The sequence below is a fragment of the Cognatazoarcus halotolerans genome, from assembly GCF_009800965.1.
Lineage (GTDB): Bacteria > Pseudomonadota > Gammaproteobacteria > Burkholderiales > Rhodocyclaceae > Cognatazoarcus > Cognatazoarcus halotolerans.
Genome location: NZ_WUAF01000016.1, coordinates 1 through 53,921, shown reverse-complemented (window position 1 = coordinate 53,921; position 53,921 = coordinate 1). Strand labels below are relative to the sequence as shown.

Annotated in this window: 61 protein-coding genes and 1 tRNA gene (1 of these 62 running past the window's edge); 12 read left to right on the top strand and 50 right to left on the bottom strand. The window is 63.9% G+C overall.

From position 1 onward, the window contains the following. A protein-coding gene (locus tag GQB03_RS17840) for an MBL fold metallo-hydrolase (RefSeq protein ID WP_159692274.1) crosses the window boundary here: on the bottom strand, positions 1–549 show its 5' portion. The gene continues 447 nt to the left of window position 1, outside the view; only the first 549 of its 996 coding nucleotides appear in the window; it begins with the start codon at positions 547–549; its stop codon lies off the left edge, out of view. A gap of 220 nt (positions 550–769) precedes the next feature. Between GQB03_RS17840 and GQB03_RS17835 the strand changes: the two genes are divergently transcribed. Beyond that, entirely contained in the window at positions 770–1,390 is a 621-nt protein-coding gene (locus GQB03_RS17835) for a dioxygenase family protein (RefSeq protein ID WP_159692272.1), read from the top strand. Positions 1,391–1,405: 15 nt separating this feature from the next. Here GQB03_RS17835 and GQB03_RS17830 read toward each other — a convergent pair whose 3' ends face one another. The 3 genes from GQB03_RS17830 to GQB03_RS17820 form a co-directional block, all read right to left on the bottom strand. Continuing rightward, positions 1,406–3,385, bottom strand: a complete 1,980-nt coding sequence (locus tag GQB03_RS17830; RefSeq protein ID WP_159692270.1) for an nSTAND1 domain-containing NTPase — start codon at positions 3,383–3,385, stop codon at positions 1,406–1,408. A 1-nt stretch (position 3,386) separates the two neighbouring features. After that, the gene (locus tag GQB03_RS17825; RefSeq protein ID WP_159692268.1) at positions 3,387–4,760 is read right to left on the bottom strand and encodes a toll/interleukin-1 receptor domain-containing protein; all 1,374 of its coding nucleotides are present in this window, start codon (positions 4,758–4,760) and stop codon (positions 3,387–3,389) included. A gap of 116 nt (positions 4,761–4,876) precedes the next feature. Then, positions 4,877–5,428: a gamma carbonic anhydrase family protein gene (locus GQB03_RS17820; protein ID WP_159692266.1), complete on the bottom strand. Its 552-nt coding sequence runs from the start codon at positions 5,426–5,428 to the stop codon at positions 4,877–4,879. A 178-nt stretch (positions 5,429–5,606) separates the two neighbouring features. Between GQB03_RS17820 and GQB03_RS17815 the strand changes: the two genes are divergently transcribed. Beyond that, positions 5,607–5,691, top strand: a tRNA-Leu gene (locus GQB03_RS17815). Between the two features lie 193 nt (positions 5,692–5,884). Here the strand turns inward: GQB03_RS17815 and GQB03_RS17810 are convergent. The 11 genes from GQB03_RS17810 to cydP form a co-directional block, all read right to left on the bottom strand. Next, a complete protein-coding gene (locus tag GQB03_RS17810) occupies positions 5,885–6,580 on the bottom strand; it encodes a fumarylacetoacetate hydrolase family protein (protein ID WP_159692264.1) in 696 nt (231 codons plus the stop codon). Between the two features lie 76 nt (positions 6,581–6,656). Continuing rightward, entirely contained in the window at positions 6,657–7,652 is a 996-nt protein-coding gene (locus GQB03_RS17805) for an SLAC1 anion channel family protein (protein ID WP_159692262.1), read from the bottom strand. Positions 7,653–7,759: 107 nt separating this feature from the next. Further along, the gene (locus GQB03_RS17800; RefSeq protein ID WP_159692260.1) at positions 7,760–8,407 is read right to left on the bottom strand and encodes a peroxiredoxin; all 648 of its coding nucleotides are present in this window, start codon (positions 8,405–8,407) and stop codon (positions 7,760–7,762) included. 192 nt (positions 8,408–8,599) lie between these two features. After that, complete coding sequence (locus GQB03_RS17795) at positions 8,600–9,733, bottom strand: NAD(P)/FAD-dependent oxidoreductase (RefSeq protein WP_159692258.1); 1,134 nt, start codon at positions 9,731–9,733, stop codon at positions 8,600–8,602. A gap of 20 nt (positions 9,734–9,753) precedes the next feature. Beyond that, a complete protein-coding gene (locus GQB03_RS17790; protein WP_159692256.1) occupies positions 9,754–10,248 on the bottom strand; it encodes a group II truncated hemoglobin in 495 nt (164 codons plus the stop codon). Further along, complete coding sequence (locus tag GQB03_RS17785; protein WP_159692254.1) at positions 10,235–10,909, bottom strand: MBL fold metallo-hydrolase; 675 nt, start codon at positions 10,907–10,909, stop codon at positions 10,235–10,237. The genes GQB03_RS17790 and GQB03_RS17785 overlap by 14 nt, the downstream gene beginning before the upstream one ends. Before the next feature lie 10 nt (positions 10,910–10,919). Then, the gene (locus GQB03_RS17780; protein WP_235027122.1) at positions 10,920–11,237 is read right to left on the bottom strand and encodes a cyd operon YbgE family protein; all 318 of its coding nucleotides are present in this window, start codon (positions 11,235–11,237) and stop codon (positions 10,920–10,922) included. Next, a complete protein-coding gene (cydX, locus tag GQB03_RS17775) occupies positions 11,221–11,331 on the bottom strand; it encodes a cytochrome bd-I oxidase subunit CydX (protein WP_159692250.1) in 111 nt (36 codons plus the stop codon). The genes GQB03_RS17780 and cydX overlap by 17 nt, the downstream gene beginning before the upstream one ends. A gap of 22 nt (positions 11,332–11,353) precedes the next feature. Next, positions 11,354–12,493, bottom strand: a complete 1,140-nt coding sequence (cydB, locus tag GQB03_RS17770) for a cytochrome d ubiquinol oxidase subunit II (RefSeq protein ID WP_159692248.1) — start codon at positions 12,491–12,493, stop codon at positions 11,354–11,356. A gap of 15 nt (positions 12,494–12,508) precedes the next feature. Then, complete coding sequence (locus tag GQB03_RS17765) at positions 12,509–14,065, bottom strand: cytochrome ubiquinol oxidase subunit I (protein ID WP_159692246.1); 1,557 nt, start codon at positions 14,063–14,065, stop codon at positions 12,509–12,511. Further along, entirely contained in the window at positions 14,055–14,261 is a 207-nt protein-coding gene (gene cydP / locus GQB03_RS17760) for a cytochrome oxidase putative small subunit CydP (protein WP_159692244.1), read from the bottom strand. The genes GQB03_RS17765 and cydP overlap by 11 nt, the downstream gene beginning before the upstream one ends. A 171-nt stretch (positions 14,262–14,432) precedes the next feature. Here cydP and GQB03_RS17755 point away from each other — a divergent pair, with 171 nt between their 5' ends. The 3 genes from GQB03_RS17755 (at position 14,433) to GQB03_RS17745 (ending at position 17,235) form a co-directional block, all read left to right on the top strand. Then, on the top strand, positions 14,433–15,758 hold the full coding sequence (locus GQB03_RS17755) for a sigma-54 interaction domain-containing protein (protein WP_159692242.1): 1,326 nt from the start codon (positions 14,433–14,435) through the stop codon (positions 15,756–15,758). Between the two features lie 313 nt (positions 15,759–16,071). Next, positions 16,072–16,659 (top strand): ubiquinol-cytochrome c reductase iron-sulfur subunit, encoded by a 588-nt coding sequence (petA, locus tag GQB03_RS17750; protein WP_159692240.1) that lies wholly within the window; start codon positions 16,072–16,074, stop codon positions 16,657–16,659. 69 nt (positions 16,660–16,728) lie between these two features. Beyond that, the gene (locus tag GQB03_RS17745; RefSeq protein ID WP_159692238.1) at positions 16,729–17,235 is read left to right on the top strand and encodes an RrF2 family transcriptional regulator; all 507 of its coding nucleotides are present in this window, start codon (positions 16,729–16,731) and stop codon (positions 17,233–17,235) included. Here GQB03_RS17745 and GQB03_RS17740 read toward each other — a convergent pair. The 13 genes from GQB03_RS17740 to GQB03_RS17680 all read right to left on the bottom strand — a co-directional run bounded on the left by GQB03_RS17740 (position 17,186) and on the right by GQB03_RS17680 (position 29,414). Next, positions 17,186–17,809: a hypothetical protein gene (locus tag GQB03_RS17740; protein WP_159692236.1), complete on the bottom strand. Its 624-nt coding sequence runs from the start codon at positions 17,807–17,809 to the stop codon at positions 17,186–17,188. The two genes, GQB03_RS17745 and GQB03_RS17740, sit on opposite strands and share 50 nt — an antisense overlap. Then, positions 17,806–18,483 (bottom strand): SCO family protein, encoded by a 678-nt coding sequence (locus tag GQB03_RS17735; RefSeq protein WP_159692234.1) that lies wholly within the window; start codon positions 18,481–18,483, stop codon positions 17,806–17,808. The genes GQB03_RS17740 and GQB03_RS17735 overlap by 4 nt, the downstream gene beginning before the upstream one ends. Continuing rightward, positions 18,477–18,905, bottom strand: coding sequence for a group III truncated hemoglobin (locus tag GQB03_RS17730; RefSeq protein ID WP_159692232.1), 429 nt, complete (start codon positions 18,903–18,905; stop codon positions 18,477–18,479). The genes GQB03_RS17735 and GQB03_RS17730 overlap by 7 nt, the downstream gene beginning before the upstream one ends. Before the next feature lie 7 nt (positions 18,906–18,912). Beyond that, positions 18,913–19,506, bottom strand: a complete 594-nt coding sequence (locus tag GQB03_RS17725; protein ID WP_159692230.1) for a c-type cytochrome — start codon at positions 19,504–19,506, stop codon at positions 18,913–18,915. A gap of 16 nt (positions 19,507–19,522) precedes the next feature. Further along, positions 19,523–20,113: a cbb3-type cytochrome c oxidase subunit II gene (locus GQB03_RS17720; RefSeq protein WP_159692228.1), complete on the bottom strand. Its 591-nt coding sequence runs from the start codon at positions 20,111–20,113 to the stop codon at positions 19,523–19,525. Then, complete coding sequence (locus GQB03_RS17715) at positions 20,113–21,717, bottom strand: cbb3-type cytochrome c oxidase subunit I (protein ID WP_235027121.1); 1,605 nt, start codon at positions 21,715–21,717, stop codon at positions 20,113–20,115. Before GQB03_RS17715 ends, GQB03_RS17720 begins: the two co-directional genes overlap by 1 nt. A 465-nt stretch (positions 21,718–22,182) precedes the next feature. Then, positions 22,183–23,574: a DUF3482 domain-containing protein gene (locus GQB03_RS17710; RefSeq protein WP_159692226.1), complete on the bottom strand. Its 1,392-nt coding sequence runs from the start codon at positions 23,572–23,574 to the stop codon at positions 22,183–22,185. Beyond that, a complete protein-coding gene (locus tag GQB03_RS17705) occupies positions 23,567–24,970 on the bottom strand; it encodes a DUF2868 domain-containing protein (protein ID WP_159692224.1) in 1,404 nt (467 codons plus the stop codon). The genes GQB03_RS17710 and GQB03_RS17705 overlap by 8 nt, the downstream gene beginning before the upstream one ends. 182 nt (positions 24,971–25,152) lie before the next feature. Further along, positions 25,153–25,608, bottom strand: coding sequence for an OsmC family protein (locus GQB03_RS17700; protein ID WP_159692222.1), 456 nt, complete (start codon positions 25,606–25,608; stop codon positions 25,153–25,155). A gap of 71 nt (positions 25,609–25,679) precedes the next feature. Continuing rightward, positions 25,680–27,515, bottom strand: a complete 1,836-nt coding sequence (locus tag GQB03_RS17695; RefSeq protein ID WP_159692220.1) for a nitric oxide reductase activation protein NorD — start codon at positions 27,513–27,515, stop codon at positions 25,680–25,682. A 15-nt stretch (positions 27,516–27,530) separates the two neighbouring features. Further along, on the bottom strand, positions 27,531–28,010 hold the full coding sequence (locus GQB03_RS17690; protein WP_159692218.1) for a hypothetical protein: 480 nt from the start codon (positions 28,008–28,010) through the stop codon (positions 27,531–27,533). Further along, positions 28,007–29,008: a 4Fe-4S binding protein gene (locus GQB03_RS17685; protein WP_159692216.1), complete on the bottom strand. Its 1,002-nt coding sequence runs from the start codon at positions 29,006–29,008 to the stop codon at positions 28,007–28,009. Before GQB03_RS17685 ends, GQB03_RS17690 begins: the two co-directional genes overlap by 4 nt. Further along, the gene (locus GQB03_RS17680; protein ID WP_159692214.1) at positions 29,001–29,414 is read right to left on the bottom strand and encodes a hypothetical protein; all 414 of its coding nucleotides are present in this window, start codon (positions 29,412–29,414) and stop codon (positions 29,001–29,003) included. Before GQB03_RS17680 ends, GQB03_RS17685 begins: the two co-directional genes overlap by 8 nt. Positions 29,415–29,649: 235 nt before the next feature. Between GQB03_RS17680 and GQB03_RS17675 the strand changes: the two genes are divergently transcribed. From GQB03_RS17675 to GQB03_RS17660, 4 genes are all read left to right on the top strand, one after another. Next, positions 29,650–29,853: a CsbD family protein gene (locus GQB03_RS17675; protein ID WP_159692212.1), complete on the top strand. Its 204-nt coding sequence runs from the start codon at positions 29,650–29,652 to the stop codon at positions 29,851–29,853. A gap of 50 nt (positions 29,854–29,903) precedes the next feature. Continuing rightward, positions 29,904–30,071, top strand: coding sequence for a DUF1328 domain-containing protein (locus tag GQB03_RS17670; protein ID WP_159692210.1), 168 nt, complete (start codon positions 29,904–29,906; stop codon positions 30,069–30,071). A 102-nt stretch (positions 30,072–30,173) separates the two neighbouring features. Further along, entirely contained in the window at positions 30,174–30,824 is a 651-nt protein-coding gene (locus tag GQB03_RS17665) for a response regulator (RefSeq protein WP_159692208.1), read from the top strand. Beyond that, positions 30,821–31,222: a response regulator gene (locus tag GQB03_RS17660; protein WP_159692206.1), complete on the top strand. Its 402-nt coding sequence runs from the start codon at positions 30,821–30,823 to the stop codon at positions 31,220–31,222. The genes GQB03_RS17665 and GQB03_RS17660 overlap by 4 nt, the downstream gene beginning before the upstream one ends. Here GQB03_RS17660 and GQB03_RS17655 read toward each other — a convergent pair. After that, positions 31,219–32,613: a CHASE3 domain-containing protein gene (locus GQB03_RS17655; protein ID WP_235027120.1), complete on the bottom strand. Its 1,395-nt coding sequence runs from the start codon at positions 32,611–32,613 to the stop codon at positions 31,219–31,221. The genes GQB03_RS17660 and GQB03_RS17655 overlap by 4 nt on opposite strands. Before the next feature lie 182 nt (positions 32,614–32,795). On the opposite strand from GQB03_RS17655, the gene GQB03_RS17650 reads away from it, so the two are divergent. Continuing rightward, positions 32,796–32,936: an entericidin A/B family lipoprotein gene (locus GQB03_RS17650; RefSeq protein ID WP_159692202.1), complete on the top strand. Its 141-nt coding sequence runs from the start codon at positions 32,796–32,798 to the stop codon at positions 32,934–32,936. 128 nt (positions 32,937–33,064) lie between these two features. On the opposite strand, the gene GQB03_RS17645 is transcribed toward GQB03_RS17650, so the two are convergent. Genes GQB03_RS17645 through GQB03_RS17635 form a run of 3 tightly spaced genes read right to left on the bottom strand, consistent with a single transcriptional unit; the run spans position 33,065 to position 34,762 of the window. Further along, positions 33,065–33,868: a CbbQ/NirQ/NorQ/GpvN family protein gene (locus tag GQB03_RS17645; protein ID WP_159692200.1), complete on the bottom strand. Its 804-nt coding sequence runs from the start codon at positions 33,866–33,868 to the stop codon at positions 33,065–33,067. Between the two features lie 19 nt (positions 33,869–33,887). Next, on the bottom strand, positions 33,888–34,151 hold the full coding sequence (locus tag GQB03_RS17640; protein ID WP_159692198.1) for a cytochrome C oxidase subunit IV family protein: 264 nt from the start codon (positions 34,149–34,151) through the stop codon (positions 33,888–33,890). A 2-nt stretch (positions 34,152–34,153) separates the two neighbouring features. After that, on the bottom strand, positions 34,154–34,762 hold the full coding sequence (locus GQB03_RS17635; protein WP_159692196.1) for a cytochrome c oxidase subunit 3 family protein: 609 nt from the start codon (positions 34,760–34,762) through the stop codon (positions 34,154–34,156). Positions 34,763–34,913: 151 nt separating this feature from the next. On the opposite strand from GQB03_RS17635, the gene cls reads away from it, so the two are divergent. After that, positions 34,914–36,359, top strand: coding sequence for a cardiolipin synthase (cls, locus tag GQB03_RS17630; RefSeq protein ID WP_159692194.1), 1,446 nt, complete (start codon positions 34,914–34,916; stop codon positions 36,357–36,359). 134 nt (positions 36,360–36,493) lie between these two features. On the opposite strand, the gene GQB03_RS17625 is transcribed toward cls, so the two are convergent. The 3 genes from GQB03_RS17625 to GQB03_RS17615 all read right to left on the bottom strand — a co-directional run bounded on the left by GQB03_RS17625 (position 36,494) and on the right by GQB03_RS17615 (position 39,617). After that, a complete protein-coding gene (locus tag GQB03_RS17625; RefSeq protein ID WP_159692192.1) occupies positions 36,494–37,396 on the bottom strand; it encodes a lectin-like domain-containing protein in 903 nt (300 codons plus the stop codon). Between the two features lie 302 nt (positions 37,397–37,698). Continuing rightward, positions 37,699–39,078 carry a cbb3-type cytochrome c oxidase subunit I gene (locus GQB03_RS17620; RefSeq protein ID WP_159692190.1) on the bottom strand — a complete coding sequence of 460 codons (1,380 nt, stop codon included), beginning with the start codon at positions 39,076–39,078 and terminating at the stop codon, positions 37,699–37,701. Between the two features lie 113 nt (positions 39,079–39,191). After that, a complete protein-coding gene (locus GQB03_RS17615; RefSeq protein WP_159692188.1) occupies positions 39,192–39,617 on the bottom strand; it encodes a c-type cytochrome in 426 nt (141 codons plus the stop codon). 568 nt (positions 39,618–40,185) lie between these two features. On the opposite strand from GQB03_RS17615, the gene GQB03_RS17610 reads away from it, so the two are divergent. After that, complete coding sequence (locus GQB03_RS17610) at positions 40,186–41,340, top strand: cytochrome P450 (protein WP_159692186.1); 1,155 nt, start codon at positions 40,186–40,188, stop codon at positions 41,338–41,340. Positions 41,341–41,445: 105 nt separating this feature from the next. On the opposite strand, the gene GQB03_RS17605 is transcribed toward GQB03_RS17610, so the two are convergent. The 15 genes from GQB03_RS17605 to GQB03_RS17535 form a co-directional block, all read right to left on the bottom strand. Then, positions 41,446–42,141 (bottom strand): succinate dehydrogenase iron-sulfur subunit, encoded by a 696-nt coding sequence (locus GQB03_RS17605; protein ID WP_159692184.1) that lies wholly within the window; start codon positions 42,139–42,141, stop codon positions 41,446–41,448. 19 nt (positions 42,142–42,160) lie between these two features. Continuing rightward, positions 42,161–42,505 carry a succinate dehydrogenase, hydrophobic membrane anchor protein gene (gene sdhD, locus GQB03_RS17600; RefSeq protein ID WP_159692182.1) on the bottom strand — a complete coding sequence of 115 codons (345 nt, stop codon included), beginning with the start codon at positions 42,503–42,505 and terminating at the stop codon, positions 42,161–42,163. Next, entirely contained in the window at positions 42,502–42,888 is a 387-nt protein-coding gene (gene sdhC / locus GQB03_RS17595) for a succinate dehydrogenase, cytochrome b556 subunit (RefSeq protein ID WP_159692180.1), read from the bottom strand. The genes sdhD and sdhC overlap by 4 nt, the downstream gene beginning before the upstream one ends. 11 nt (positions 42,889–42,899) lie before the next feature. After that, positions 42,900–43,481, bottom strand: coding sequence for a hemerythrin domain-containing protein (locus GQB03_RS17590; RefSeq protein ID WP_159692178.1), 582 nt, complete (start codon positions 43,479–43,481; stop codon positions 42,900–42,902). After that, entirely contained in the window at positions 43,481–43,828 is a 348-nt protein-coding gene (locus tag GQB03_RS17585) for a carboxymuconolactone decarboxylase family protein (protein WP_159692176.1), read from the bottom strand. Before GQB03_RS17585 ends, GQB03_RS17590 begins: the two co-directional genes overlap by 1 nt. A gap of 429 nt (positions 43,829–44,257) precedes the next feature. After that, positions 44,258–44,986, bottom strand: a complete 729-nt coding sequence (locus GQB03_RS17580; RefSeq protein ID WP_159692174.1) for an amino acid ABC transporter ATP-binding protein — start codon at positions 44,984–44,986, stop codon at positions 44,258–44,260. Further along, entirely contained in the window at positions 44,973–45,626 is a 654-nt protein-coding gene (locus GQB03_RS17575) for an amino acid ABC transporter permease (protein ID WP_159692172.1), read from the bottom strand. Before GQB03_RS17575 ends, GQB03_RS17580 begins: the two co-directional genes overlap by 14 nt. After that, entirely contained in the window at positions 45,626–46,294 is a 669-nt protein-coding gene (locus GQB03_RS17570; protein WP_159692170.1) for an amino acid ABC transporter permease, read from the bottom strand. The genes GQB03_RS17575 and GQB03_RS17570 overlap by 1 nt, the downstream gene beginning before the upstream one ends. Before the next feature lie 63 nt (positions 46,295–46,357). Then, positions 46,358–47,149 carry a transporter substrate-binding domain-containing protein gene (locus GQB03_RS17565; RefSeq protein ID WP_159692168.1) on the bottom strand — a complete coding sequence of 264 codons (792 nt, stop codon included), beginning with the start codon at positions 47,147–47,149 and terminating at the stop codon, positions 46,358–46,360. Between the two features lie 39 nt (positions 47,150–47,188). Beyond that, entirely contained in the window at positions 47,189–47,866 is a 678-nt protein-coding gene (locus tag GQB03_RS17560; protein WP_159692166.1) for a FadR/GntR family transcriptional regulator, read from the bottom strand. A 365-nt stretch (positions 47,867–48,231) separates the two neighbouring features. Then, on the bottom strand, positions 48,232–49,200 hold the full coding sequence (locus GQB03_RS17555; RefSeq protein ID WP_159692164.1) for a DUF5655 domain-containing protein: 969 nt from the start codon (positions 49,198–49,200) through the stop codon (positions 48,232–48,234). Next, a complete protein-coding gene (locus GQB03_RS17550; RefSeq protein WP_159692162.1) occupies positions 49,197–50,060 on the bottom strand; it encodes an HNH endonuclease family protein in 864 nt (287 codons plus the stop codon). The genes GQB03_RS17555 and GQB03_RS17550 overlap by 4 nt, the downstream gene beginning before the upstream one ends. After that, on the bottom strand, positions 50,057–51,649 hold the full coding sequence (locus GQB03_RS17545; protein WP_159692160.1) for an AAA family ATPase: 1,593 nt from the start codon (positions 51,647–51,649) through the stop codon (positions 50,057–50,059). Before GQB03_RS17545 ends, GQB03_RS17550 begins: the two co-directional genes overlap by 4 nt. Then, on the bottom strand, positions 51,639–53,354 hold the full coding sequence (locus GQB03_RS17540) for a restriction endonuclease subunit S (protein WP_159692158.1): 1,716 nt from the start codon (positions 53,352–53,354) through the stop codon (positions 51,639–51,641). The genes GQB03_RS17545 and GQB03_RS17540 overlap by 11 nt, the downstream gene beginning before the upstream one ends. After that, positions 53,351–53,785: a hypothetical protein gene (locus tag GQB03_RS17535; RefSeq protein ID WP_235027119.1), complete on the bottom strand. Its 435-nt coding sequence runs from the start codon at positions 53,783–53,785 to the stop codon at positions 53,351–53,353. Before GQB03_RS17535 ends, GQB03_RS17540 begins: the two co-directional genes overlap by 4 nt. Positions 53,786–53,921: the final 136 nt, after the last annotated feature.

Here is a 53,921-nt window from a genome sequence, read left to right as displayed (position 1 = left end):
GGCACTCAGCCAGAAGGCGTTGTCGGCCTCGGAGGAAAACACCTGGGCATTGGCGAAGACGCGCTCGCCGGCGGGGCCGACGAGGCCGTTGACGTGGTCGCCGTGCAGGTGGGTGAGCAGCACGATGTCGACCTGCTCGGGCCGATAACCCGCGGCCCGCAGATTCTCCACCACGTTGCCGAGTTGCGGCCCGAAGAGCTTCGCAGCGCCGGTGTCGACCAGGATCAGCTTGCTGCCGGTATTCACCAGGAAGGCGTTCACCGCCGTCTGCACCGGTGGACTATTGACGAACATTTTCGCAAAGAGCCGCTGGATATCGCGCTGCGAGGTGTACTTGAGCACCTTGGGGTCCATCCCGAAGGGGCCGTCGTAGAGCGCGGTGATCTCGAATTTTCCCAGGGTGGTGCGGTAGTAACCGGGGACCTGGGTGAGTTGCTGCGGGGCCTCCGCGAGGGCGGGCGTGGCGGCGCCGAAGCCCGCGGTGCAGGCCAGCACGAGACTGGCGATCAAGCGGGCGCGGCGAATGGGACGCAAGGTGTCGCGATGCATTGGAGTTCTCCTGGATTGAGAGGGATGGCCGCCTGCGTGTGGGCGCGTGCCTGTATGAGCGCTGTCGGGCTGCTCGAACCGAGACGGCCGCGTGGCGCGTACATTATCGGGAGTCGAGGCGGCTGCCAAGCGTCTGTCATCGAACGCCGGTAACCGCGGCGCGAACCCTTTCGCGTGGGCCGCACTCTATTGCAGGAGTGCAATCGCCGGAGCCCTGGAGATGCTGGAAAATCGTCGTCGCGTGATGTTCGGAGCCGCCGCCCTGCTCGGTGTGCCGGGTCTTGCGCGAGCTGCATTGCCGACTCCCCGCCAGACCGCGGGGCCGTTCTACCCGGTTGAGTTGCCGCTCGACCGGGACAACGACCTGGTCCACGTGGAAGGCCAACCGGCGCCGGCCAGGGGCGCCATCACTGATCTGTCGGGGCGCCTGCTCGATTCCGACGGTCGTCCGCTGGCTGCGACGCGCATCGAGATCTGGCAGTGCGATGCCAACGGACGCTACCGTCATCCCCGCGACGGGGGGCGAGGGCCGATCGACCCGGGCTTCCAGGGCTTCGGACGCACGGTGAGCGATGCCGACGGCCGTTACCGTTTTCTCACCATTCGCCCGGTACCTTATCCGGGGCGTACGCCGCACATCCATGTGGCGGTGTTCCCGGCTGGGCGCGAGCCCTTCGTGACCCAGCTCTACGTCGCGGACGAACCGCGCAACGCGGAGGACTTCCTCTATCGCAGCATCGCGGTCGAGCGCCGGCCGCTGGTGACCGCATCGTTCGCACCGGGTGCCGCCGGTACGCCGTTGCAGGCGAGGTGGGACATGGTCCTGGACGCCGCGTCCTGACAGGGGCGGCTGGTATCACTCGGTCCGCATGTGATCGCACATGTCGAAGCTGGCGATCCGCGGGGGCTTGTCCGGGTCGACATACTCGATCAGCGCGATCACGGTATGGAGACATCCCCAGCCCGTGTAGCGCGCGGTAAAGGACTGTTGCGGACCCGCGGTCAGCAATGAGTTCTTGAAGGTCGGGTGATTCATCCAGTAGGTGACCAGCCCTACCGAGGCCTTGTCCTTTGGTAGCGTCCCGGCCTCCGGGTACAGGGAAAACTCGTACACTTTCTGACCCGCCGGGTTGCGGTAGTTGAGATATCGCGCACTGGCGCCGAATTTCACTCTGGTTTCGGCCAGATCCGAATCGAGGTATTGCGCGATCCTGGCCGAATCGCCGGAGAGCACCGCCTGCTTGAGACGCAGTCCGGCGACGATATGTTCGAGCCGTTGCTCCGCGAGCTTGCGCTGCCTGGCTTCTTCGGCCTGGGCACGGGCAGCTTCGTTTGCCGCGTTCTCCGCGGTTTCGCGCTGCGCCACGGCGAGCTTCCTCGCCTCGACCGCGATTTCACGCTGCTTCAGCGCGGTCCATCCCTGCCACACCGCCGCGACCAGGCTCAGGGCCAGCGCGCCGGCAAGAATCCGGAAGCGGCGCCCGGCCCTGGCTTCGGCCTGCAGCCTGCGCAGCTCCTCTGCCTGGCGTGCAGTTTCGGCACGCTTCGCGATTTCGGCCTTCTCGTCCTCGGCGCGGCGCCGGTCGCGGTGCTCGCGGACCACGCGCGTGAGCAGATCATGAGTCAGCTCGATGCGCTGCACGCCGAGGCGCGTTTCGACCCGCAGGAGCCGCAGCGCGACCAGCTTCTCGAGCTGCTCGGCGCTGAGAATCGAAGGCACCGCGTCCTCGCGCGCGAAGTTGTTGCGGTAGCCCTTTTCGGTGATGAGCTCGCCTTCGATGAAGCGGCAGGCCTTTTCGGGCAGGTCCGAGACGCAGGAAGCGTAGTAGTCGGCGATGATGCCTTGCTTGGCGCTGTCGAGCAGGGTCGCGTCGAAGCGTGCATTGCCGGCCTTGAGGCGTCGCTCGTTGAGGCCCCGGCAGAAGAGGCTCAGCAGCGCGGGTTCGATCGTCGCGGTGGGGTCGTCCGTACCCGTCCCGACTGGCGGCGGATTGGCGGCAGCGGCGTCCTGTGTCTGCCGTTCCGCCGCAACGAAGGAGACGATGCGACGCGCCAGCGATTCGTCCATCAGGCTGGCTGCGCTGCCATAGACGGCATCGAAGGCCTGCGCGGCGCTCATCGGCAGCAGGCGGTAGCGCATGCGTGTCAGCGTCGGAATCGCGGTGCACCAGCTTTCGAGTTCAGCGAGGAAATCCTCGCGCAGGCTGATCAGCAACTTGTAGCGCCGGCTGCGCAGATCGAGGCCTTCCGCCGCACGCGGGTCGTCCTGCAGGCGCCGTGCGAGCTGTTCGGGAATCCGGTTCTCGGCAAGGTCGCCCAGCGTCAGGCGAAAGCGGTCGACCGTCTCCCCGAGCGCACGGCCGAGCGTGAACAGTTCCTCGAACTGATCGATGACGATGAGCGGGGTGAGTGGGTAGTTCTGGCTGCTCCACAACTCGAAATCGCTGCGGTGCAGGGTTTGCCAAAGCGATTCGCCGGGGACGGCGGTCGGCGCATCGGCTTCGCGTTGCCGGATTTCGGCGAACAGGGCCGCGCCGAGCTGTTCATCGAAGGCGGGCGCCTCGGGGCGGATGTCGAGGCGGACCAGTACCGGTAGATAACCGCGTTTGCGCAATCGGGGGAAAAGTCCTGCCTTGAGCAGCGAAGTCTTGCCGAGGCCGGAACGCCCGAACAACACGGTCAGCGGCGAATCCTCGACGCAGCGGGCCAGCGCCGCGGTCTCCCTGTCGCGGCCATGGAAGAAGTCGGCACCGGCTTCGTCAAAGGCATCGAGGCCCGGCCACGGCCGTTCGCTGACGAGGGGCGGCGGGGCGGGGTGGTTGTGCCCTGTGTCCATGTCAGGCGAACTCCGCACGTCGCATCGAGCGGATCTCGGCGGTCAGCACGGCCTGCAGGGCCGCGTCGGCCTTGCCCCCCGGGGCGTGGGTGACGTTGAAGGTGGCAAATTCGGCGGGTACCTGCTGGTAGCGCTCGAAGTGTCCGTCGTAGTCCGGGTCGATGATCAGCGGCAGGATGAAGCGCCGCCGTGGAATGCCCTGCGCGCGTTCGACCGCTTCGGCCCACTCGCGGAACACGAAGCCTTCTTCGCGCGCCTCGGTGTTCTTCGAGATCAGCGGCAGGAACAGTCGCGCTTCGCGGCGGATGCCGCGCAGGATCTCGTCATGCCATCGATCGCCGGGCTGGAGCCGTCGCTCGTCCAGCCATACGTCGCCGCCAAGCTCGCGAATCGCGCCGGCAAGACATCGCGCCGCATCGATGTCTTCGCGCGCGTAGCTGATGAAGATCGAACCATGCTCTGCCGCCGACTCGGCTGCCGCCGGAGTCCCTGCGGCCTCGGGGGTTCGCGCCTTCCAGCGTGCGGCCAGCTCGATGGCAAAACTGTTTGCATCGGCCTCGAGCACCTGTACCCGCGTGGTGCCGCAATAGGTGCGGAAAAAATCGGTGAGTGCCGGTTGCGAGCCGATGCCGCTACCGACGATGAAGAACTGTTTGGCCGACAGTGATAGTCGCGCGTTGCTGGCCATGCGCAACATGAAGCGGCCAAGCCAGTCGGGCGTGCGGCACCCCAGGAAGAGCAGTGGCGAGTCACGCAGCTTCGCGCCGAGCCAGTCCGGCAGACGGGCCGTACCGCTGAGCAGGGCATGCAGCCATTCGAGCACGTCCTCGTCGTGCAGGGCATATTGCGGCATCGACGATGCTTGGCCGAACAGCTTGAAAACCACCGTCTCGCCAGCGGCCGGTGCCGGCGCGTTGGCTTGCTGCTCGAGTGTGGACTGGTTCGGGGCGAACCATAATTCGCGGGTCTGGCGAGCGCCACCAAAGCGCTCGGCATCAAGTGCCCGGGCGAGCATCGAATCGAAACTGGTACTCACGAACAGGCGCAGATCGCGCACGCTGGCAAGGGCTCGCAATGCCTCGCCCGGAGGCGCATCGATCTGGTCAAGAATGTCGTTGACCACGCGGTACAGGCGTTCCGATTCCTGTGCGCCGCGTTGCTGCATGAATGCGCGCACCACGGCGTCGAATTCGGCACCTGCGCCGGTGCCCAGCGAATAGCGCGCGTCGAGCCGCGCGGCCACCTCCTTCATCAGCGGCCCGGGGGTCCCGTCGGCACTCTGCACCGTGAGCATTTCGGGTCCCACGATCGGTAGCAGGAGCCCTTCTTTCAGATGCCCGAGCAGGTCGTCCCAGAAGTCTTCGCTTGCCGGCACCGGTGGTTCTCCCCATTCAACGCGTCGCGGACCTTTCGATCATAGTCAATCCGCGCCGGAAAAACGCCCCGAGATCCGCCATTGACGAACGATCCGGAGCGTCCGGGCACGATCTGTCAGCCCGATTCGACTTCGTTGTCCTGCAGCAGATAGTTGTTCTTTACGCGAACGTAGTGTTCCGCCGAATAGCGAAGAAACGATAGTTCTTCGCTGGTGAGCGCGCGAACCTTCGACGCGGGGCGGCCCACGTAGAGGTGCCCGCTTTCGAGTTCCTTGCCCGGAGGGACGAGGCTGCCCGCACCGATCATCACCCGATCACCCACGACCACATCGTCCATCACGATCACGCCCATGCCGATCAGGCATTCGTTTCCGATGGCGCATCCGTGCAGGATCGCCGAATGTCCTACAGTCACATGCTGACCGATGATCAGCGGCGAACCCTCGGGCTTTGCCTCGCGGCGGTGCGAAACGTGGCACATCACGAAGTCCTGGATATTGCTGCAGTCCCCGATTTCGATCCGGTTGACGTCGCCGCGGATCACCGCGTTGCACCATATGGAGCAATCGCGGCCGGTACGAACGTCGCCGATTATCCGGGCCGAATCATGTACGAAATTGAATTCACCCAATACGGGAAAAGTGTTGAGATAGGCGCTCAGCTGCATGATGGCTTTCCGGGGTGATTGGCGCGTAAGGAAAATGCGTTATAGCTGCGCGAGTCGGGCCTGTCGAGCCACCGTCATCGGTCGGCGCCACCGACCGGGATTTACGACCCGCCACTGTATGGGAGCAAAACGGTGGGCCGTGTATAATTGCCGCCTCTCCGGTGCTTTGCACCGGTGGGCCCAGGTGGCGGAATTGGTAGACGCACCAGATTTAGGTTCTGGCGCCGCAAGGCGTGGGGGTTCGAGTCCCTTTCTGGGCACCAGCGACAAGGCAGCGATTGACCGTGCTCTCAAGACGGGCAATCGCTGATGAAACGGTCGCGACACTCACTTGAATGGTGCTGGTAGCCGTTCTTGTTTTTAATCGGTTTCCTGTGCCTGGGTGGGCGCCGCACTTGAGGGGCGATATACGGTCGGTCCAAAAAGGAGCCGACGCGCAGCGTTTTCCTGCGTCGCTCAGACTAGCTCCAACTCGAGTCTTGCCACGCCGCTGACTTCGGCAAGCAGGTGGTCTCCCCGGCTGAGCGGACCGACGCCTTCCGGCGTGCCGGTGAAGATCAGGTCGCCGGGCATGAGCTCGAACCAGGTGGACAGCTCGGCGATGATGTGCGGCACGTCGAGGATCATGTCGGCGAGATCGCCTCGCTGGACCACCTTGTCATTCACGCTGAGTTGGATCGTGCCCCTTTCCGGGTGACCACATGTCGCAACAGGCGTGATGGCTGATACCGGTGCCGACTGGTCGGCGCATTTCCCCATCTCCCACGACTTGCCGGCCTTCTTGAGGGCGGTCTGAATGTCGCGGCGGGTGAGGTCCAGACCTACACCGTAGCCATAGACGCGATCCAGTGCGGCAACCACCGGAATGTCGCGACCACCGGACGAGAGCGCGACCACCAGCTCGACTTCGTGGTGATAGTCCTCGGTGCGGTTGGGGTAGGCGACGCGGCCGTGATGCTGCACGGCTGTTGCCGGCTTCATGAAGAAGAAAGGCGGTTCGGCGTTGGGGTCGGCGCCCATTTCACGGGCGTGGGCGGCGTAGTTGCGGCCCACGCAGAAGACGCGGCGTACCGGGAAGAGCGCGTTGCTGTCGGCCACCGGCAGGGTGGGCGGCTCGAAAGCGGGAATGGCGAGCTGATTTGCTTCGGACACGGGCGTGGCTCCATGGAGTTGACGCCCGCCAGTATGTGCGAAGCGGCCGGGCACCGCCACTGCAGGCGGTTCCCGGCTATTCGGGGACGCACAGCTCGCCGCGGCCGATGGCCTTGATCGTACGCATCGCCAGTGCGGCGATGACCAGGCTGGTAAGGATCAACAGCGCCACGCCGAGCAGGTGGAAGAATCCTGCTCCGCTGAGTTCGGCCATGCGCATCGTCGCGATGGTAAGCGCGGCGAGCGGGAAGGAGTAGGCCCAGGCCGAAACGAAGAAGGGCACGCGGAAGAAGCGCATGGCATTGCTGCCGAGGAGCAGGGCCAGGAACAGGGCGGTGTGATAGAGAATGCGGGCGAAAGCGTCGAGCCCGCCGACAAGGTTGGTGTAGGCAATGAAGCCGACCGATGGGGGCGCCAGCAGGATGAACAGTGTGGGCGTCAGGCGCAGCGCGAGCGGTGCATGAAAGAACAGGCGGTACATGACCACCGCAAAGAGGATCATCCAGAAAACCAGCCCGATGCTGAAGAAGAACCACGAGATCTCGGCAGGGGCATAACGCATGCCGACGACCGGCACGATGATGTTGCCGACGACTGGGATGAACCACGCCGGATTGAGGTGCTGAACCTCGAACTGGGTGTGATGAATCCAGCTGCTCATGATCATCAGCGTGAACCCGAGCTGCAGCGCGGCGCCCGTCATCCACAGCGCGGCGGCAGCCCGTGGTGCGACGGGGCTCCAGGCGATCGCCAACAGCAGGATGCCGATTGAAAAGGTCGGGAAGAAGTTCATCTTTACCGGATGCAGCCGTTCGGCCGTGACGGCGGAGGGATGGCGCAGCAGCTTTGCTGCGTAGAAGAGTGTAGTGATGACGAAGATGAAGCTGGCCAGCAGGGCAAGCAAGCCACCTGCGGCATCGGGCCAGCCGAGAGAATGCGCAGCCTTCTGCCAGGCGATGGCGAGCCCGGCGGTCCCCATCACGGTCGAAAAGAGTGCGATCGGGAAGTTTGCGAGGCGGGCAGGCGGGTTCATCGAATGCGCGTCGCTCGGGATTGGCTTGGCGGTGTTCATCTGGGTTCTCGTCGGGGGGTGACCTTATTGCGTGATCTGATCGCCGGAATGTCCGCCTTGAGCGGACCTGGCCGCGCAGGTCGTCTTTGCGCGGCCAGGAGCCTCGATCAAAGAGTCTTTCTGGAGAAGTACCAGTCGACGTAGTCGTAGCCTTCGCTGGCGCGCTTCTCGGCGGCCTCGGCGGTTTTTGGCGGCGGCACGATCACCGGCTCGCCGGGCTTCCAGTTCTCGGGCGTTGCCACGCCGTTGGCGTCGCTGGTCTGAAGTGCCTGCAGCAGGCGCACGAACTCGTCGATCGAGCGGCCGTTGCTCATCGGGTAATAGACCATGGCCCGCAGCTTCCCTTCTGGGTCAATGAAGAAGGTTGCACGGACCGCCGAGGTATCGCCAGCCCCCGGATGGATCATCCCGTAGGCCTTGGCGACCTCCATCTTGAGGTCTTCGATGATCGGGAAGGTGATGTCGACGCCGAAGTTCTGCTTGATGCTGCGGGTCCAGGCGAGGTGGGAGAAGAGGCTGTCGATCGACAGGCCCAGCAATTCGCAATTCATGCTGCGGAAAGTGTCGGCAGCGCGCGCAAAGCCCATGAACTCGGTGGTGCACACCGGCGTGAAGTCGGCAGGGTGGGAGAACAGGATCAACCATTTGCCGCGATAGTCTTCGAGGCTGCGCTCGCCGAAGGTGGTTGCAGCCTTGAAGGCGGGCGCGGGTTCATTGATCCGCGGGAAGGATGGGCAGGTGTTCTGGGTTTCCATCTTTTCACTCCTTGCGTTGTTCAACTGAGGTGAAATAAATATAAGCAAATGCTTATTTATAAGGAAGTTGCTTCTCCCTATCGGCCGTATAGTCACTGCCGATGATGCTTGCTTACGGAGCGTCGCTTCTCTTCTGCCTGCCGGCTCAGGGCGGCGAGGATCGGCGCTGGAGGTCGATGGTGGGTGTCCGATTCATCGGATCCCCTTGAGGTAGTGGGCCTCGAAATAGCGCTTCGACCAGTGCATGGCCCGGCTGGAGGGCAGCATGAAACTGCGGCGTGGGCTGCGGTACACGAGCATGCCGGTGTCGTAACTGTCCACGATGCAGATGAGCTCCGGTTTTGGCGTCTCGGTGGGCGGTTTCCCGCCGAGCGTGGCGAGCAGGTTTCGCGCCGCGGCGCGGGCCTGCAGATCGGCCATGTGGGCCTGCTTGGGTAGCCAGTCCGGGCCCGGGTAGCTGCCGGCGTCGCCCGCAACGAATACCCGCTCGAGCCCTTCGGCGGCGCAGTGGACATCGGCCTTGACGAAGCCGCCGGGCGAGACCGGCAGCTCGCTCGCGGCCAGCCAGTCGGGGCCGGTGAGGCCGGGCATGAAGAGGATCAGGTCTGCGTTGATGTGTCCGCCATCGGTGTCGACCCCGGTTTCACTGAAACCGAGTGGCTTGTGGCCGAGGTGGGTGTCGATACGCCGTCGTCCCATTTCCGCCAGCAGCGATTTCACCGCTCGCTCCCCGAGACGCTTGCCGGGTTCGGCGGCGGCGTTGAAGAAGGTGAGATCGATCCGGTCGCGCCGCTTCTGGCGTCGCAGCCAACGTTCCAGTCCGAACAGCAGCTCGAACATCGGCCCGCCGCGCATCGCCGAGGGTTCCGCAGGGTTGCCGCCGAAGCCCAGGGCGATGCGGCCTTGGTCCATGGCCAGGATCCGCTCGCGGATGCGCTCGGCCGCGGTGATGCCTTCGCACAGCGTGATGGCGTGTTCGATGCCGGGCAGCTTCTTGATGAAGCGTCCGCCGGAGGCGACGATCAGGGCGTCGTTCGAATATTCGCCGGCATCGGTGACGACACGCCGCCCGCCCTCGAGCACGGCGGTGACGCGCGCCTGCACATAGTTGACCGCATGCCGTGCGAAGAAGGGCTGCAACGCGATGCGCAGGTCGTCACCCCTGCGCAGCCCGGTCGGAATCCAGATCAGGCTGGGCAGGTAGATGAACTCCGGTCTGGGGGCGATCAGGGTGATGCGGGCATCCGGTGCATGCTTGCGAAGCTCCCGTACCGCGGTGAGCGCGGCGAAGCCGGCGCCGAGAATGCAGATTTCTGGATTGCTCATTTGTGCTCCGGATCGGGTCGTCAGGGCCCTGGCGAACGTGTGGCGTGCCCGCCGTGCGGATTCCCGCAGCCACAGCCGGACAGGGGTTGTTGGTCGCGGGGGGATCGGACATTGCGGAGATGGTCGGCCATGGCCTGGAACACCGATTTCAGCTCGTCAGCGAGGGCGGGTTCGGCGACCGTCTCGTCGACTGCGCGGCACAGGCAGGCCATCCACGCGTCGCGCGCCGCAGTGTCGATCTCGAAGGCGAAATGGCGGCGGCGCATGCGGGGTTCGCCATAGGCGGGGCGAAAGAGGTCGGGCCCTCCAAGCCAGCCTGAAAGGAAGGCTCGCAGGCGTGCCTTGACCTCGGTGAGATCGGGGTGATGCATGGCGAGCACATCGCTGGCCTCGGGAAGCTGCTGCATCCAGTGGTAGATGCGCTCGACCAGCCGTTCGACGCCGGCCGCGCCGCCGATGCGCCGGTACAGGCTTGCCGGTTCTTGCGCGCAGATGTTCTGTTCAATGGGCTTCATGAATGTCTTCTTCGAATGGATGGCGGGCAGGGGGCCGGGCGAGCCGTCGCATGCCCACGTCGGTTATGAAGGTTTCGCGGCTGCGGCCGGCGTAGGCGCGGTTGCGCAGACGCTCTTCGCGCACCGTCGAGATGCTGCGGCCGCTGCGGTCGTGACCCGGAAAGATCAGGGTTTCGTCGGGCAGCAGGAAGATGCGCTGGGTGACGCTGTCGTAGAGATGACCGGGCTCGAGTTCGTCGGACGGTTCGCAGCAGCCGTCGATCTCGAGGGTGTCGCCGCAGAACAGCCGGTCGCGCCACAGGTAGCTGACGCAGCAGGGGGTGTGACCGGGTGTGGCGAGCACGCGCAGCACTTCGTTGCCGAGGACCAGGGTTGCACCGTGCGCAACCCGCTCGCCGGGTTCGTCCGCCGGCGCGTCCGTGCCGATGACGATGCGTGCGCCGGTGTGACGGCACAGATCGGTGCAGGGGCGCCGGTCGGGGCGGTGCACATGGGTGCGCAGCACGTAGCGCAGGCGCAGATCGTATTCGCCGAGCAAGGCGAGCAGCAGTTCCGACTGCCCCGGTAGCGGATCGATCAGTGCGGCTTCCCGCTCGTCGGTATCGGCCAGCAGGTAAGTGAGGGTATTGCTGGCAGTGTCGTGGAGCTGGCGAAACAGCATGACGATCTCCTCAGCCCAGCAGCCGGATCCCGGCCAGCACCAATGCGGCCAGGCAGGCCCATCCCGACAGCGCGATCCGCAGCGCGCGGTTGCGCGGCACGAAACCGGTGCCGCGCACGAAGCCGGCACTCATCGCCCACATCGCAAGCATCGTCGCGAGGTGGTCGGCGCGACCATCTGCGCCGGTCAGCACATGCGGATAGATGGTGATGCCGAGCGTCAGCGCGATCGCGGTCAGCAGCGGGAGCCAGGCGAGGCCGGGTCCGGCCGGTGCCGCGTCCCGCTCGCCGGGCTCACCGATGCCAAGGGGCTCATTCATGGCGGCCATTGTTGCGGGCCTCCTCGTTTTCGCCCCACATCGCGTTGAGGATTGCCAGCAATACCGCGAAGCCGACGCCAAGTACCCAGGTGAAATACCACATGATTTTCTATTCCTTTTCCGGTTCAGTAGGCCGAATGGCTGTTCTCGCGCACGTAGGCGGCGGTGACCTTGCCCGACATCACCCTGTAGGCCCAGCTGGTGTAGGTGATGATGATCGGCATGAAGATCAGCGTGGCGAAGAACATGATCGACAGGGTGAGGTGACTCGAGACGCTGTCCCACACGGTGAGGCTGGAGCGCGGGTCGCTCGACGAGGGCATCACGAAGGGGAACATCGATGCCCCCGCGGTGCCGATGACGCCGACGATCGTCAGCGACGAGGCGACGAAGGCGGATAACGTGCGTCCCTTGAGGGCGAGCAGCAGGGCAGCAATGGTGCCGAGGTAGGCGAGTACCGGCAGTGCCATCGTGGCGGGCATGGTCTGGTAGTTGTGCATCCAGGCACCGGCTTCGCGTGCCACTTCCTTGGCCAGTGGATCGGGCAGGGCGGACGGATCGATCGTCGACGTGATCACGTAGCCCGGGATCCATTGCAGCCACACCCCGGCCGCCGAAAAGCCCGCCAGCAGCAACACGCCGAAGATGAGTGCCGCGTTTCTGCTGCGGCGCTGGATGTCACCCTCGGTACGGTGCATCAGGTAGATCGCACCGTGGAAGGTGATCATCGCGGTGCTGACCACGCCGGTGAGCAGGGCGAACGGGTTGAGCAGCCCCCAGAACGAACCGGTGTAGTACGACACCAGGTTGTTGTCGAAATTGAACGGGACGCCCTGCAGCAGGTTGCCGAAGGCCACGCCGAAGATCAGCGGCGGCACCGCGCCGCCCACGAACAGGCCCCAGTCCCAGGTCTTGCGCCAGGTCGGGCTGTGCAGCTTGCTGCGGTAATCGAATCCCACCGGGCGGAAGAACAGCGCCCACAGCACCGCGAGCATGGCCCAGTAGAAACCGCTGAAGGCGGTGGCATACACCAGCGGCCAGGCCGCGAAAATTGCCCCGCCGCCGGTGATGAACCACACCTGGTTGCCGTCCCAGTGGGGGCCGACGGTGTTGATGACGACGCGGCGTTCCACGTCGTCGCGGCCGACGAAGGGCAGCAGCGTGCCCACGCCCATGTCGTGGCCGTCCATGATGGCGAAACCGACGAGCAGCACGCCCACCAGCAGCCACCAGATGACTTTGAGGGTCGGGTAATCGATGATCATTCGAGCGGCTCCTGATTAAGCGTGTGCGACTTCATTGAGGTAGCGGCCGGTGCCGAGGCTGCCCGGGCCCTGCCGTGCGAACTTCACCATCAGGTACATCTCGACGATGAGCAGCACCGTGTAGAAGCCGACGAAACCGGCCAGCGAGCCATACAGCGAGGACACCGACAGGGTGGATACCGACATGTGGGTGGGCAGCACGCCGTAGATGGTCCAGGGCTGGCGGCCGTATTCGGCCACGAACCAGCCCATCTCGCAGGCGATCCACGGCATTGGCAGCGACCACAGCGCCCAGCGCAGCAGCCACGGCTTTTCCGCGAAGCTGCCCTTGACCGAGTACCACAGAGCGAGGCCAAAGAGCGCCGCCATGGCGAAGCCGAGTGCCACCATCAGGCGGAAGCCCCAGAACAGCGGCGTCACCCGCGGGATGGTGTCGGCCGCGGCGCGATCGATGAGTTCCGGCGTGACCTGGTCCATCGAGGTGACGTACTTGCGCAGCAGCAGGCCGAAACCGAGGTCGGCCTGATAGGTGAGCAGGCGCTCGCGTGCTGCGGCGTCCTGCGGGTTGCTGCGTACTTGGTCGAGCGCCTTGACCGCCTCGATGCCGGAGACCACGCGCGTGCGGTTGTGGGCGATGATCTCCTTGATACCCGGCAGTTCCTTGTCCAGCGAGCGGGTGCCGATCAGGCCGAGCAGCCAGGGAATCTCGATCTCCCAGTCGTTCTTCATTTCCTTCTCGTTGATGCCGGCGATGAGCTTGAGGCCGGCCGGGGCGGGTTCGGTCTCCCACATGGCCTCCATCGCCGCCATCTTGGTCTGCTGTGCCTCGCCGACGGTGTAGCCGGATTCGTCGCCGAGCACGATCACCGACAGCGCCGAGGCGAGGCCGAAGGCCGCGGCGATGCGGAAGCTGCGCTTGGCGAACTCCACGTCGCGCTTCCGCAGCAGATACCAGGCGGAGATCGAGAGCACGAACATGGCGCCGGTGACATAGCCCGCGGACACCGTGTGAACGAACTTGGCCTGGGCGTCGGGGTTGAACAGTACCGCCCAGAAATCGACCATCTCCATGCGCATGGTGGTGGCATTGAACTCGGCACCGACCGGATTCTGCATCCAGCCGTTGGCGATCAGGATCCACAGCGCCGACAGGTTGGTGCCGATCGCCATCAGGGTGGTCACCAGCAGGTGCTGGCGGCGCGAGAGGCGGTCCCAGCCGAAGAAAAACAGGCCGATGAAGGTCGATTCGAGGAAGAAAGCCATCAGGCCCTCGATCGCCAGCGGTGCGCCGAAAATGTCGCCGACGTAGTGCGAGTAGTACGCCCAGTTGGTGCCGAACTGGAATTCGAGCGTGATGCCGGTGGTAACGCCGAGCGCGAAGTTGATGCCGAAGAGCTTGCCCCAGAAGCGGGTCATGTCCTTGTAGATCGGCTTGCCGGTCATGACATAGACCGCTTCCATGATTACCAGCATCCAGGTCATGCCGATCGTGAGCGGCACGAAAAGGAAGTGGTACATGGCCGTTGCGGCGAACTGCAGCCGCGACAGGTCCACCAGTTGTTCAGTCACCATTGGGGCCTCCATGGGGTTGGGATGGTTGGTGTTTGCTTGTTTCGACAAGGGGACGCGCCGTCATCGCGCTGCCTTCCGGCGGCACCACGACCTCGACACGGAAGTCGCGGATGAAGAACCACCAGATGGCGGTGAGAATGGCGAGCTTGATTGCGACGATCACTGTCAGTTCGTGCGCGAGCGAGCGCTTGGTCATGGGTTCTCTCCCCGGGTCTTGCCCGAATGCTTATCAAGTCCCGTGCCAACCCGTAGAGCGTTCGCACGTGACTGATTGAGAAGGAATTTTTTCGGCGGTCGAGAATTGCCGATTGACGGCTGACGGACGCCTGGAGGATATTGGCAGTCGTTTCTGACAAATGTGACAGTCATGGCAGCGTCGATCCGCCCCCTTCCCGAGCTCGTATCCTTTCTGGAATCCCTGTCGGAGCCGCACATTCTATGCGATCGTCACTACCGGATCGTCGCTGCAAATGCGGCATATCGACGCAGCTGCGGAGCCGGGCGCAGCGTGATCGGACGCACCTGCTACGAGGTGTCGCATCACTACAGCGTTCCCTGTGATCGGGCCGGCGAGAGTTGCCCGCTCGCCCAGAGTCTTGATTCCGGCCAGCGCGAGCGGGTCCTGCATCTGCATCACACGCCGCGAGGCGAGGAATACGTCAACATCGAACTCTCCCCGCTGCGCGACAGCGCGGGCGAGATCGTGTTCTTCGTCGAGAAGATGGAACCGTTGCCGGTTGCCCGTGGGCTGGACGGAAGGCATGGGCTGATCGGCCGTGCGCCGCGCTTCCAGCAGATGCTCGGTCTCGTGGCGCGGGTGGCACCGTCCGACGCCACGGTACTGCTGCAGGGGGAGTCCGGTACCGGCAAGGAATTGGTGGCGAATGCGATTCACCAGGCCAGCAAGCGTGCCGAGCGACCGTTCATCGCGGTGGATTGCTCGGGTCTTCCCGAAACCCTCTTCGAGAGCGAGCTGTTCGGCCACGAACGCGGTGCCTTTACCGGTGCGACGACGCGCAAGATCGGCCTCATCGAGGCCGCCAGCGGCGGTACGCTGTTTCTCGACGAGGTCGGTGACATCCCGCTCGGCATGCAGGTCAAACTCCTGCGCCTGCTCGAGACCGGGACGTATCGCCGGGTGGGCTCGACCGAGCTTCGCACCGCGGATATCCGCGTGGTTTCGGCTACCCACCGTTCGCTGCGTGCCATGGTGGCCGAGGGGAGCTTCCGGCAGGATCTCTATTACCGGCTGAATACCTTCCCGATCGAGATTCCACCTCTGCGGGAGCGGGAAGAGGACATCCCCCTGCTTGCGGCAGGGCTGCTCGAACGGATCAAGACACCGCGTCCGATGCACCTGAGCGAGGCTGCAGTGGCCCGCCTGCGCAGCTACCCGTTTCCGGGCAATGTACGCGAGCTGCGCAACATCCTCGAGCGAGCGAGCCTGATGTGCGATGGCGACGAGATCGGCACTGAACATCTCGCCGGCGATGTCGCGTCTCCGCCGTCGCCGCCGGGCGCGACTGCCGGGGGTGAAGTGGCGCAAGACCTCGCCGGCCTCGAGCGGCAGGCGCTCCAGAAGGCTCTGGCGGCGCATTCCGGTAGCCGCAAGGCCTTGGCAAGGCAGCTCGGAATTTCGGAGCGAACGCTCTACAGAAAGCTCAGGGAGCACGAAATCGGTTCCGGTTCGTGAAGGGGGATGATACGCCCTGCTGTCAATTTTGACGTTTCTGGTAGCTCGAGGCTGTCAATAATGGCCTTTCTGTCGGTCGCATGCGTATAGGTTGCGCTGACAGAAATCTATTTTTTAAAGTAAAAACAAATACTTGTGAAATATGTCAGTGTTGGCACGGGACTTGTATTGGCGGTGGGAGGCAAGTCTGTGGACAGGCACGGCACGTGGTCCGGCCATTGGCGGTATCTCCCGCCGGACCTTCCGTCTCCCCGGCGTTCGTAAGTGTCCGCGGACTTGCCGCCCCCAATAGAACTGAACGGAGCGCAGCGAGATGGATGATTCACTGGAAACGCGGCGTCGGCTGCTGGTCGCGACATCGGCTGCGGGCGGTGCTCTTGCCGTAGCAAGCGCAGTGCCCTTCGTCGCCAGTCTCACCCCTTCGGAACGGGCGAGGGCCTCGGGTGCGCCGGTGGAAGTGGAAATCGGCAACCTTGCCCCCGGTGAGATGATGACCGTCGAGTGGCGCGGCAAGCCGGTGTGGATACTGCACCGCACGCAGGCAATGCTTGCGGGACTGGAGACGATCGAGGATGAACTCCTCGATCCGGATTCGACACGGCCGATGCAGCCTGCCTACGCACAGGGTCGATCGCGCTCGATCAAGCCCGAATATCTGGTCGCGGTCGGCATCTGTACGCATCTTGGTTGTTCGCCGAGCGGAAAATTCACGAGCGGTCCGGCGAGTGGCCTCGGCGAGCGTTGGTCAGGCGGCTTTCTGTGCCCATGCCACGGTTCGACCTTCGATCTCGCGGGGCGGGTGTACAAGAACAAGCCCGCTCCGGACAACCTGGAGATCCCGCCCCACAAGTATCTCGCCGATACGCGATTGCTGATCGGGGACGACACTCCGACTGGTTGAACTCCGGATTGCCTGTTATGGGGTGGCGGGCTATGCTCGAGCCGAATCCTGTTTTTGGCCCGGTAATCCATGAGACTGACGGTCTACACCGACTACACCCTGCGCGTCCTCATGTACCTGAGCCTGCGGCACGATAGCGGGACGCTGTCGACGATCGAGGAGATCGCCGATGCGTACGACATATCACGTCATCACCTGATGAAGATCGTGCATCAGATGGGTAACGCGGGGCTGCTGGAGACGGTCAGGGGGCGTAGCGGTGGTGTGCGCCTCGCGCGCGATCCCGAGGCGATCTCGATCGGCATGGTGGTGCGCATTGCCGAAGGTGATTTCTCGCTGGTGGAATGCTTCGAGAGCGGCAAGGAGACGCGCTGCGCGATTTCGCCCGCCTGCAACCTTACCCGCGGGCTGCGGCGTGCGCTCGATGCCTTCATGCTTGAGCTTGATCGCATGACGCTGCGTGATGCGGTTGCCGCGCCTAGCGTCGCCGCTTCGCTGCTCGGCATCGATCAGGCCGGGCGGAAGGTCATTCCGCTGGTGCCCGTGCCCGGGAAGGCCCGCGGTCGCGCGGGTTGAATACCCGCCCTTGCGGAGTGACGAGGCAGGTGACGGCAAATGCACCGATCAGGATGGCGAGGGCGACCAATCCCCTTCCGGTAATCAACTGCTCGTCCAGCAGATAGCTCACGCACAATCTTTGCTGCGCCTCCTGGTAAAGCAGGCCCGCGGTGGCAAGCATCCACCCGGTGTTGCCCAGGAAGAAAGCCGAGACAACCGGTCCCGCCCGTTTCCAGCTCGAGCGGAACAGCAGCCCGCAAAGCGTCCATGAGGCGTACTTCGAGGCCTGTACTGAAGCGTCGAGAAGACTCAGATCGAGCATCGAGGGGATCATCCACAGCGCGCCGACACAGCTTGCGAGTGCCAGTCCGAGCAGGCCGTGTGCGTCGGCAACCGCGGGCAGGCCGGCCGGCAAGCGGTGGTGCGTCAGCCAGCCGCCCGCAAGCCCGCCCGCGATGAACAGCAACGGGAACTCGACCAGCATGTGGGTCAGCATGCTTGCTTCCAGGATGTGTCGCAGGGGCGGGATCAGGAGCAGCAGCGGCAGCGCCATCGCGGCCCGCGCGATCCTGCCGTGCCGCGGGGGCGTCACGGGTGGCCCCCTTTGCTCATGGCGAGTGCCTGATCGAGTGCCCGAGGCCATTGATCCAGGTCGTGAATGGCTCTGACCGTCCCTTGGGCGTCGATGAGATGGATGGCCCCGTTATGCGTAAATCCGCCGAGGCCGTCAGGAATCGCCACGATGCCGAGAGTCCGCAGCAGATCTTCCTGAGCGGCCGCGCTCTGCGGTATCCCGAGCAGCCACAGTGCGGGGTTCTGCCGATGATCCGATGCGTAATGTGCCAACGCGGCAGGCGTGTCGTGCGGACGATCGAATGCGATCGAGACGAGGCGTACCGGGCTGTGTGCGCCGAACCGTTTGTCGAGCAGGGCCTGCATGCGCGTGTATTCGGCACCGAGTGCAGCGCAGACGGTCGGGCAGCGGGTATAGACGAAATCCACGATGTAGATCTCGCCGGGTGGCCCCGGCCAGGGCGTCGGCGTGGTGCCCTGCGGTCCCGCGAGCAGTATGGATGGCGCCTTGATCCGGCCGGCCGCGGCGTCGTCGCGACGCAATGACTCGAAGGTCCACAGGCGGTAGCCCCGGGTAAGTCCGTCGGCAAGGGCGAGGAAGGCGACCAAGAGCGCGAGGCACGCGAGGCTGGTGGCGACCAGTGAGCGATTGTCTGGCGGGATGAATCCGGTGGCGCCGCCGCGGGCTAGCATTGGTCGACGAGGATGCCGCCAGCTCCATCCTTGCGGAATCGCACCGAGCTGCCAAAAAAACCGAGGAACAGGCTGCGTCCGATCATCTCGGCTGTGTCGCGCAAGCGCTGGCGGTCCGCAGGCTGGAAGCCGTTCTCGGTGTGTTCGTACCAGAGCGTCATCCAGCGTTCGAAATGCGCAGGCTGGACGCCTTCCAGCCGCATGTGCGTACCGTAGACGTTGCCCGAAAAACTGCGTGCGTCGAGCATCAGCGTCGCCCAGAAATCGACCATCCTTGCCAGATGGGCGTGCCAGTCGGGACCGATTGCCGAATCGAAGACGGGGGTCAGCAGCGGGTCCCGGCGCACGTCCGCGTAGAAGGAATGCACCAGGCGATGCAGGTTGTCCCGGCTCAGCGGGTCTGGGGCCAAGCTTGTACTCATGCTGTTCTCAGGGAAGTGCTTTCAATTCATCACCACCGGAGAATGGTCCGGTGCGGCCCGCGTGTTGTGTCCGGACTTCGGCGACGGTTGCGGCGCTGAGCGGCGCCGCGGCGTTGCCCCACTGACTGCGCACATAGGTGAGCACCGCGGCGATCTCGGCGTCTCCGAGCGAAGCGGCGAAGGCCGGCATGGCGCCCTGATAGGACTGGCCCTTGACAGTGATCGGGCCATTGATCCCGTGGAGCAGGATGGCGGCGGCGGTGGTCGGCTTTCCGAGCACCCACTCGGACCCCGCGAGCGGTGGAAAAACGCCCGGCAGGCCCTGGCCGGTCGCCTGATGACAGGCTGCGCAGGTCGAAGCGAAGATCGCGGCACCGTCGGCCTTGGCGCCGTCCGCCGGTTTGTTGCCGGCCAGTTCCGAGTGGCTTCGACCATCGCCCCATGAGGCGGGCGTGTCGAGCTTCGCGTGGGAGATGTAGTCGACGCCAAATGCGGCAAGGATGATCGCCAGCGCAAGCACCAGCCAGGGGATTGGGGTAGTGCGTTCCTGCGGGTCGGGATTTTCCCTGCGCTGCTGGGGCAGTATCTCGGGAGAACTCATTGGCATGCGGTCCGGGTCAATTGGTTGTGGTGGGGTCGATCGCCGGATAGCTGCGATCCAGTGATTTCAGGTAACTCACGAGATCGAGCGCCTCGGGTCGTGCCACTACCGTTTTTCCCTCGGGTACGAAGCCCGGTGGAAGCGTGACGACCGTTTCGCCTGGCTCGGCCTTGTCACGCAGCTCGAACAGGAAGGGATAGGCCGGCATGATGCTGCCGGGAACATAGGCCCGGGGCTGGAACAGGTGGCCGAGATGCCATTGCTCACCGGGCTGGCGGACGCCGATGTTCATGAGATCGGGTCCGGTACGCATGGTCCCGAGCAGCGGCGGATCGTCGTACGCATAATCTCCCGCTACGGTGGCCCGACCCCATCCGCGCTTCGCGTCGGGCGCAAAATCACGTGCACGCGGTTGCTGGGAGTGACAATACATGCAGCCATGCTGAATGTATTGTGTGCGGCCCCTCAGTGCAGACGCGGTATAAGGTTTCAATCCCGGAGCCGGAGGGGTATCCCGGACGGTGAGGTAGGGCAGCACCACCAGGGCGGCGGTGGCCACCGCGAGCGTGGTGAGTCCGCCAAGTACAAGACGTGTTTCGCTATGCATCAGATGTCTCCCGTCGCCGCATTCAAGGCTGGCGAGGGTTGCACCGCGCGGCCGGATGCGCCGGCCAGCAAGCCGATGAAATGAACTGCAAAGATCACGTGTCCCAGCACCATCAGGGCGCCACCGACGCTCCGGCCCCGGAGATAGGGCAGGGTGGCATGGACCGATTCCATGAAGCCGCGACTCGGGTCGAGCATCGCAGTGCCCTGCAGCCATCCACCGATCGTCAGGGATACGAAGTAGATCGCGATCCCTGTCGCGGCCAGCCAGAAATGCACGGTGACGAGCTTCGGCCACGGCCATTCGCGTCCGGTAATGCGCGGCACGACGAAGTAGATCGCGCCGAAGAACACCATGCTGACGAAGCCGTAAAGGCCGAGGTGGGCATGGGCCACGGTGTAGTGGGTGAAATGGGTGACCGCATTCATGCTGCGCAGCGCCTCGAACGACCCCTGCACCGAGCTGGCGGTGTACATCAGGCCGCCGAGGCAGATGAATTGCAGCGTCGGCGAGCCACGCAGCGCCGAAAGATGGCCCTTGAGGGTGAGGTGCTGATTCACCGTGAAGGCCGCGACCGGAAGGATCATCATCATGCTCTGCACGATCGACAGCGTGACCAGCCAGCCCGGCACCGGTCCGCCGATCAGGTGATGCCCGCCGACCTGGCCATAGAAGAAGGCCAGCCCCCAGAAACCCAGCAGCGAGAGGTTGTAGGACTGGATAGGCCTGCCGATCAGCTTGGGCAGAAAGTAGTAGATCGAGGCCAGTGCCAGTGGCGTATAGAAGAGCCCGAGCACGTTGTGACCGAACCACCAGTTCATGGTCGCCGCTTCCACGCCGTGGTGAAGCCCCGGAAAGTTGGCGACGAAGAACAGGATCGGAAACCAGAACAGTGCGCAGCCCATGTACCAGACCGACACATACAGATGGGCGACGGTGCGCCGGAGCAGGGTCAGGATCAGCGGCAAGCCCACCAGCGCACCGCCGGCGACAAAGAGAATGTCGATCTGCCAGGGAATCTCCAGCCACTCCATGCCGTCGCTGACCCCGTAGGCGAGACTGCCGAGTCCCGCCACCAGTGCCGCATTCCAGAGTGCGCCGCCGAGCAGGGCGTAGCGGGCGCCGGCGAGTTCCGTCTTGAGCAGCCGTGGGATGATGAAAAGCGCGGTTCCGAGGCCGGCCATCGGCGCCCAGCCATAGGCGACCGCGTTCAGGTGGAGCGTGCGGATACGTCCGAAGCTCAGCCAGGCTTCGCTTGTGAGCCAGTCCGGTGAGTGGAGCTTTATCGAAGCGGTCAGGCCCGCCGCAGATGCAACCAGCAGCCAGACGAACGCGCAGCAATAGAAAAAGAAGACGACCTGGGCGCTCGAGGCGTCGGCCCGCACGCGGGCGAGCAGTTCAGCCTCGTCAGGCCGCGGGCTCACGGCCTGAGGGGTAGTTCGGTCGATTGCTTTTTCGGGATGGCCGATTTCACCTTTCGCAAAGATGATTTCGCTTGCTTCGGGGCCCGAGTCGGTCAGGCGGGCGCGCTGTGACCATATGAAGAAACCAAGGCCGACGATCGAAAGGACGAAGGCCGACATCAGGATCGAGAGGGTACTCATGTGCTCATCTACCGGGGTTGGAGAAGGATTCGTGCTGACGATCTGCCTTCCTTTAGGCAGGGATTGAACGCCTGCCGGAAGGTCTAAAAGATATATAAACAATACATCTTAAAATAGATGCGTGCAAGATGAATGTATTCGCAGCGCAGGCAAACCGGAACGTGGGGTTTGGCGATCGACCAACGCCCATGCGCTGGCCGTCGCCGTGGAGCAACGGGGAGAGATCCCTTGGATCGACGCACTGCCTTGCAGTTTGAACACGGACATGTCCGACCTGCGGTCGATGGCGCCGGACCGGGAATTCTTCTTGAAGGGGTGTCCGCCGCCGCGCCTCGCGAGAGCGCTGGCCGCTCAGGGCGGACCTGCGGTGGAGCAGGCTCAGGGGCGGATCGTCGAGCTGCGGTCGAGATCCGTCAAAGGTCGTACCCCCGGCATCCGCAGGCCGTGCCAGGCGGACCGGGCTTGTCAGGCCGGTTCGGGGGCGTCGCTGGCGAGGTAATCGGCGAGCGCGGCGATCGTCTCGTTCCGGTCGGCGTCGTCGCTGAACTGGTCAGCTTCGAGTACCGACCATTCCGGATGGGCGCGGGCCCGCTCGATCTGCTCGGGCAGGGCCGATTCGCGCCAGCGGCGGATCTCCGGCTGCCCCAGTTCGATTGGTGCCTGGGCGGCATGGCCGCGTCCTTCCAGCGCGGCCAGCAGCAGTTGCTGACGTGCGCCGAGGGTTCGCAGCACGGTGTCGTCGGCGGTCAGTTCGCGTGAGCCGGTGAGCTTTCCAATCAGCCGGCCGCCAAAGTTTTCCAGTGTCTGCCAGGCGCCTCCGACGAGTGCGCCAATCGCGGTCGCAGCACCCAGCGAGAGCCCGCCGGTGAGCAGGTCGATGCCGAAACCGGCGGCGGCGCCAGCTGCCGCGCCCTTGCCGAGCCTGACACCAAACTGGGAGAGCGCCTCGCTGCTGAAAATGTCGTGTTCCCAGCGACCGTCGAGCAACGGCAGCTCGCTGGCGCGCACGTCATCGGCGGCGAAACGATAGAGCCGCAGCAGCGCGTCGAGCGCCATCTGCTCGCGGTGGCGGATCGCGTCGTGGGTGAGGGCAAGTGCCTCCGCCAAAGCCTGCTCTGGCTCGGCCGGAACCTGCTGGCGGAAGGCCGCCACGTCGACCAGCATCTCGGCGGCGATGCGCGCGGCGGCGGCCCGGCGGCGCTCCGACTCGCGGGCGCGGGCCGCGATGAGCCGCTCGAGGCGCGGGCGCTGGTGATCCATCAGGGTGATGAGTTTTTCGTACAGCCGCGCTTCGCCATCGAGTTCCGGGGCCACGGTGTCGAAGCTCACGATCGCATGCAGCCCCAGCCGCGCCAGCGCCTCGCGCCACTGGGCCTCGCGCGATTCGGGCTGTTTCACGAAGTTGAGGACGGGCAGCAGTGGCTTGGCGCAGCTGGCCAGCAGGGTGAGTTCGTCGCGATGCTTGGCCAGCACAGGGTCGCGCGCGTCGACCACGTAGAGGCCGGCGTCGCTGGCCAGCAGCTGGCGCAGCACCTTGGCCTCCTGCTCGTAGCGAGTCGCCGCCGAGGGGCTGGCGAGGAAGCGTTCGATGCGTTTGGGGCCGTCGATGCGTTCGGCCGGGGGCGCCAGGCTGTCCACGTATTCGAGCAGCGCGATCGCGTCTTCCATACCGGGCGTGTCGAACAGCGCCACCATGGCTTCACCGTCGGCCAGCAGCTTGGCGCCTTCGACATGGCGGGTGGTGCTGGGCCGGCCCGAGACCTCGCCGAAGGCAGTATCGCGCAGCAAGGTGCGCATCAGCGAGGTCTTGCCGGTGTTGGTGTGGCCGACCACGGCCAAGCGCAGCAGCTCAGTCATCCGGGGACTCCAGCCAGGCCAGCGCCGCGCTGCGGTCGTCAAAGCGCAGCCCGGCCGGCAAATCGATGGTGGCGAGGGATTCGTGCCACAGCGCGAGCCGCTCGACGCCGCGGCCTGCGATCAGCCATACCGCGCAGTGTGCGGCATAGCGGGACAGCTCGCTGATCAGCGCCAGCGTGCCACGGTCGGGTGACTGTGAGGCGTCGCAGGCAATCAGCAGGCGCTCGGCCGGCGTAGCGGAGAGGGTCTCGAGCAGACGGTTGCGCTCCGCGCGGCTGGCGACGATGCCGGCGTCGCGGGCCTTCGACAGGGCGGGTGGCCAGTCGATCTCGTCGGGCAGTTCCAGGCCGATCAGTACCGCGCCGAGCGAGTCGCTGCCGAGGGCGGGTTGCAGGTGGAAACTGGGCAGCTGCTCCGGCGAAGCATCCTGGACACCGAGCGTCTCGACGCTGGGCATCAGGCGTTCGCGCAGGGTGGCGTAACCCGGCATGGAAAGATCGAGGCGCAGCTGCTCGCGGCGCCGCCAGAACCACAGGCTGACGCCCGTGAGCAGCAGCCGCGGGGCGATGCCGTAGATCAGCAGGCAGCCGATCAGCCAGGCAGACCAGGCGCGGCGCGAAGCTTCGTCGGCCAGCGCGTTGCCGCCGCTGGCCGCGATGGTGGCCGCATCGGGGATGACGAATCCGACGGCTGCCGGCAGGCGCCCGAGCAGGTCCACCATGGCGACAAAGGTGTCGGCCGACAGGATGGTGGTTTCCCACACGAAACCGTAGCGGCGCGTGGCGAGCAGCGCCAGCAGGCCCGCGAGTGCGGCGAGCAGCGCGAGCAGCCACAGCCCGTGGCTGATCAGGCCGAGCCACCAGCGCATCAGGCCGCTGCGCGAGAGCATGCCGGCCAGCGACTGCGGCAGCAGCGCGGCCTTGGGGTCGCGGAACAGTCGCGCGGTGAGCCACAGCCAGAACCGTCCAAGCGCGGTGCCGTCCGGTGTGTTGACCAGGAAACTCGACAGCCACAGCAAGAGGCTGAGCAGGTGGATGCCGAGCAGCCCGCCGATGGCCCACACCACGTTGACCGGCCGGCTGCCGTCGCCCAGCACCGACGCAGCGGTGCCTGCGCCGCCGAGGATCACGAGCAGCGCGAGGATGAAGAGGGTCCACCGCGCATGGCCCTGCCAGCGATGCAGGGCTTCGGTGAGCTTGGCGCGTTCGGCAAGCAGGCTCGCCCGTTCGAGAATACGGGCTTCCAGCTGAGGCGCAGCGCGGCGGGCCTGGCGCACCGCGTCGGCATCATCGATCGGGCCGCTGCGTTCTTCCTGCAGGCGGATGGTCTCGGCCAGCCAGCGGCGTTCGAAGCCGCCCGACTCGCCGGAGCGGGAGGTGTCTGAGGCAAGAGTCATGCGTGTGCCGGGCCTCGCAGCGGAGCGCGACGCGTGCATCGATGCATTGCGGATGTCCGGCTGCGCGCCGTATCGCATCGAAGGCGTGGAAATCCCGGGGGGCTGAGGTGTCTTTTCATTGCAGGCGCTTGTGGACGCGCGTTGTCAGGGTCCACAAGCATACCTGCAGCCGGGCTGCTGCTTCAGGCGGCGGGGCCCTTGAGCACCTGGCGGTCCTGGTCGAGCACCGTCACTGCAATCGGGATGCCGTCCTGGAGGCTCTGCGAAACCGTGCAGAAGGCCTCGAACTGGCCGAGGATGCGATCGAGATGCTCGAGCTCGCTGCCCTTGCGGCCGAGGGTGATGGCGACGTCGATGTTCTGGATGCGAAGGCGCTTTTCGGCGTTGCGATCGACGGTGCAGGTGGCGCTCGCGGTGAGGGTGCCCGGGTCCTGCTTGAACTTGGTCAGCGCGAACAACAGGCTTGCGGTCAGGCAGTTTGCCGCGGCTGCGGCGAGCACCTGGCTGGGTGCCGGCCCTTCGCCGCCGCCGAGCGGTGGCGGTTCATCGGCGATCATCGTGCTCATGCCTTCGCCGAAATCCACCTCGAATCGATATTTCTCCTGCTGGCGAATCGTGACCGTGACTTGTTCGCTCATTCCAGTGCTCCCTGGTGCGTGTGAAAACGGAATATTAGCGTGGGCTGCTGATTTGGGTATTGGAAGGCGCTTCAGCCCGCGGTCAGCTGGGCATACAGCATCGGCAGGCGCGAGGGCAGCTCTTCGGGCTTGCGGATCACCGTGTAGCCGGCCGGGCCGAACAGGTGCGGCAGGTAGCCCGCGCCTTCCTTGTCGATGGTCACGCAGAAGGGCCGCAGGCCCATGTTGCGCGCCTCGATGAGCGCCATTCGGGTGTCCTCGATGCCGTAGCGACCTTCGTAGTGATCGAGGTCGTTGGGTTTGCCGTCGGAGAGAATCAGCAACAGCCGCAGCGCGCTGGGCTGCCGTGCGAGCAGGGTGCTGGCGTGGCGGATCGCGGCGCCCATGCGGGTGTAGTAGCCGGGCTTGAGCGCGGCGATGCGCCCGCGCGGTACTGGGCCGTATCTTTCGGCGAAGTCCTTGATGCGATGAAAGCGGATGTGGTCGCGCCGCCGCGACGAAAAGCCGTACAGCCCGAAGCGGTCGCCGGTGGCGCCGAGCGCTTCGGAGAAGAGCATCAGGCTGTCCTTGATCACGTCGATCACGCGTGCCTCGTTGCCCACCCAGGCGTCGGTCGACAGCGAGAGATCCGCCAGCACCAGGCAGGCCAGATCGCGTTCACGCCGCTCGCACGAGAGGTAGCTGCCCGTAGCGCCGCTGGTGTTGCCGGCCTGGCGGTCCGACCAGGCCCGCACGCAGGCGTCCATGTCGAGTTCCGCGCCGTCCGGCTGGTTCTTGAGCCAGCGTCGTGATGGCGCCAGCGATTCGAACTGGCTGCGCAGGCGCCTGGCCGGGCGCACCAGTCGTGGCGGCAGCGGACAGGGCGAGGCATCGCGCGGCTCGAGCAGGACGAGGCTGCACTGATCCTTGCGCAGCAGCTTCTTCTTCCAGTCCCACTCGGGCAGCAGGATGCCCTCGGCGAGCGGCAGATCGTCGTGCGCCGCGGAGGGCAGGTCGAGGTCGAAGCGGACTTTCGAGGCGGTGTTGGTGCCGTCGTTTGCCACCGAGAGCGTGTCCATGTCGGTGGCAGCCTTGGCCGCATCGTCGCTTTCATCGTCGTCGAGCGCGCGATTCACCTTCACGTATTCGGCGAAGGACATCAGGCTTTCCGCGCGGAAGGGGAGGATGAAGGCGTCGCGTCCGTCGGGCATGTCGTTGCGCTCGGCGCGACGGCGCTTCTGGGTGGCATCCTCGCTGTTGCTGCCGCCCTCGGCCGGCTGCGGATCGGGGAGGCGCTTGTCGCGACGCAGGTCGAGCGCCTGCGGGGTCGGATAGAGCCACAGCACCACCGGCTGTGGCGGTTTGCGGGCAGAGGGAAGGGCGTCGACCGAGCCCGGCTCGAGGATCGCGGCGCGGATCGCGCGTTCGGCGGCGGCCTCTTCGGAGGGCAGGCGTTCGGGGGCGATGCGGCTGGCGACACAGGCCTCTGCGATGCGGCGATAGCGTGGCTGGAAGCCGGGGTAGCGCGCCAGCGTGGCGAGCGTCGCGGCCTGATTGGCGACGATCCAGTTTTCCTCCGCGGGTGGGAGCCCGGCTGCCTGCGCGATCAGCCACAGGTAGAGGTCGCGATTGTGGCCTGCATCGGGGAAGAACGCGATCTCCGGGGGGAGGCGCAGCGTTTCGTCGTCCAGCGAAGCCTGGGCGACGCGATCGTCCGCATGTGCCAGACGCGCCAGCCAGCGGCGGCGCCCGCCGTGCTCGACCTCGGCCGCGGCCGCCACGCGCAGGCCCGGATCGCCGCCCAGCGCGCGGAACAGTACCCCCGCGGTACGCTCGATGTCTTCGAGCCTGACGGCGGCGGCAGGATGGCTGCGGCTTGCTGCCCGGGTGATGAAGCGGTGCCACAGCCCGCCGACGAATTCTTCCATTTTCCGGCTCCCTTGCTACATCCACCAGCCGCCATGGCTGCCGGCGACCGCGCCGGCCACGGTGAGCAGGCTGGCTGCCAGCAGGATGCGATGCATCCGTTCGATCAGTGCGAAGGTGGCTTCCGGCGCCGCTGCCGCGCGCTGCCGAAACCAGCGGTGCAGCACCAGCGGCTCGAGCACGAACAGCATCAGGGTGAAGATCAGCCAGATTGCGACCATGGCGTGCATCCACCACCACTGGGCGGGGTCGAGGAACCTGCCCCAGGCTCCGAGCCGGTGCGTGAGCCATAGCCCCGAGGCGCCGGCCAGCAGCGTCGCCCAACGGGCCTGGCTGCCGAAGCGGTACTCGAGCGATTCGAACAGGGTGATGCGCGCCTCGGCAGCCGCGAGGCCGCGACAGGCCGGCAGCAGGGTCAGCGTGACGAAGGCGACCCCGCCGATCCACCAGACGATCGCCAGAACATGTACCGCGCGGGCAAGTGCGAAGTCGTTCATTGCCCGCCCCTGAGCGGCTTGCGGGCCTGCAGCACCGCTTCGTTGTGGCGCGCGGCCTCGCCGCTCACCCACTGCAGCAGCGGCCCGTCGGGGTTGTCGCGCTGGGTGGTTTCGCAGGCGGAGATGCACTGCGCACACTGGGTGCAGGTGAACATCATGCGTTTCACGTTGCGCGGTTTAAGGCGCATCGGGCAGGCGTGATCGCAGGCGGAATGGCAGCTCGCGCAGTCTGCGGCGCGGTCACGCTCGAAGCCCACCACCATGGCCGCCTTGTTGCCCATCCAGGCGAGGCTCTGGAAGAAACCCACCGCACAGGCATAGCGGCAGAACAGGTGACGGGCGAAGAGGAATTCGATCGACAGCACGACCGTGCCGGCGGTGATGAAGACGAACTGGTTGCGGGTGAGCGTGGCGCTGACGAGATTGCCGTAGATCTCGAAGGGCGGCAGCAGGTAGGTGAGCAGCACCACCGCCCAGACGAAGGCAAAGCCGATCGCAAGCGGCACGGTGATCAGCCACCAGCGCGTGTCGTAGCGGATTGGCGTGCCGTCCGGCTCGCGTGGCGGCAGCTGACGGGTGTCCCACAGGCTGGGCTTGCCGATGGCTCGGCGCATCAGCCGGTTGATGGTCTCGACCACCGAGAAGTGCGGACACAGCCAGCCGCAGTAGAGCCGGCCCCATTTCCACGACACCCAGATCAGGGCTGCACCGGCCCCGATGATCGGCGCGAACAACCGCAGCCCGATGTTGAGCCACAGATCGCCCAAGCCGATCCGGCCGGCAGAATAGTCGTCGAGGCCGATGTGCCATTCCATGCCGAGGAACCAGGCGTGCTCGGCGACCAGGTCGTAACGCAGCAGATTGAACACCGGGGCGAGCACGAACAGCACGAAAAACCCGGTCTGCGCGTAGAAACGCAGGCGCTTGCGTCGCTGCCCGGGCGATCGCGCGCCGTCGGCGGCGACGATCGGGATGATCCTGTGTCCGGCGCTAGTCATCGATGCGGCGCCCGATGAGCGGATAGCGGTAGGTCTGGGCGGACAGCGCGCGGGCGAGCCCGATGGCGCCGAAGCAGATCAGCGTCGCGTGGCAGGTGACGAAGTAAAGGATCACCACCACCCAGGTATAGGGCGCGTCGTAGCCGCCGAGCAGGATGATGGCGAGGTTGGCGCCCACCAGCAGGACCCCGGCCCAGATGCTGCCCGCGACCGTTTGGGCCAGGTGGGCCCGGGCGAGTGCGGGGGCGGTGCGACGGTGCTTGAACCACAGCGCGAGCAACGCCGCAAAGGCAAGCCCGGGGGCGATCATGAGGTTGATCAGGTACAGCGACTCGGCGGCCACAGCGAGGCCGAAACCGGGCGCGGATTCGGGTTTGTCGATTGGGTCGGGGTGTTTGGCGATCATCTTCTCACTCTCCCGGCGAGCCTATCAGTTGCAGGCCACCACAAACTTGATGGGAAACAAGTCAGTCCCGCCGGGTGTTGCAACATGTAAGCGCCGTCTGACAAACCTTTCGGAAGCGGCCGATCCTTTCACCTCTGCCACGCCGCTACAGTGAAGCCATGCATTCGCTGGCCGGCAGCACGGCAACGACAGGCGCCAGCGGGTTTCGTCCAATCGTTCAGAAGGAGAAAAGCACATGAACCGAGACATCATTGAGGGCAACTGGAAGCAACTGAAGGGCAAGGCAAAGGTGCAATGGGGCAAGCTCACCGACGACGATCTCGACGTTATCGACGGGCGTCGCGAGGTGCTGGCCGGCAAGATCCAAGAGCGCTACGGGTTGAGCGTCGAGGAAGCCAGAAAACAGCTCGAGGCTTGGGAGAAGGGTAATCGCAACTGATCGGAGTCCGGCGGCCGGCGATGCGGTCGGCCGCCGGAGAGGAGAGCGTCATGCTTCACTATGCAGTGGTTTTCTTCGTCATCGCGCTGATAGCCGCGGTGTTCGGATTCGGTGGCCTCGCTGCCGGCGCGGCCGGTATTGCCAAGGTCCTTTTCTTCGTGTTCCTGCTCATGGCGGTGGTGAGCTTTGTCGTCAACGTGTTCCGCGGCCGTGGCTGACCGTGCGATCGGTGGCGCGCCAGGGGTGAGGCATGGTCGAGTGCTTCGACGCCCTGGCATCGACTTGGTAGGATGCAGCCTTGGCATGCTTCGGAGTGGTTCATGATCAAAGTCGCCATTGTCGATGACCATCAGATCGTGCGGGCCGGTTTTCGCGAGTTGCTTGGCGAAGAAGTGGACATTCGCATCGCCTTCGAGGCCGCCAGCGGCGAAGAGGCGCTGCAGAACCTGCGTACGGAAGCGTGCGACGTGTTGCTGCTCGATCTCTCGCTGCCGGGGCAAAGCGGTGTCGACGTCCTGCGCGCCGCGCGCCAGCGTTATCCGGAACTCGGCGTCCTCGTGCTGAGCGGCTTTCCGGAAGAGCGTTATGCGCTGGCGATGATCCGGAATGGCGCCAACGGATATCTGTGCAAGGACTGCGAACGGAACGAGCTGCTCAAGGCCGTTCGTACGGTCGCCCAGGGCCGACGCTATCTTTCCGGCCGGACGGCCGAGTTGATGGCCGACGAATTGACCGGAGCGGGTAGCGCACCCTTGCACGAGAGTCTTTCGGAGCGCGAATTGCAGGTTTTCCTGCGACTCGCCAAGGGTGAATCCGTTTCCGATATCGCATCGATCCTGTCACTCAGCGTGAAGACCGTCAGTACCTACCGGTCGCGGCTGCTGGAAAAGCTCGCCGTCTCGAGCAATGCCGAACTCGCCGCCTACGCGCTTCGGCATGGATTGATCGTTGATGAGGTGGGACCGACGTGACGCGGCAAGGCTCCGGAGCGAATCTCAAGGTACTGCTCGTCGAGGATTCGGCGCTGCTGCGCGAACTGCTCGAAGAGATGTTCGACGAACTTGATGGCGTCGAGTTGGTAGGCGTCGTCGACGGCGAGACGAAAGCCCTCCAGACACTCGCACGCGAGACGCCGGATCTCGCGATCGTCGATCTTGAGCTGAGTGAAGGCAGCGGACTGGGCATTCTGCGCGAGCTCAGCGAATCCCCCGATCGTTACGGTCAGCCACGTGCCGTGGTGTTCTCGAGCTATGCCCGGGAGTCTCTGAGGCGGCGCTGCGAAGCTTATGGTGCGGAAGCCTTCTTCGACAAGGCCAACGGTATGGATGACCTGATCGATTTCGTCCAGTCGGCAGCGCAGCCGGATTAGTCGATCTCCGGTGAGTCGCCGCCGAGCGGTATCCGCGCGCGAATCAGCGTTCCCTTTCCCGGTGCCGTTTCGAGGTCGAATCTGCCCGCGAAACTCTGCACCCGATGCTTCATTCCCGCCAGGCCGTGTCGCGATACCGTCGGCAACTTGTCGTTGGCGAAGCCGCTGCCGTCGTCGCGTACCTCGAGGCAGGCTGTGTCCGGTTCGAGCTTCAGGCTCAACCGTACCGTCTTTGCGCTGGCATATTTCCTGATGTTGGTAAGCGACTCCTGGGCGATCCTGTACAAGGCCAGGGAACGGTCGGCCGGCAAGGCCGGCGAGTTCTCGTCCGGGAGATCGGCGTGGATGACGAACTCGCCGCCCATCTCGTAATCCTCGACGAGGGCCTTGAGTGCGGCGACCAGCCCGAGGTCCTTGAGAAGCGGCGGTCGAAGACCGTCGATGATGCGCCTCTTGAGGGCAATCCCTTCGCTCAATGTGCGCTGCAGGCGGGCAATGCGCTCGTCGAGCGGCGCACGTACCTCGGCGGGCAACTTGCGCGCGATCCATCCCGCGTCGAGCTTGGCGGCGGTGAGCAGGGAGCCGAGTTCGTCGTGAAGTTCGCGTGCGAGACGGGCCTGCTCCGCTTCGCGCGCATTGGTGAGGTAGCTGGCCAGGCTGCTCAGCTCGGAAGTGCGTGCCCGCACTTCCCGGTCGAGGCGTTTGTTCTCGCCGGCCATCAGGTCCGCGATACGGTCACGCAATTCGTGCTGGCGCTGCAGCACTGCGAACAGCAGAATCAGCAAGACCAGTGAGCCGCTTGCGAGCAGAATCCCGGCAAGACGGGTATGACGGAAATTCTCGAGCGACTGATCGATGTTGTGGTCGCCGTACGAGATGAGACTGGCGCGCAATTCGGTTGTCAGGGCGCGAATGTCGTCCATCAGCAACTTGCCTTCGAGCTCCCCCTCGATCTGCTGGCCCATTGTCTTTGCCGCGACGGCGAGCCCCATTACCTCCCGTTTGCGGTCCACCAGACTCACCAGCCTGAGCAGGCGGGATTGCTCCTCCGGCAGCGGGGAGAGCTCGGCCCGCAGGAGCCTCAGGGTCTCCGGAAGCCGCGCCGTGGCGGACTCGTAGGGCTCCAGGTAGAGCGGCTCGCCGCTCAGCAGGTACCCGCGCACGCCTGTTTCAGCGTCCACGAGCTGGATCTGGAGCTGATCGAGGCGATCGATGCGCGTCGCCTGATGGCGCAATGCGCTGATTGCCGCCAAGCCCAGCGAGGACTGCATGTAGCTCGTCGCGAGCAGGGTGATCGAGAAGACGCAGCCGCAGGCAAGCAGCAGATGCGGCCATGCCTGGGTTATCCGGTTGGCCGTTCGGGCGGGTGCGGGCGGTTCCGGCAGGGGCATCGCGTGATCTCCGGCTATGGGCAGGTGTGCCGCATTGTTGCAGGATTCGTCCGACATTACTTTCCTCCGAATCCGACATCGCGGGCCAGCCCGTCTGCATAGACTGGAAACACCTCGTTGCAACACAGGACGTATGAATGGCCTGGCGAGAGGTCGGCAGGCCCGGTCAACAGGAGAAAATCATGAAAGCGACCATTGCAATGCTTGTAGCCGCAGCCTTCCTGATCGGGGGGTGCAACACCATCGCTGGTGCGGGCAAGGATATCGAAGCCGGCGGGGAGAAGGTGCAGGATGCCGCGAAAGACGTGAAGGAGAAGATGTAATCAAAGCTCGCCCCGGGGTACTGCCGCCAGGCGTCTATTGGCACCAGGGGCGCCAATGTCTGGCCGGTCGCGGCTCGCCCGCGGCGTCTTCGAGCGGGAAAGCCGGCTTTCGTCGGGTTACCCGCGATTCAACGGCCGAAGGTGGCGCTGACGACCTCCATCAGCGCTTCGGCGACCTCCGGATCGTCGGTCAGGCTCTCGACCATCGAAGAGCGACACGCCTCGATCGGCGACAGTCCCACCTTTACCAGCTTTGCCGCGTAGACGAGCAAGCGGGTCGATACGACCTCCTCGAGGTCGACATCCTTCAGCGCCCGAAGGCTGTGAGCGATGGAGACCAGTTGCCGGGCAAGCATTGGATCGCATCCGGTCTCTCCGACCAGAATGGCTTCTTCGCGCTCGCCCGCGGGAAAATCGAAGCGCAGCGAGATGAAGCGCTGGCGCGTCGATGGCTTAAGACCTTTCAGGAAGTTCTGGTAACCCGGGTTGTAGCTCATCACCAGCATGAAGCCGTCCGGCGCTTCGAGCTGCTCGCCGGTGCGGTCGATCGGCAGTACTCGGCGATCGTCCGCCAGCGGATGGATGACCACCGTGGTGTCCTTGCGCGCTTCGACCACTTCGTCCAGATAACAGATGCCGCCTTCGCGCACTGCGCGTGTCAGGGGGCCATCGCACCATATCGTCTGGCCGTCGCCGATCAGGTGACGACCGACCAGGTCGGCCGCGGTGAGATCGTCGTGGCAGGCCACGGTGAACAGCGGCAGGCCAAGGCGTGCCGCCATGTGGGCGACGAAGCGGGTCTTGCCGACGCCGGTCGGACCCTTGATGAGCAATGGAAGCCGGTTTCGCCATGCATGCTCGAAGAGTTCGATTTCATTGCCGGAGGCCTGGTAGAAGGGGAGGGCGGCGGGTGAGGTCACGCGGGTATCCATTTCGTTCGTTTCCAGTCGTTCAGGCCGAAAGGCCGATCCAGTAAGCAAGGGCGATCAGGCTGAGCACCAGTACCAGCCAACCGACGAGCATGCCGCGCCAGAACAGCCTGACCGGGCGCAGTCCCATGTAATCGAGCGCGATCAGCCGGCCCTTGACGAAGGTCAGTACCAGCATCGAGACCATCGCGGCGACGCCTGCCGCACCTGCTTCGCCGATACCCCAGGTGGCCAGGGTCGCGGTGAGCAGTACCGCAAGGGTAATGTCGAGTTTTCGGGTTGTCATGATCAGCGCATCACATAAACGAGCGGGAAGAGGACGATCCACACGAGATCCACCATGTGCCAGTAGGCTGCACCGCTTTCGAGGCCATTGGCATTGTCGGGGCCGTAGCTGCCCTTGCGGGTCTGCACCCACAATACGACAAGGATCACCATTCCGAGGATCACGTGCATGAAGTGAAAGAAGGTCAGCGACAGGTAGAACATCCAGAAGGTGTTGGTCGATAACGAGATTCCGGCGCCGAACTTTGCACTGTATTCGAACATCTTCACGACGAGGAAACCCCCGCCGCAGAAGATTGCGCCGAGCAGCCAGCGGCTGCCAAGCCGGTGTGCTCCATCTTGGGTCACTGCGGCCACGGCGCGGGCCACGCACCACGATGCGGTGATCAGAAAGACCGTGTTCAGCGCGCCGAGGTTGCGGTTGACCTGCTGTTGCATCTCGTTGAACAGCGCCACGTCCGACGCCCGCGCGAACGCATATGCGGCGAAAAACACCGCGAAGGCGAGCAACTCGGCAAGGATGAAGAACCATATTGCCAGATCGCCGGGGGGGGACTGGAACTGCTCGTCGTATTTGTCTGTCCGGGTAAGCTGTGAGGCTGTGGCGTCCATTGATCGGGGAGCACTGATGTTGGCGTGCCTCAAGAATGCAGGCCGCGGTGTCGGGATTCCTTGATTCCGGCCAAGTTCGGAAATTCATTGTGGAAGTCGCGGACATGACGATGCGGGGCCGGGCGGGTGCCGGTTTCAACAAGGGGGGCGTGTGGCGGGAGCAAGCTGGATCGGAACTGTTGCGGGGATCGTTCACCTGCTGCTGGTGATCGTGGTGGTGGTGCGCGTGGTGTCGCGGCGTCTCTATCCCGGAACCTCGCTTGCCTGGCTGTTGCTGGTGGTGACGGTGCCGTACATCGGTCTGGCCTTGTACATCCTGATCGGCGAGCGGCCGCTGGGCCGGCGCCGCGTGCGGCGGATGCATCAGATGAGCGAGCCCCTGGCGCGCTGGCTGTCCGGCGTGCCAGCTGGATGCCGCGCGGATGCGTCGGCGATGCCGCTCGCGCAGGGGCTGCTTGCCCGCCTCGCCGACGCGTCCACCGGCTTTCCGCCGCTTGGCGGCGCAGACGTGGGGCTCCTTGATGGGGCGCCTGAGATCCTTTCGGCGATTGCTCGGGACATCGACACTGCTCGCGAAAGCTGTGACATGGCTTTCTACATCTGGAGCGAGGGTGGGCAGGCGGACGACGTTGCCTTGGCGTTGGAGCGGGCCGCGCAGCGCGGCGTACGCTGCCGGGTATTGCTCGACAGCGTTGGCAGCAAGCGCTTTCTTGCGAGCCGTTGGCGCAAGCGCTTGCTTGCCGCGGGGGTGCGTCTGGTCGCGGCGCTGCCGGTCGGTCTGGTGCGTGCGGCCTTCGTGCGCATGGACCTGCGGCTGCACCGAAAGCTGGTGGTGATCGACGGGCGCATTGCCTACACCGGCAGCATGAACCTCGTCGATCCGGCCTTCTTCAAGCAGGAGGCGGGGGTCGGTAAATGGGTGGATGCGATGCTGCGTATCGAAGGCGCGCCGGTCGCCGCGATGCGGATGGTGTTCTTTGGCGATTGGCTGGCCGAAACCGGTGAGGTACCGGAGGGCCCTGCAGTCGAGCCCGTATACGGGGACGGCGGTTCAGTGGTCCAGGTGGTTCCGTCGGGGCCGGACCGTTCGGGCGACAACATCCGTCGCCTGGTGCTCACCGCGATCTACGAGGCCCGACGCGAACTCATCATCACGACACCGTATTTCGTCCCCGACGAGGCGGTGCTGGTGGCGCTTGAATCGGCGGCGATGCGGGGCGTCGAGGTGACGCTGATCGTGCCGGCGCGGGTGGATTCGCGACTGGTGCGCTACGCCAGCCGGTCATTCTTCGACAGCCTGATGAGCTCGGGCGTGAACATACGCGAGTTCAGCGGGGGACTGCTGCATACCAAGAGCATCACCGTGGATGGAGAGCTGACGCTGTTCGGTACCTCCAACCTCGACATCCGCAGCCTGCGCCTCAACTTCGAGCTGACCGTGATCGCCTACGATGCGCCGCTGAGTCAGGCGGTGCGCGCCCTGCAGAAGGAATACGAAGCGGATTCTAAGGCACTCGAACTGAGTGCCTGGCAGCAGCGCTCGTCGCTGCGACGGCTCGCCGAGAATACGGCGAGGCTGGCCAGTCCGTTGTTGTGAGCGGCCTTCATCCCGCCTTCGCGATGATGGGCCTGAGCATGTCGATCGGGCGCGGGTCAGTCTGCGCGCTACCGTCGGGATCAAAGAAAAAGGCAACCCGACAGGTTGCCTTTTTCGTCCTTGCTGCCTCGTTTTCAGCGGGGTGCGCGACGACGCGTCGATGCCAGGCCGAGAAGACCGATGCCGAGGATTGCCAGCGTGGCGGGTTCCGGCACGGTGCTGCCACCACCGCCACCGATGTCGTCGATCGGGTCGAAGGTGCTGTTGAACTGCCATGCGAGGATGTCATGGTCCGCACCGGCTGCGCCGGTGCCGGAGGTGAAGCCGACGAATGCGTTCGTCGAGCCGAGCACGCTGACCAGATCCACGGTGTAGGAAAGCTGCGCAGCGACCGGACGCACGCCGGTTGAGGAAATCCTGACTTCCAGCAGGTCGGTCGCGCCGTTGTAGTCGACCCAGGAAGTGAAGGTGGTGCCACTGTCGAGGGTGTAGCCGAGCGTGCCAAGGTCGAGGGATGCAACCGAATTGACACTGCCACCGAGATCGATGCCGACATGGTTGGCATTGATGTCGCTGCCGCTGTTGAACCAGTTGTCGAATTCGATTCCGACGCTCTTGGGAAGGCCCTGATAGCCGATGCCGCCACCGGAGCCACCCGTGGTGTTGGAAACGGTCTGAACCGTGAACACGATGCCATCGGCACCGCCGTTCTGCTGGTCAGTGAAACGGAAACGGAAGGCCGAGCTGAACGAGGCGTTGGCGTCGAGCGAGATCGCCGAAGTCGAGAAGGCACTGCCACTCTGGCTGAGATTGTTCGTCAATCTCAGAACCTTGTTGCCATCGAAATCGGTCACGGTGCTGCAGGTGGAGCCGGCGCCGGAGGCCGCGCAGCTGTGAATGCCTTGGGTTGCACCGTTGATCTGAAGCGGCGAGAGGTCTGAGAAATCGGTGAACACGATTGTGGTCGCGAACGCCTGGCCAAAGCTACCAAGGCACAGGCCGAGCATGCCGGTCTTGATGACGCTGGAAAGTTTCATTGCAAATCTCCGGAACTGGTGTGTTGTTGGCGTTCGGCCCGAAGATGTTGCAAGCCGTCACGCTTCTGGCTGGGACTTAGCAACGTCTGTGCCTAGACCGAAAACTGCCTTTTAAACAAATGGTTGGATTCTTTTCGGGCCGTCAGATCAAGTGATGTTGTAAAGATCGCCGACATGTCGGTGTTGTCCTTTTGCAACGCTTCTGGCGGCGGCGGCCGGATCGGCAAGCGGGAAACCGAGCGCGAAACGGAAACGGGGACGGTCCTCGCGGACCGCCCCCGTTCGTTGCGGAGCTCGTCGAATCAGGTGGTCTGGGCCTTGCTCTCACCCTTGACGAAGAAACTGCCGATATACACCACCAGGCCGATCAGGAAGATCACTCCGGCGCCTTCGCGCAGCCAGTAGAACAGACTGATCTGATCCTGCGCTTCCATGAACGGCATCGGTGTCTGGCTGTAACGCTGCAGCCACACCTGCAACACGCCTGCGGCGGTGAGGAAGAGCGTGATGAAGACCATCGACACGGTCATCAGCCAGAAGCTCCACATCTCCATCACCTGCGCCTTGTTGCTGTTGGCGGCGCGGCCGCGCAGCACCGGCATGGCATAGCTGATGATGCACAGCACCACCATGGCATAGGCGCCGTAGAAGGACATGTGGCCGTGGGCGGCGGTGATCTGCGTGCCGTGGGTGTAGTAGTTCACCGGGGCCAGTGTGTGCAGGAAGCCCCACACGCCTGCGCCGAGGAAGGCCATCACGCCGGTGCCCAAGGCCCACAGTGTGGCGGCGCGGTTCGGATGGTCGCGACGGCGGCGGTTCACCATGTTGAAGGCGAAGATCGTCATGGCGAAGAAGGGGATCGGCTCGAGTGCCGAGAAGATCGAACCCCACCACTGCCAGTATTCCGGCGTACCGATCCAGAAGTAGTGGTGGCCGGTACCGATGATGCCGGTGATCAGGGTCAGGGTGATGATCACGTACAGCCACTTCTCGATCACCTCGCGATCGACGCCGGTCACCTTGATCAGCACGAAGGCCAGCAGCGCACCGAGGATCAGTTCCCACACGCCTTCAACCCAGAGGTGCACCACCCACCACCAGTAGAACTTGTCGAGCACCAGGTTGTGCGGGTTGTAGAACGAGAACAGGAACATCACCGCGAGGCCCCACAGACCGAGCAGCAGCACCAGCACGATCGAGGTCTTGCGGCCCTTCAGCGTGGTCATGGTGATGTTGAACAGGAAGGCCAGCGCGACGATGACGATACCGATCTTGGTGATCAGCGGCTGCTCGAGGAACTCGCGCCCCATGGTCGCCAGCAGGTCGTTGCCGGTGAGCTCGGCGAGCTTGGCGTAGGGCAGCGAGAGATAGCCGACGATGGTCAGCGCACCGGCCACCAGAAAGATCCAAAACAGCGCCAGGGCCAGTTTGGGCGACCACAGCTCGGTTTCGGTTTCCTCGGGCACCAGGTAGTAGGCGGCGCCCATGAAGCCGAACAGCAGCCACACGATCAGCAGGTTGGTGTGCACCATCCGCGCGACGTTGAACGGAATGGCGGGGAACAGGAAGTCGCCGACCACATACTGCAGGCCCATGATCAGGCCAAACAGTATCTGCCCGACGAAGAGGCCGATTGCCGCGATGAAGTAGGGCTTCGCGACGGCCTGGGATTTGTATTGCATTTTCATCTCCTTGCGTCGATGGGTAACTGGCTATGTGCGATTGCTCGTCTGGCTGGCCCGGCGCGCTTCAGTTCTGCGGCGCGCGTGCAGACAGCCGATCACGAATCACCACATCACCCCTCGATATTGGGCGGCCATTTCGCGGAATTGATCTCTGAGCTGTACTTGAGGAAAGCCACCAGATCGTCGAGTTCCTGGGGCGTCAGGTTGAACTGGGGCATCTGGCGACGTCCCGGTGTGCCCGTGGGCTGCCCCATGATCCAGGCCTTGATGAAATCCGGGCCGCGGCGGGTGTAGACGTTGCCGAGTTCGGGCGCGAAATAGGCGCCTTCGCCGAGCAGCGTATGACAACCGATGCAGTTGCGGGTCTCCCAGATCTTCTTGCCGTTGATCACGGCCTGGGTGAGATTGGCGCGATTATCCCTTTGCGGCAGGACCTTCATGGTGTCGAAGGTCAGCGCCAGAAACAGCAGGACGAAAAACATCGACCCGCCGTAGAAGATATTGCGCGCCATGGATTTGGTGAATGTACCGCTCATGGAGCCTCCCTGATTCCTGGTTCGCTGCAATACGCAGCTTGGGGCGCATGTTGCGCCACAGCGTGTGCGCGGCTCCTTGATACCAGTCAAGGCCGCGTGTACGTGCGATCCGGGGCGGGGCCGGGGGTCGCGCTTGCTCTGAATCCCGCCTGCTGGGGGGCGATAGGCCGTGCCGAAAGGGAAAGCCTTGCGGGCTCGGCCTTGCCCTTGCCGGACGCCCGTCTTGCCTTCGTTACGGGCAGGACATCCGGGCACGATTCGTCGCCCCGGCGAAGGCCGGGGTCCAGCGACTTTGGCTCCTGCCTTCGGGGTCGTGGCTTGCCTTCGACTCGCCCCGGTCGGCCGGGGCGGGCCGCGACGGCGCTGCGGGGGCGAGGGAGCGCGAAGCCGCCCGGCTCGAAGGTGGCTCGCACACAGGGTGCCGAAGCCGGGGATTCTTCGGCCGCTTGATGCGGGTCAATCATTGGAGGCGGTCTCCCGTGCTACGAGTGGTGCCTGCGATGCAGACCTGCGGTGGCCGGCATGTGCGCCGGGCCGCATCCTGTACCTATACGATTGAGGAAACGAGATGAATGCTGCCAAACCCGCTGACTGGGACCCTCGCTCGGCAGAGGTGCTCGAAGACCAGATCGCCGCGTACGACGCCATGCGCAAGCGCTGCCCCGTCGCCCACAGTGACTACCTGTGGTGGTCGGCCTTTCGCCATGAGGATGTAAAGCGCGTGCTCGAAGACCACGAAAGCTTCAGCAACGCCGCCTCGAACCACCTCTCGATACCCAATGCGATGGATCCGCCCGAGCACACGCCTTATCGAAAAATCATCGAGGGCTACTTCACGCCTGAGCGCATGAGCGCGTTCGAGCCCGAGTGCCGCCAGATCGCCGATGCGCTGGTCGCAGAGCTGCCGCGCGGCGAAGACTTCGATCTGATGGCCGCTTTCGCGCAGCCCTTTGCGCTGCGCATCCAGTGCGCCTTCATGGGCTGGCCGGCCAGCCTGCATGAGCCGCTGCGTCAGTGGATCGGCAGGAACCACGCTGCCACGCGGGCCGGGGATCGCACCGCCATGGCGCAGATCGCGGTCGAATTCGATGGCCACATCAAGCAACAGCTCGTTGTCCGCCGCGATGCCGGCGAACAGGCCCCTGACGACGTCACCAATCGCCTGCTGCACGAGAGCATCAATGGCAGGCCGCTGAGCGACGAGGAGATCGTGAGCATCGTGCGCAACTGGACGGTGGGCGAACTGGGCACGATTGCGGCGAGTGTCGGCATTGTCGTGCAATACCTTGCCGCCCATCCGGCGTTGCAAGCCGAACTGCGCAAGCAGGCCGACGCGCTTGCCGACGCCATCGATGAAATTCTGCGCATCCATGCACCGCTGATCGCCAACCGCCGCGTCACCACCTGCCCGGTCGAGATCGGCGGGCGCAGGCTCGAGGCCGGCGAGCGGCTGACCCTGATCTGGGCCTCGGCCAACCGCGACGAAGCCGTGTTCGGCGACCCCGACGCTTTCGATCCTGTGCGCAATCGCGACAACAACCTGCTCTATGGCGCCGGCGTCCACGTATGTCCGGGCGCGCCGCTGGCAAGGCTGGAGCTGCGCCTGATCATCGCCGCGCTGCTCGCGAATACCACCGACATCTCGCTTGCCTCGAGCCGATTGCCAGCACGGGCCAGCTTCCCGGCCAGCGGCTTTTCGTCCCTGCCAGTGCGTCTGGGGTGAGGGTGCTTGCGCGTGGCGGCTGGTGCCGTCATGGCTGGCGGAATCGGGCAAGGATTGGAACGCGGGGGGAACTGCCCCGCGCCTCTTGCCACACGGCGCGCGACCTCAGGATGACTCTCGCAGCAGGGCCAGGCGGATGCGTTCTATCGCATGGGACGGGCTCAAGCCCTTGGGGCAGACCTCGGTGCAGTTCATGATGGTGCGGCAGCGATAGAGGCGATACACGTCGTCCAGATAGGCGAGCCGCTCGGCCGAAGCGGTATCGCGGCTGTCGGAGATGAAACGGTAAGCTTGCAGCAAGCCCGCCGGACCGATGAATTTATCCGGGTTCCACCAGTAGGATGGGCAAAATGCGCTGCAGCAGGCACACAGGATGCATTCGTAGAGGCCATTCAGGCGCGCACGCTGCTCGGGAGACTGCAGCCGTTCGCGCTCCGGTGGCTGTTCGTCGTTGATCAGATAGGGTCTGATTGCATGATAGTGGGCGAAGAACTGGGTCATATCCACGATCAGGTCGCGTATCACCGGAAAACCGGGTAGCGGTCGCAGCAGCACCGGCTCCTTCAGCGTGGATAGCGCGGTCAGGCAGGCCAGGCCGTTGCGGCCGTTGATGTTCATGGCGTCCGAGCCGCATACGCCCTCTCGGCAGGAGCGGCGGAACGACAGGCTGTCGTCGATGGTCTTGAGCCGCACCAGCAGATCGAGCAGCTTCTTGTCGCCGCTGTCGGGATCGACGTCGTAGTCCTGCATGTGCGGGCCGACATCGAGCTCGGGGTTGAAGCGGTAGATGCTGATGCGCATCGGATACTCTCCTTTCCGGCTAGGCTCCGGGCAAGAAGTGCGCTGCCATTGTCAGGGCCACGCGAAGCAGCACCGCGCAGAGGATTATCCCGATCAGCGCCAGCAGCGGTAGTCGCACGCCTGGAGCATGAACATAATCGAGAACGATGTCGCGAATGCCGATCCAGGCATGCAAACACAGCGCGCCGAAGAACAGCACGATCAGCACCGCGCCAAGGCTGCTGCTCGCAAACGCATGCCACTGCACATAGCTCGGCGTCGCGCCGGCCAGCAAACCTGCCGCGCCCAGCACCACGAACAGCAGGATCAGCAGGGCGGTCAGGCGTTGCAGTAGCCAGGCCCGCTGGCCCAGAAAGATTCTCATGACAACCACCTCGCCGCCGACGACAGGGCGATCAGTGCTGCCGTGACGATCGTCGCCCAGGCGCTGATGCGGGCACGGGTGAGCGTGCTGCCGATACCCAGATCCATCAGCAGGTGGCGCACGCCGGCCAGGATGTGGTGCGCAGCAGCCCACACCACGATGACCAGCAACAGGCTGCGCCATGGTCCCGCCCACTGTGCGGCGAGCGCCGCGAAGTCGGCTTCGCTGCGCAAGGATTGCTCAAGCGCAATTGCCAGAAACGGCAACCCAATGAGCAGCACGACCCCCGAAAGGCGGTGCCCGATGGAGACGAAGGCGCCAATCGGAAAGCGAATGCTGGGCAGCTTGAGAAATCTGGGGCGGCCTGGGCTTGGGGTGGGCATGAGGGTCTCCGTCAGGGGGATGGCGATGCATCGGCGCAACCGCAGTCTGCCTCGGCGGCGATTACCCGATGAAGCTGCGCAAAGCGCGCACCAACCACTTTTGCAAAGAGCGGATCGCGTCCGGGATGTGGCACCGCCTTCTCGATGGCGCGCCAGTCCGCCGTATCCAGGTAGCGTTGCGCTGCCGGGAAGAGGGCGAGCTCCTCGACCGCCATGTTGTGCCGCAAGCGCTCGGCGTAGAGCCGCAGATTGGTCTCCAGCAGCAACCAGGACATGGTCTCCTCGCGCGCCGCCGATTCCAGATCGCGCATCAGGTCGGCGCCCTGTCGCGCCAAGGTAAGGTGTTGCGCCTCGATCTCTTCGCCAAGGCCGGGCGGCAGCCTGCCATTTTTCTGCAGGCGTTCGACGATCCGGTCTTCGAGGGGATGGTGGCTTACGTCCGGGTAGCGGGTCAGGTAGTAGAGCGTATCGACGAGCACCTCCACAGGCTTGGCGCCGGTTTCGATGCTGGTGGGGTGACAGGCGTCGAGCAGCTTCACCAGGCGTTCGAGGTTGTCGTGTTCGGCGCGCAAGCGCTCGAGCGTCGCCGGCATCATTCTTCGGTACGCTCGCGTGTGGCCCGCATCGTTTCGATTGCCAGCGTCGAATGCGCATAGGCCGCGCCGGCGCGCATCTCGGCCGCTACCCAGATGGCCTCCATGATCTCCTCCTCGGTGGCGCCGCTCTTCAACGCCGAGGCGGTATGCCCACGAATGCAGTACGGACACTGGGTGACGTGGGCGACCGCTATGGCGATCAACTCCTTGGCCTTGCGCGTCAGCGCACCGTCCGCAAAAACGTTCGCCGAGAAGGCCTTGAACCCGGCCAGCGGTGCTGGCGCGAGTTGCTTGCGGATTCTTGCGGCCTCGCCGCTCCACGCGGGGTATATCGGTTCGTCCATTTGTGTTGCTCCAGGGTGCCGACCGCCTTACAAGCGCGCCACAGGTCGGGGATCTCGCTCCGCTGTCGTGACCGCGCGATTCCGGGGGGTGTGGCTGTGGTATAGGACGAGAGTTTATAAGAGTCAACAAAAATGAATCTTTTTGCAGCGGCAGGTTTCACCTGCCCGCAGCCTGCGTCAGTCGCCGCCGTCATCGCGGGCAGGGCGCCGCGATCATCCCCTGTCGTCGAAACGCAAGGGGCGCTGCAGGCCCGCGAGTGGCATGGCGATTCGCCTGCAGCGCCTGAATCGATGGTTCTGCGATCGCCAACGATACGTCGCCCCTGCGAAGGCCGGGGTCAAGGGCTTTCGATTCTTGTTGCCTTGTTTGCAGCGCGCCGCCGGCTCGCGACGGCTGCGCCGCGGTGCCACCGCGGCGCGACCACGCGTTCAGTTGATCGAGCCCACGAAGCTGGCGAGCTCTTCGGTCTGCGGATTGGCGAACAGCTCCCTGGGCGGTCCGGCCTCATGCACGCGGCCCTGATACATGAATACCAGCTTGTCGCCCACCTCGCGGGCAAAGCGCATTTCGTGGGTGACCATCACCAGGGTCATGCCCTCGGCGGCGAGCTGCTTGACCACCGACAACACCTCGTTCACCAACTCCGGATCGAGCGCCGAGGTGATCTCGTCGCACAGCAGCACGCGCGGATTCATCGCCAGCGCGCGGGCGATGGCAACGCGCTGCTGCTGACCGCCGGAGAGCTGGTCCGGATAACTGTCGAACTTCTCGGCAAGACCGACCTTGGCCATCATCTTGCGGGCGATCTCCATCGCCTCGGCGCGCGGGGTCTTCTTGACCACGGTCGGTGCCAGCATCACGTTCTCGCCCGCGGTCAGATGCGGAAAGAGGTTGAACTGCTGGAACACCATGCCCACCTTGAGGCGCAGCGGCCGAAGATCCTTGTCGCCGGCGTGCAGGGTCGCGCCGTCCACCACGATCTCGCCGTCGTCGATCGACTCCAGGCCGTTGATGGTGCGCAGCAGGGTGCTCTTGCCCGAGCCGCTGCGGCCGATGATGGCGACCACTTCGCCTTCGGCGATCTCGAGGTCGATGCCCTTTAGGACATGGTTGCTGCCGAAGTGCTTGTGCAGTCCGGCGATCTTAACGAGCGACATGGAATTTCCTTTCGAGATGCTTCGCATACAGCGACAGCGGATAGCAGAGGAAGAAGTAGCCGAGCGCCACGAAGCCGAACACCATGAAGGGCTGGAAGGTGGCATTGGCGAGCATCGAGCCGGTCTTGGTGAGTTCGGCAAAGCCGATGATCGAGGCCACTGCGGTGCCCTTGACCACCTGCACCGAGAAACCCACCGTGGGCGGAATCGCGATGCGCAGCGCCTGTGGCAGGATCACGTAGCGCATCTGCTCGGTGTAGCGCATGGCGAGACTGGCCGAGGCCTCCCACTGGCCTTTCGAAACCGACTCCACGCAGCCGCGCCAGATCTCGGCCAGATAGGCGCTGGTGAACAGCGTGAGGCCGATCGCTGCGGCCACCCAGGGTGAAACGTCCACACCGGCCAGCGACAGCCCGAAGAACACGATGAACAGTTGCATCAGCAGCGGCGTGCCCTGGAAGACCTCGATGTAGGCTTTTGAAGCAGTCTGCAGCAGGCGGCTCCCGGCGATGCGGGCAAACAGCACCAGCAGGCCGGCGATGCCACCCAGTACGAAAGCGATGAGAGTCAGCGCCAGCGTCCATTTGCCGCCTTCGAGCAGGTTGCGGACGATGTCCCAGGTGGAAAACTGGGTAAACATCAGGCGGGCCTCCCGATCACGAAGCGTCGGCCAAGCGCCATCAACACCTGGCGCAGCAGCACTGCCAGCGCGAAGTAGATGGCGGTGGTGACGAAGTAGGTTTCGAAGGCGCGGAAGCTGCGCGACTGGATGAAGTTGGCCGCGAAGGTGAGCTCTTCGGTGGCGATCTGCGAGCACACCGCCGAGCCGAGCATGACGATGATCACCTGGCTGGTGAGTGCCGGCCAGACCTTCTGCAGGGCAGGGCGCAGCACCACGTGGCGAAAGGTCTCGGCACGGCTCATCGCCAGGCTGGCCGCCGCTTCGAGCTGTCCGCGCGGGGTGGCGATGATGCCGGCGCGGATGATCTCGGTGGAATAGGCGCCGAGGTTGATCACCATCGCCAGCACCGCGGCCTCCCATTCGCCCATTTTCACGCCGAGCGAAGGCAGACCGAAAAAGATGAAGAACAGCTGCACCAGGAAGGGCGTGTTGCGGATCACCTCCACATAGGCGCCAAACAGCCAGTTGAAGGGTTTGAGTTGCCAGGCGCGACAGATCGCGCCGACGATGCCGAGGCCGATGCCCAGTACTGCGCCGGTCACCGTCAGCGCCAGCGTGAAGCCGGCGCCCTTGAGCAACAGGTCGGCATGCTCGAAGACCGGAGTAAATTCGAATTGATAGGCCATGGATCGTTCTCTATCTTGGATTCACGCGGCCGGCGCACAGCCGGCCGCCAATTGACGGTGGCTTCAGAGATCCTTCGGCAGCGGCTGCTGCAGCCACTTCTGCGAGATCGCCTCGAGACGGCCGTCGCTCTTCGCCTTGGCGATGATCGCGTTCACCTTCGCCATCAGCGCGCCTTCGCCCTTGGCCACACCCACATAGCAGGGCGAGTTCTTGATCAGGAACTTGGCGTCGAGCCGGCGCAGCTTGGTCATGTCGTTCACCGCAGCGGCCACGACGTTACCGGTCGCCACCAGCTGCACCTGACCGGTGAGGTAGGCCGAGATGGTGGCGTTGTTGTCTTCGAAGCGTTTGATGGTGAGATCGGCCGGGGCGATCTTGGTGAGTTCCAGATCCTCGACCGAACCGCGTGTCACGCCGAGCACCTTGCCGGCAAGGTCGGCCGGCTTGGCGACCTTCGTATCCGCCGGTCCGAACACGCCGTTGAAGAAGGGCGCATAGGCATCGGAGAAATCGATCACCTTGGCGCGGTCCGGATTCTTGCCGAGGCTGGAGATCACCAGGTTCGCCTTGCCCGTGGTGAGGTAGGGGATGCGGTTGGTACTGGTCACCGGGATCAGTTCCACCTTCACACCCAGGTCGCCGGCGATCAGGTTCGCCATGTCGATGTCGTAGCCGCGCGGCTTGAGATCGGTGCCGACCGTGCCAAAGGGCGGAAAGTCCTGCGGCACGGCAACCTTCAGCACACCGGCCTTCTGCACATCGGCGAGCACGTCCGCGCTGGCGGTGGTGGAGGCAAGCATGCCGAAAGAGGCCGCGGTGATCGCGATCAACTGAATGAAGGAACGACGTTGCATCTGAATCTCCTGTCTAGGGTGAGGGAGTGGGTGAGAAGATCATTGGCCGTCCATGCGCAGGCCCGCGCGGTCGGCCGAGTGGTGCAGGTGGGCGAGCATCGCGGCACGCGCCGCCTCGGGGTTGCCGCTGGTGATCGCCAGGGTGATGCGCTGGTGCTCGGCGGCGGTCTCGCCAATGCGGGTATGGTCGGCAAAGGGCAGGCGCAGGCTGTACGCAAGGTGAGGGCGGAACTGCAGCGCCGCCTGCTGCATTGGCTGATTGCCCGACATCTCCGATACCAGCAGGTGAAAGGCCAGGTCAGCCTCCGAGGCGCCCACCAGGTCGCCATGAGCGATCGCCTGCTCGAGTTCAGCATGCAGACTCCACAGGCGCGACGCATCGCGCGGTGCCATCCGCCGCGCCGCCATCGCCGCCGCTGCCGGCTCGATCACCTCGCGAAACTCGAACACTTCGGCGGCAGGCACCGAAGCCGGCCCCGCCGGCAGCTCCGATTCCGGCCGCGCCTTGCCGCTGGTAACGATCACCCCCTTGCCCGGCTGGGAACGCACCATCCCCAGCGCCTCGAGCATCGAGATCGCCTCGCGCAGCGAAGCCCGGCTGATACCCATCGATGCCGCCAGTGCACGCTGCCCCGGCAGCATCGAACCGCTACCCAGCCGCCCATCGATAATCTGTTGCTGCAGCATCTGTGCCGCGTTGTTTGAAAGCGTCGTCATCGCCCAAGTCCGTAAGATCTGACCGGTCAGACCAGTTGCGAGGCATTAAGCGATTTGTGTGCCAGGGCGACGGGGCGAGGCTCAAATAGCCGTTTCTCTATTCACATCAATGTCTTGTGGATTCTTTGCGGCGTGAGTGCGCGGACAGGGCGAGGTGAGTTCAGGGGATGCCGTGCCCAGTGATGGGGCGCTGGGCTTCGTGGTGGTGCCTTCTCAACGGCCGAGGGGGCAATTCGGAGGGAGCGAATTGCCTGGGGTTCAAGGGGCTGAACGGTCGTTCCTGGGAACTGAAAGTGATCGAATGGTAGAACGTCGGCCGAAGCTGCTATATGGACAGCACGCCCACTTTGACGGTGGTAATGTCGTTAGCCGGCGTTCGGCTCTGATTTGTCGACAATGCCTCGGCCTTGGTACGACATCAAGATATAAGGCTTTGCAATTTCGAGATCGGCCTGACTGGCAACGGACAACTCTAAGTCGCCGGTTCCCCAATGGCCTTGCTCACTGACGTCGCGACCGGTGGGTGGGGATGGCTTCAGCGTGCTGGGTGTGAGGTGCAGATAGAGAACTAAGCGGTTCTTTTGCGCCACGATCGTTGCGAAATTCTTAAGTCGCTTGAACGCAACGTACAGCCGTAGTTCTTTGCGTTGCACGTCGTCGCCCAAGGACATCACGTAGTCCTCCAGTGAGGACAGCAATTCGGTCAGATGCGCTGGTAGTAGGGGCAGCCACTCCGCAAATGAGCGATCACGCTGAGCTGGTTTGGTTTGAATCGAATCGGCCGGTGACAGCCGGGCCGGTTTGGTGGCGGGAGTTTTGCCGTTGGCGCTGCTGGTCGCGTTGGCGAGCTCTAGGAGCAGCAGCTCTTCGCCAAAACGCCTGTAGCGGATCAGCTCGATATTGCGGTTGATCTGCTGCACAGCATGCCCATCGTACTTGGTGAAGTCCGCTGCAATACACACCAAACGGGGTGCGCTCCAGTCGATGGCATCCGCCGCCGACTTCCCTAACGCGTCCATCACCAGCAGCTTGAACTCGGCCTGGTGGTCCATCAACCAATCCAGATAGAACAGGCCCTGGTTGATGACGTTTTCACCCACCGAGCGCTTGTATTCCAAGATCACTGGGCAGTTGTTTTCGTCCAGCCCAAGCGAGTCGATGCGACCGCCGTGCGTCTTACCCGTTGAGTATTCTGTAGCCAGAAAACGAATGCCGAGCAAGGGCACCAGATTAGTCTCGATCAACGTCTGCAGCGGCTTCTCCAGGTCGGAAGCATCACCCTGTAGTTCAACGGCCTTGCCTGATTGCAGGCGAAAGAGCTTTATGTCGCTCATACGGCTACCTCTGCCAGTTCGGTGCGAAGGCACAGGTCCTCGTACCCCATCAGTTTCAGCTGGGCTCTCGCTGCTGACGCGAACGGTTGGTTTGGCGTCGTCAGCCGTTGAAGCATATCCAGTTGGTTGTCCGCGCGCAGATGGTTGGATACAAAAGCAGAGGCTGCTGCGCTCAGTTCGGCGGCGCTCTTATTCTGCTCAACCAACTCTACGATTTCTTGAACCAAGCGCATTGCGCGTTGCCGTGCCGACACCAGCCCAGGCAGGTCCAGCCCTAGCATTTTCACGGTCTCACTGACTCGGGTTCTCTCGCACTGGCCCAAGCAGTACTTAGTTGGCCCCATCTTTCCCGTTGCTGTGACTTCGATTAGTCTGACGTCCGCGACCCTGGCCGGATCCAACAGCACCGGACGCTCATCGGCGACGCAGCGATCGTCCCAGGTTGCCCGCTTGCTACCCTGCATCAGCGGGAACCACGCGCCCTTACCGACCGATTCATTGGTGTTCTCATCACGGTTGACCTGATTAGATCGTTGCGCGGCAAGTCGGAAATTTTCCCAAGAGAACGCGAGCCAGGGGTAGCCATCATCGGCTTCTGTTTCGCTGCGCTTAGCCTGCTTCTTGGGGCGGTAGTGATCCACGTCCTTAAAAGACTGGACGCACCCGCTCTCCGAATACCAGCACTTTTCGTGCGACATCTTGGCTAGATAGCGGGCGAAGCCGCGCCACACATGTGACTTCTTCTCGATGAATGCTGAACGTTCAGCGGGCGGCAAAGCCTCGAGTTGAGCCTGAGCACGCTCAGCAACCTTGAGCACTCTTTCTGGAATCAATGTTGGATCACGAGGGACGTAGATCACTGCTTGCCCTCCGAAGTAGTCAGTTGCTGGATCAACGCCTTCATCGCGTTTCGTCGAGCTTCCAAATCGGTGGGAGTCAGGGGTGGTCTGTCGGCATAGCGTACGTCGTGCCAGGCGCGTAGGAAATCCTGGTACAGCGGCTCCCGGTCTTCATTGAGAAAGCCACGTCGGGCGAGCTGATCATTTAGCGCGATGAGCGTGCGCTGCTGTGCCTCGGTCCGGTCAGTAAGCTGCAGTAGCTCGTTCCGTTCATCTACAAGGCGCTGCGTCTCTATATCCAAGCTCGTCGACAGACCGAAGATCTCGGTTAGCGTGGCTGTGAAACCCATGCCCCGCGGATCCGTGTAGGGCGCGGTTGCAGTTACGCGGTCATCCTCGGTCTGGGCAAGAACGCGAACCTCGTCGCGCGACAGCGCAGAAATCGTCAGCGGGTTGTGGGACGTCAGCACAATGTGGCAATGCTCCTTCTCGGCTGCGATTCCGGTCCAGTCTTCGATCAGCTTTAAATAGCTATGCTGCCAATGCGGGTTGAGGTGCGTGTCGGGTTCGTCCAGCAGGAATAGCGCTCGTTTGCCCCGCGAGACGCGGATCAAGCCCAGCACCATCAGCAATTGCCGCTCGCCGTCCGAGAGGTCAGCGAAGCCAACGTCGCCGCTAGCATCGTTGCTGCGCGTCACCCAGACCTGGATTTCGCGTACCAGGTCGGAAATGTCCATGGCCTCCAGTGCGTAGAACATTTCCCGCTCATTTTTAAACTGAGAGGCTAACTCTTGGAGCCGTTCAAGCGACGGCAAGAATGCTGCGAATTGTGGTTCCGATTGCTTCTTGTCGCGATAGTCGTCGACCGCATTACCTTCCAGTGCAAACGGGTGAAATGCGAGTTCCTTGAAGCGGCGTGCAGCGCGGCCTGCCGGGCCGGCGGCCCCCCACAGGGTTTCCGCATAGACTCTCTTGCCCTTGGCAAACCAAGGCTCTCGGAAGAGCGCCAGCAAGGAGTGAAATCCCGTGATGCCCAAGCGGCCAGCCAGCTCGTCGGTGACCTTGGGATCGGGAAAGGCAAACAGCGCCATCAGTGCCAGCACGCCATGAATGGGCCTGCAGTAAAAAAGGCGTCGGGCTTCCTGCGCCTTGGCAACCTTCTCACCATCGTCTTCGCGCTTGATATCGTCGTAATAGCGCCGCTGATGGCTGTCGAAGAGCGCTTCCAACCGGCGGCTGCCGCCTGAGTAGTATCCAAAAACAAGGTCTGGAAACCACTCGGTTTTGCGCCGCTCGAACTCGGTGCGCTTGACCGCTTGGCCATTGACTCGAATGGCTGGTTCGTCAGGGAAGTTGCTCAGACAAATGCTCGGCGGGTTTGGCACCGCTGAGCCCTGAGGTTGGATGCGATAGGTGACCCGGTAGCGAAAGCGCGGCTCGTTGCGCCTTAGGTCCACCCAGCGAAAGACCTGGGTAATGGCCTCGATGAGGTTGGATTTACCGGCGCCATTCTGGCCGATCAGCACCGTGGTGAGCTGGCGCTCATCGAAGTCTAGCTCCAGCCCGCGAAGGTTCTTGAAGCCGTCGATGCTGACCTTATCAAGCCGCATGCCCGGGCTCCAGCGTGGTCTGGTTGTCCTGCACGTGGCCTTGCGCGACCTCCCAGGACAGTTGTTTGTAAAAGTCAGCAACGGGCAACTCCGCTACTTTAAACAGGGTCTCGGCGCTGGCGGGCGTACCCATGCGGCGCAGGTGCTCGGCCAAGTACGGCTGGCCCATCACGTCGTCGTCCTGGCGGCTTTTGGTCATGCTGGCAGTTTCCTTCGGTGCGCGGGGTAGGCGGCCGACGCGGGGTGATCGGGGCCGGCGGCTAGGTGTTGGGGTGGGGCGTTCGACGGCGATGCGCTCTAGCAGCGCGCTAGCCGGCTCATCTTCGGGGTCTTGCGGGACGAGTTCGCCGCGGAAGGCTTTGGCCAACAGCGCTGGTGTCAGGCGTAGAGCGGCGTTGCGTGCGAATTGCAGGCGGGCTTCGACGCGGTCGGCAAAGTCGAAGAGGGCTTCGACGCGGCGGACGATTTCGGCTTGTTCCAATCGTGGCGGAAGCGGGATTGGAAAGGTCTTGAACATCGATAAGTCGATTCGCAGCCGCGTAACGCCAAAGCAAAGAGCTTCAACTATCTTCTTCGAGTTCGGGGAGTTGAAGAAGTACATCAGATAGCGCGACTCCGCAGCTTGCGAGTTCACGCTCATCTTCATCACATCGGGCGTGACCATGGCCGTTCCAATGCCCGTTGGATAGATGCAGGCGGTACCAGGTGGGTCTCCTAGCTTCGCAACCAGAAGCTCACCACCGAAGACAGAGTACGACTGGTGGAGTTCTCGCCACACCTGCGCGTCCATGAACCCGGGCTTGTGCGTTAGGTAGTTTCCATCCCCAATGTGCCTCAAGAAGATGATGGGAACACCCTCGTCGCGAAAGTCCTTGGCCTTGAATATCGTGCCAAATGGGCCTGCACAGATTGCGTTCGAGTCATCCACTGCCAATTGATGATTGAGTACCCAAGCCCAGGATTCGGGCACTTCGTAAAGCAGTTCTGGCGTAACACGAGCCGCTTCACCACGAATCCGCAAATGGCCAGATTGATCGCGAAGGATTGCTTCAAGCTCATGACTCGCGCCTGGAATAGAAGAGCATTGGGCTTCTCTCCAATCGTCCGTCAACTGTCCCGAAGTTGCCGCAGAGAGAACCGCCTGACGAAACCGCTTGAGTAACGCCGGAATGGCCTCCAGGCGATCCTGGCAGGCTTGGATGCGCGCCAGCAGGGTGTCGAGTTGGTCGGCGATGCGGAGCTGTTCTGCAGCCGGTGCAACGGGCACCTCCAATCCTCGGATATCCTCAAGTCGTATTCCCTTCACGGTCGTGCCAGTGCCCATCGCCTGTATGCGGATTGCGTTTGCCCGCCATACATACTCTATGTACGTCTTGCTCACACCATCACGAAGAAAAAGGGCTTTTAGATCTTGATTGATTGCGACTGCCTGTGTCGGGCGCACGATCTTTCCAAGCGACATTCGACTAGCAACCACCAGCGTATCTGCTGGCACAACACGACTGGCACTTGATACCAAGGCTTCTTGCGAAATGTGGTCTTTGGTGTCGTCTATGAAGCGCGAATGCATGTCTTTCACGGTCATGAAGGGAATATCGCCGCGAAAGTTCTCGGCTTTGGACTTGTCCGGTGTGCCTCCACCCAGGATTTCTTCGAGCAAGTCGCCCAACGGGGCAATCGCCCAACTCGATGGAAGTTGGCTCACTCGGGTACCTCTGACGGGCGGGCTACATCAATTCCGATGTCCTCAAGTGACTGGTCGGGGTCCTCGCCAAGCTCTTCAAGCAACGCTCGAAGTTCAAGCACCGCGGCATTCAGTTCGCTTAGTACCAGGTGTGCCACCGTGGCCGGCTCGTCACATGTTTTCTCCGAGGTTTCACCGCTTTCGTCCTTCAGCCAAGCGATGTCCAAGTTGTCGCCTCGTTGCGCGATCTGATCGCGCGTGAAGCGGCGCCAGCGCCCCGCCTCGCCAGTGTCCTCTCGCGCCGACAGCGCGGCCGGGCCGCCGCGCGGATCGCTGCCGAAAACGTCTTCGAACTTGTCGCGCGGCTGGCCGGCCGCAGCGTTGGGCGGCGTGCGGAAGTAGTCACGGGTGAAGGGCGTGCGCTTTCCGAAAACAGGCATGTTGGCGCGCATGTCATACACCTGTCAGTAGGAACCCAATAATCCCCAGTTGTGGGAACTGAAAATTCCCCACCCATTTTTGACAAGGAGTTCAAAGATGGAAGGGAAGAATGAAGTGGCCGATGCTCTCGGCCCGCGGGCCGAGAGC

Coding starts and splice junctions, on each gene's coding strand:
- GQB03_RS17580 (WP_159692174.1), bottom strand. CDS start 44,986: ATGTCGCTCGTTAAGATCGCCGGACTGCACAAGCACTTCGGCAGCAAC.
- GQB03_RS17715 (WP_235027121.1), bottom strand. CDS start 21,717: ATGAGTACCCTCTCGATCCTGATGTCGGCCTTCGTCCTTTCGATCGTC.
- GQB03_RS17820 (WP_159692266.1), bottom strand. CDS start 5,428: ATGCAGCTGAGCGCCTATCTCAACACTTTTCCCGTATTGGGTGAATTC.
- GQB03_RS17655 (WP_235027120.1), bottom strand. CDS start 32,613: ATGCCCCTGCCGGAACCGCCCGCACCCGCCCGAACGGCCAACCGGATA.
- GQB03_RS17755 (WP_159692242.1), top strand. CDS start 14,433: ATGGCAGCGTCGATCCGCCCCCTTCCCGAGCTCGTATCCTTTCTGGAA.
- petA (WP_159692240.1), top strand. CDS start 16,072: ATGGATGATTCACTGGAAACGCGGCGTCGGCTGCTGGTCGCGACATCG.
- GQB03_RS17790 (WP_159692256.1), bottom strand. CDS start 10,248: ATGAAGCCCATTGAACAGAACATCTGCGCGCAAGAACCGGCAAGCCTG.
- GQB03_RS17590 (WP_159692178.1), bottom strand. CDS start 43,481: ATGCCGGCGACGCTCGAGCGCTTGCGCGCCGAACACGACAACCTCGAA.
- GQB03_RS17635 (WP_159692196.1), bottom strand. CDS start 34,762: ATGGACGCCACAGCCTCACAGCTTACCCGGACAGACAAATACGACGAG.
- GQB03_RS17645 (WP_159692200.1), bottom strand. CDS start 33,868: ATGGATACCCGCGTGACCTCACCCGCCGCCCTCCCCTTCTACCAGGCC.
- GQB03_RS17730 (WP_159692232.1), bottom strand. CDS start 18,905: ATGAGTACAAGCTTGGCCCCAGACCCGCTGAGCCGGGACAACCTGCAT.
- GQB03_RS17695 (WP_159692220.1), bottom strand. CDS start 27,515: ATGGAAGAATTCGTCGGCGGGCTGTGGCACCGCTTCATCACCCGGGCA.
- GQB03_RS17680 (WP_159692214.1), bottom strand. CDS start 29,414: ATGATCGCCAAACACCCCGACCCAATCGACAAACCCGAATCCGCGCCC.
- GQB03_RS17700 (WP_159692222.1), bottom strand. CDS start 25,608: ATGAGCGAACAAGTCACGGTCACGATTCGCCAGCAGGAGAAATATCGA.
- GQB03_RS17705 (WP_159692224.1), bottom strand. CDS start 24,970: ATGACTCTTGCCTCAGACACCTCCCGCTCCGGCGAGTCGGGCGGCTTC.
- GQB03_RS17830 (WP_159692270.1), bottom strand. CDS start 3,385: ATGGACACAGGGCACAACCACCCCGCCCCGCCGCCCCTCGTCAGCGAA.
- cydX (WP_159692250.1), bottom strand. CDS start 11,331: ATGTGGTATTTCACCTGGGTACTTGGCGTCGGCTTCGCGGTATTGCTG.
- GQB03_RS17735 (WP_159692234.1), bottom strand. CDS start 18,483: ATGCTAGCCCGCGGCGGCGCCACCGGATTCATCCCGCCAGACAATCGC.
- GQB03_RS17690 (WP_159692218.1), bottom strand. CDS start 28,010: ATGAACGACTTCGCACTTGCCCGCGCGGTACATGTTCTGGCGATCGTC.
- GQB03_RS17675 (WP_159692212.1), top strand. CDS start 29,650: ATGAACCGAGACATCATTGAGGGCAACTGGAAGCAACTGAAGGGCAAG.
- sdhC (WP_159692180.1), bottom strand. CDS start 42,888: ATGCCCACCCCAAGCCCAGGCCGCCCCAGATTTCTCAAGCTGCCCAGC.
- GQB03_RS17605 (WP_159692184.1), bottom strand. CDS start 42,141: ATGCGCATCAGCATCTACCGCTTCAACCCCGAGCTCGATGTCGGCCCG.
- GQB03_RS17640 (WP_159692198.1), bottom strand. CDS start 34,151: ATGACAACCCGAAAACTCGACATTACCCTTGCGGTACTGCTCACCGCG.
- GQB03_RS17565 (WP_159692168.1), bottom strand. CDS start 47,149: ATGCAACGTCGTTCCTTCATTCAGTTGATCGCGATCACCGCGGCCTCT.
- GQB03_RS17555 (WP_159692164.1), bottom strand. CDS start 49,200: ATGAGCGACATAAAGCTCTTTCGCCTGCAATCAGGCAAGGCCGTTGAA.
- cydP (WP_159692244.1), bottom strand. CDS start 14,261: ATGACCAAGCGCTCGCTCGCGCACGAACTGACAGTGATCGTCGCAATC.
- GQB03_RS17560 (WP_159692166.1), bottom strand. CDS start 47,866: ATGACGACGCTTTCAAACAACGCGGCACAGATGCTGCAGCAACAGATT.
- GQB03_RS17725 (WP_159692230.1), bottom strand. CDS start 19,506: ATGAGTTCTCCCGAGATACTGCCCCAGCAGCGCAGGGAAAATCCCGAC.
- GQB03_RS17720 (WP_159692228.1), bottom strand. CDS start 20,113: ATGCATAGCGAAACACGTCTTGTACTTGGCGGACTCACCACGCTCGCG.
- GQB03_RS17545 (WP_159692160.1), bottom strand. CDS start 51,649: ATGCGGCTTGATAAGGTCAGCATCGACGGCTTCAAGAACCTTCGCGGG.
- GQB03_RS17625 (WP_159692192.1), bottom strand. CDS start 37,396: ATGAAACTTTCCAGCGTCATCAAGACCGGCATGCTCGGCCTGTGCCTT.
- GQB03_RS17780 (WP_235027122.1), bottom strand. CDS start 11,237: ATGGCCGCCATGAATGAGCCCCTTGGCATCGGTGAGCCCGGCGAGCGG.
- GQB03_RS17665 (WP_159692208.1), top strand. CDS start 30,174: ATGATCAAAGTCGCCATTGTCGATGACCATCAGATCGTGCGGGCCGGT.
- GQB03_RS17795 (WP_159692258.1), bottom strand. CDS start 9,733: ATGAGCAATCCAGAAATCTGCATTCTCGGCGCCGGCTTCGCCGCGCTC.
- GQB03_RS17710 (WP_159692226.1), bottom strand. CDS start 23,574: ATGACTGAGCTGCTGCGCTTGGCCGTGGTCGGCCACACCAACACCGGC.
- GQB03_RS17650 (WP_159692202.1), top strand. CDS start 32,796: ATGAAAGCGACCATTGCAATGCTTGTAGCCGCAGCCTTCCTGATCGGG.
- GQB03_RS17765 (WP_159692246.1), bottom strand. CDS start 14,065: ATGGTGACTGAACAACTGGTGGACCTGTCGCGGCTGCAGTTCGCCGCA.
- GQB03_RS17570 (WP_159692170.1), bottom strand. CDS start 46,294: ATGGCCTATCAATTCGAATTTACTCCGGTCTTCGAGCATGCCGACCTG.
- cydB (WP_159692248.1), bottom strand. CDS start 12,493: ATGATCATCGATTACCCGACCCTCAAAGTCATCTGGTGGCTGCTGGTG.
- GQB03_RS17785 (WP_159692254.1), bottom strand. CDS start 10,909: ATGCTGTTTCGCCAGCTCCACGACACTGCCAGCAATACCCTCACTTAC.
- GQB03_RS17620 (WP_159692190.1), bottom strand. CDS start 39,078: ATGCAATACAAATCCCAGGCCGTCGCGAAGCCCTACTTCATCGCGGCA.
- GQB03_RS17800 (WP_159692260.1), bottom strand. CDS start 8,407: ATGGAAACCCAGAACACCTGCCCATCCTTCCCGCGGATCAATGAACCC.
- GQB03_RS17835 (WP_159692272.1), top strand. CDS start 770: ATGCTGGAAAATCGTCGTCGCGTGATGTTCGGAGCCGCCGCCCTGCTC.
- GQB03_RS17610 (WP_159692186.1), top strand. CDS start 40,186: ATGAATGCTGCCAAACCCGCTGACTGGGACCCTCGCTCGGCAGAGGTG.
- GQB03_RS17805 (WP_159692262.1), bottom strand. CDS start 7,652: ATGAACACCGCCAAGCCAATCCCGAGCGACGCGCATTCGATGAACCCG.
- GQB03_RS17615 (WP_159692188.1), bottom strand. CDS start 39,617: ATGAGCGGTACATTCACCAAATCCATGGCGCGCAATATCTTCTACGGC.
- GQB03_RS17670 (WP_159692210.1), top strand. CDS start 29,904: ATGCTTCACTATGCAGTGGTTTTCTTCGTCATCGCGCTGATAGCCGCG.
- GQB03_RS17575 (WP_159692172.1), bottom strand. CDS start 45,626: ATGTTTACCCAGTTTTCCACCTGGGACATCGTCCGCAACCTGCTCGAA.
- GQB03_RS17685 (WP_159692216.1), bottom strand. CDS start 29,008: ATGACTAGCGCCGGACACAGGATCATCCCGATCGTCGCCGCCGACGGC.
- GQB03_RS17535 (WP_235027119.1), bottom strand. CDS start 53,785: ATGCGCGCCAACATGCCTGTTTTCGGAAAGCGCACGCCCTTCACCCGT.
- GQB03_RS17745 (WP_159692238.1), top strand. CDS start 16,729: ATGAGACTGACGGTCTACACCGACTACACCCTGCGCGTCCTCATGTAC.
- sdhD (WP_159692182.1), bottom strand. CDS start 42,505: ATGAGAATCTTTCTGGGCCAGCGGGCCTGGCTACTGCAACGCCTGACC.
- GQB03_RS17585 (WP_159692176.1), bottom strand. CDS start 43,828: ATGGACGAACCGATATACCCCGCGTGGAGCGGCGAGGCCGCAAGAATC.